Raw genomic sequence first — 55,637 nt, 5'->3', positions numbered from 1 at the left:
CGGTAGCCGACCGCGATCACGGCGAAGCCGCCGACCAACAGCACCAGGCCGAGCCCGATCAGGACGCCCTGGATCACGGCGGCCGCCCGGTGGCGCGGCCGGGTGGGCGTGACCGGCCGGTCGGCGGTCTGTTCCACGACACTGCTCATCGACACCGTCCAGCTCTGACCCGCCGGAGCACGCCCCGGGTGCGCCGGAGGCACAGGCGGAAAACCCGTCGGGCCGTGGCACGTCCGAGCAGATTACTCGTCGGTACCACGGCCCGCGCAAGAGCTGGGGAGGAGCTGCCGGAGCTCAGGAGTCCTTCCGGCGGTCCGACCTGTTCCGCACCCGGCGCACCAGTGGGAGCAGCGCCACAGCTCCCGCCGCGCCGGCCACCGGCGGCACCAGCGGCACGCCCGCCGCCAGGCCCTTCTGGTCGAAGGTGCTCGGCACCGGCAGCGTCGCCCAGCGGTCGATCGGCCAGGCCACCACGAAGGCGCGCCCGATCACGTCGTCCACCGGAACGGTCCCGCCGCCCGGCTGGTCCATGTGAAAGCGGGAGTCCAGCGAGTCGTCGCGGTGGTCGCCCATCACCCAGATCCGGCCCGACGGCACCTTCAGCGGCCCGAAGGTCCGGCTGCAGGGGTTGTTGCCCGGGAAGATGTACGGCTCGTTGAGCGCGACGCCGTTCACCTTGACCGGACCGCCGCTCTCGCACTCGACGGTGTCGCCGCCGACCGCGATGACCCGCTTGATCAGGTCCTTCTCGTTGGCCGAGGGCATCAGGCCGACGAAGCTGAGGACGTCCTGCACCCCCCGGAGGAAGGAGTTGCTGCTCTGCTGGACGGGCTCGTCGTTCAGCCAGCCGCCCGGGTCGTGGAACACCACGACCTCGCCGCGCTCGGGCTCGGCCCCGAACCAGGGGGTCAGCTTGTCCACGAGGACGCGGTCACCGACCTGCAGCGTGTTCTGCATCGACTCCGACGGGATGGAGAAGGCCTGGACGAAGAAGGTCTTGATCACCAGGGCCAGGACCAGCGCGATGCCGATCAGGATCGGCAGTTCCTTCCAGAACGATCGCGGCTTCTTGTCCTTGTCGGACGCCTTGCCCTCCGACTCGTCCGCCGGCCCGGCCCCGCTCCGAAGCTCGCCCGGGGTACCGCCCGTCCCGTCGCCCGGCTCGTCGGCGGACTGGGCCGCCGCGTCCTCGACCGAGGCCGACGGCGCTGCGGACTCGGCCGACCGGTCCGCCCGGCTGCCGGAGCCCTCGGGCTCTCCGGCGCCTGAGCGGGCGCCGATCACCAAATCCCCCACAACGTCTCCTCCCTGCTGTGCGGACGCCCGTGCGCCCGCGCTCGGAGTGCCGCACAGCGGGCACCACGCTCACTACGACCATGAACGCCTCAGGGCTGCCCACCACGGGCGCCCCTGACACCAGCACAGCCTCGACGCTCAGCCGGAAAGCCCGGCCGCGCCTGCACTTCTCTATCACTCCCAGGCATCCGGCTCGCGGTCCCACGCGCGCGACCCGGTGGGTCGGCGGCCGGCGTGGCCTACCGCGAAGGCCCGTCCGGCCTGCGAACGGCAAGCGGAAGGATGCCCAACACACCCATAACGAGCGGAGGTTCCATCGGAACCGGCCCAACGGGCACCGAATTCGGCGCAGTTCCGGCGGCCTGCGGAGCACGTGCCAGAGAGGAGAGTGAACTCGGCTCGTCAAGTTGATGGAAGCGGTCCAGCGGCCAGGCGATCACGAAGGCCCGGCCGACCACACCGCTCAGCGGGATCGTGCCCTGGCCGGGATTCCCCATGTGGAAACGGGAGTCGGCGGACACGTCCCGGTGGTCGCCCATGACCCAGAGCCGGCCCTGGGGCACCTTCACCTTGAAGGGCTGCCGGGACGGCGGGTTCCCGGGCGAGAGGTAGGGCTCCTCCACCGGCGTGCCGTTGACGCTCAACCGCCCCTGCGCGTCGCAGCACTCCACGGTGTCCCCGCCGACGCCGATGACCCGCTTGATCAGATCCTGCTCGCTGTCGGACGGCAGCAGCCCGACGAAAGTGAGGACCTGCTTGGCCCCGCCCAGGATCGGACCGTCGTCGGACGGCTTGTGATCGCTCTCCAGCCAGCCGCCGGGGTCCTTGAACACCACGACGTCTCCGCGCGACGGCTCGTTGCCGAACCAGGGGGTGAACTTGTCCACCAGTACCCGGTCGCCGACCTGGATGGTCTGCTCCATCGACCCCGAGGGGATCACGAAGACCTGGATCATGAAGGTCTTCATCACCAGCGCCACCAGCAGGGCCACCAGGACGATCAGCGGGAACTCGCGCAGCAGCGAGCGCTTGCGCCGCCGGGCCGCGCGCTGCGCGGTGCGGCGTCGATCGGCCCGGCCACGGGCCGGAACGACGCCGTCGCCACCCTCGGCGCCCTCCCCCGCCACCTCGGCGGGGTGGTCTGCCAGTCGGCCCCTACCTCTGGTCCCCATGACCACCCGTCCCCGCTGTCGCGGCGAAGGCCGCCGGCCGGTCCAGGCTGTTCCAGCGCGCGATCGGGAAGACCACCCAGTCCGCCCGGCCGATCACCCTGCCCTCCGGCACGAACCCGCCGCCGGGCTCGCCGAGGTGATCGCGGGAGTCTCGGGAGGCCCTGCGGTGGTCGCCCATCACCCACAACTTGCCGGCCGGCACCACCACGTCGAAGGCCACGCCGGACGGCTCGTCGCCCGGGGCGAGGTAGGAGGACTCGTCGATCGGCACACCGTTGACGGTGATCCGCCCGCCGGGCCCGGTGCTGGTCACGCGGTCGCCGCCGATACCGATCACCCGCTTGACGTACACCGTGTCGCCGGCCGGGGCCAGCCCGAGGTCCCGGCCGAGCGAGCGCAGCCCGTCCCAGAAGCCGGCCGGCCGGTCCGGCTCCGGAAGGAAGGAGCCCGTCCCGTCGAAGACCACGACGTCGCCCCGCCGGGGGTGGTCGCCGAAGGCGTAGGCGAGCTGGTTCGCGATCAGCCGGTCGCCGGGGCGGAGGGTGTCCTCCATCGACCCGGACGGCACCGTGAACGGCCGCGCGACGAAGGCGTTCACCAAGAGCAGCGCGGACAGGCAGATGCCCGCCAGGAGCAGGAGGTCCCGCGAGCGCGAGCGCCCTGGCTCCTCGTCGTCCGCAGCCTCACCATCGCCGGCCTCACCATCGCCGTCGGTCTTGCCATCGCCGTCGGCATCGGCAACGCCGTCGGCAGCGCCACCGTCATCGGCCGCGTCGCCCACCGCGTCCGCGGAAACCGCCCTGGGACCTGCCGCAGGAGCAACCGCAGGAGCAACCGCAGGAGCAACCGCAGGAGCAACCGCCGTGGCGGCGGCCGGAACAACCGCGGAAACGACCGCGGACCGCGGCGGCGAGTCCGCACCGGAGGGTGCGGGACTGCCGTCGCGGTCCGCGGGTGGTTCGTGCGTGCTCATCGGGGGCTGAGCTTACCGTGCGGCAGCCGCGCCCCCGGGAGCGCTCCGATCCCCCGGCGAGGCCGGGGGCCGGTGGATCAGCGGTCGCGCTTCTCCTTGATCTTCGCGGCCTTGCCGCGGAGGTCACGCAGGTAGTACAGCTTGGCGCGGCGAACCGCACCGCGGGTCACGACCTCGATCTTCTCGACGACCGGGGTGTGCACCGGGAAGGTGCGCTCCACGCCGACGTTGAAGCTGACCTTGCGGACGGTGAAGGTCTCACCGACGCCCGCACCGTGGCGGCGGATGACGACGCCCTGGAAGACCTGGACACGGGAGCGGTTGCCCTCGATGACCCGGACGTGGACCTTCAGGGTGTCACCGGCGCGGAAGGCCGGGATGTCGCTACGCAGCGAGGCCGCGTCGACAGCAGCGAGCTTGTTGCTCATGTTGCTCTCCATCGCAGGCGCCACGGGCCGCCCACGGAAGTTCGTCGCAATGGGGTCTGCTGCGGGCCGCATCGGCTGGCGGCGTTCCCCCCGTGGCGGGGGCGCCGGTCCACGTGACCCCTACGGGAGGGGCCCAGCGACAGACAGCAGCGGCCTATTCTTCCACACCCACGGCCGCGGACCGAAATCGGCCGAGCTCGTCGTCCCAGGCCAGGCCGAGGACGGAGAGCGCCGCCCGGTCCTTCTTGTCGAAGGCGCCGTACTGCCAGCGCTCCACCAGGTCGGGGCGGTTCGCCCGCGTACGGGCGAAGGCCTCGTCCCGGCGCCAGCGGGCGATGCGGCCGTGGTTGCCGCTGAGCAGCACGTCGGGCACGGCCCGGCCGCGCCACTCGGCGGGCTTGGTGTAGACCGGGCCCTCCAGGAGGTCGGCCATCGCGCCGGGGGCGAAGGAGTCGTCCCGGTGGGACTCGGCGTTGCCGAGCACCCCCGGCAGCAGCCGGGCGATCGCCTCGACCATCACCAGCACGGCGACCTCGCCGCCGGCCAGCACGTAGTCGCCGATCGAGGCCTCGACCACCGGCATCCGGGTGGCCGCCTCCTCGATCACCCGCCGGTCGATGCCCTCGTACCGGGCGGGCGCGAAGGCCAGCCAGGGGCGGCGGGCCAGTTCCTGGGCCAGCTCCTGGGTGAACGGGCGCCCGCTCGGGGTGGGCACCACCAGCGTCGGCACCTGCCCCTCGGGGCCGGCGGCGACCACCGCGTCCAGGGCCTCGCCCCACGGCTCGGGCTTCATCACCATGCCGGGGCCGCCGCCGTACGGGCTGTCGTCGACCGTCCGGTGGACGTCGTGCGTCCAGTCCCGCAGGTCGTGGACGTGCACGTCCAGCTGGCCGCGGGCGCGCGCCTTGCCGACGAGTGAGACGTTCAGGGGTTCCAGGTACTCCGGGAAGATCGAAACGACGTCGAGCCGCATCCCCGTCTGGACGCCCTCGGCCGCCGTCACTTCTCGCCTTCCTGCGAGTCGCCGTGGGCGCCCTCCGGGGAGTCCTCCTGGGCGCCCTCGGCGGAGTCCTCCGGGGCCGCGGCGGCAGCACTGCCCGCCACCTCGGCCCGCTCCGGGTCGATGAGCCCGGCCGGCGGGGTGATCACGGCGCGCTGGTTCTCCAGGTCGATGGTCGGCACGATCTGGCTGACGAAGGGCACCAGCACCTCCGTCCCGTCGGCCTTCCTCACCGTGAGCAGGTCCTGGTACGGCAGGTGGACGACCTCGGTGAGCTCGCCGACCGGGGTGCCGTCGGAGAGCACCACGTCCAGCCCGATCAGCTGGTGGTCGTAGTACTCCTCCGGGTCATCGGGGGTCTCGTCCGGGTCGACCTCGGAGATCAGCAGGGTGCCGCGGAGCGCCTCCGCCGCGTTGCGGTCCTTGACGCCGGCGAAGCGCAGCAGCAGCCGCCCGCTGTGCACCCGGCCGGACTCGACGGTCAGCGGCCCGACCGACGCGGGGTCGGTGAGGACGACGGCCCCCGGGCCGAGCCGGAGCTCCGGCTCGTCGGTGCGGACCTCGACGCTGACGTCCCCCCTGATGCCGTGGGCGCGGCCGATCTTGCCGACGACGAGCTGCACGGTGATCGTTCTCCTGGAGTTCCTGAGCTGGACGGGAAGCCGGCCACGTCCACGCCCTCGCGGGGCGGGAACACGGTGGCCGGATGCGAAAAGGGCCGACCGGGACGCCATGCGTCCCGGTCGGCCCCAAGCCCTGACGGCTGCACGGGCAGCTGCGTCAGCGGATGTTGTCCACGTCGACGAGGTCGACCCGGACGTTGCGACCGCCGAGGGCGCCGACCACGGTGCGCAGAGCGCGCGCCGTGCGGCCGCCCCGGCCGATCACCTTGCCGAGGTCATCGGGGTGCACACGCACCTCGATGGTGTTCCCCCGACGCAGGTTGCGCGAGCGCACCTGCACCTCGTCGGGGTGCTCGACGATGCCCTTCACCAGGTGGTCGAGGGCGTCCTCGATCACGATCAGGCCTCGGCGGCGGCGTCGGCCTCAGCCTCGGCCTTGTCCGACTTCTTGGCCTTCGGGGTGATGGCGACACCGGTGGTGGCGTCCTCGAAGCCGGCGACGGCCTTCGCGAACAGGTGCGAGAAGTCCTCGACCTTGGGCTCGGCGACCTTGAGCGGCGCCGGGGCCGGCAGGCCCTTGAACTTCTGCCAGTCGCCGGTCAGCTTGAGGATGGCGAGGACCGGCTCGGTCGGCTGGGCGCCGACGGACAGCCAGTACTGGGCGCGGTCGCTGTCGACCTCGATCTTCGAGGGGTTGTAGGTCGGCTGGTAGATGCCGATCTCCTCGATCGCGCGACCGTCACGCTTGGTGCGCGCGTCGGCGATGACGATGCGGTAGTGCGGGGAGCGAATCTTGCCGAGACGCTTGAGCTTGATCTTGACTGCCACGGGAGTGGATTCTCCTGGTGTTGACGTGGGTGAGCGGTCGCGTTCATCGCGTGGGGTTGCGGTGCGGACCGTTCAAGGGACACGCCAGCCGTAGGAGAGAGGGGTCCTGCTCGGCTGCCGAGTACTCAGCTGTCCATTCTGCCATACCGGCGCCAACCGCCTGGACCGGGCCTCCCGGGCACCGTCTGCGGACCGGACTTCCCGGGCCCCGTCCACCGAGCCGGACACGGAGCCGGAGCCGGAGCCGGACCGGCCGGCCCCCGGACCCACCTCGTGGGGCCGGACCGGACCGGGAGCCCCCGCTCCCGGTCGAGTCCACTGATTCCGTCCACGAGTCTTCCGATCGCACCCGCCGGTTCCGCTGCCCGCACAGCCGACCACCGGGTCCTGCCACCCGGTCACGCGACCCCGAACCGGTCACGTGAGCCCGATGGGCCCTGCCTTGCCGAACTTCTCGAACGCGCTTGTCGAACTCGTCGAACGTGCCGAACTCGTCGAACCCCGTCGAGATTGCTGAAATTGCTGAAATGGTTGGAACTACCAGAACCGCCGGAACTCCCGGAACCCCGGAACGAACCGCCGAACCCGACAGGATCAGGCGATCTTGAAGGGCTGCTGGCACGCGCCGCAGACGATGGACGCCTGCGCGAGCACCGACGGCACGACCCGGACGTTCCGCCCGCAGCCGCACACCGCCTTGACCCGCACGCCGCCCCCGGAGGAACCGTGCCGGGCGGCCGGCCCGCGGAAGGCGCGCGTCGCGCCTTCGCCGGCCACCGCCTCCTGGTGCGCACCCAGGGCGCGGTCCAGGCGTTCGATGGTCTCGGCGTACCGCTCCTGCGTCTCCTTGAGCATGGTCACCTGGGAAAACCCGCTGCTCGCGTGCGGTTCCACCGGGTGCGCCAGACCGAGCTCGGAGGCGAGCATCAGGAAGCGCCGGTTGTGGTAGCGGCCGGCCCGCGAGGTGTCCCGGATGTCCCGGGCCGCGGCCAGACCGTGGGCAGCCTCGTGGAGGAGCCGCTCGAAACCGAGCCGCGTGCCACAGGCCGAGGAGGACTCGCCGATCAGGGCCTCGGGCGAGGCCAGGTCCGGGAGGTCCTGGTGGTAGGCCTGGATGTCACTCCAGGCGGCGGCCAGTTCGGCCGCGAGGACGAGGGGCTGTGTCGTGCTCACGCTAGACCAACGATGGAGTGCGAGCCGATGTTCCGCCTGTTCCCGTTCTCCGGGAATTCCCAGGGAACTCCCAGGAATGCATGGTCGCGCGCGAATTGCGCGTTCCGGATCTGACGCAAGACCAACCCCCTGCCGGTTTCGGCCCGCGCAGCGCGGCGGGCCTGGTGAATTCCGTCCGGGGGGCGGGCTGTCGCACCCAGGACGTACGGCCCGTGGTCCTGTCGAAGTTGACAGGGCCACGGGCCGTACACCGTACCGCTATTCCGTTAATACCGGCAGTTGACCGGCCAGTAGGGATGTTGCGAGTCCGGAGCCCTCGACGAGAGTTACCGGATTCTTACCACCCGCATTCCGGGCAAATGTTGCCGGTAACGGTCATTACCCACCGCCGGTCGTACCGATGGTCGGGATCAGTACGCACGCGCGACGATCGCGATATTGCCTTCCTGGTCGTCCGTCTGCGGCACCGAACCGTCGGCGGCGACGATGCAGCGCACCGAGACGCCCTGCTCGGCCAGCTTGGCCTCGCCCTCCGGGCCGAGCTCGGCCCAGGAGATCCGGCCCCAGCCGGTGGCGGCGGCCTCGACGGCCTCGTCGAGGGTCTTGACGTCGACGGTGCGCGACTCGCGGCGCTCGCGGGACTGGCGCAGCAGGAGCGCCTGGTCGTCCTCCAGGACGCCCGGGAGCAGCTCGGCCAGGGCGTCGATCGAGACCGGCTCCTTGCCGCCCGCGATGCGGCGGACCAGCATCGCGGTGCCGTTCTCCAGGTCGCGCGGGCCGACCTCGATGCGGACCGGAACGCCCTTGAGCTCCCAGTCGACGGCGCGGCGGCCGAACGGGGTGTCGGTGCGGTCGTCGACGACCACGCGGACGCCGACGGCCTCCAGGCGGGCGCCGATCTCGCGGACCTTGGCGATGACCGCGTCGTCGCCCTTGATGGCGAGGACGACGGCCTGGACGGCGGCCAGGCGCGGCGGGACGCGCAGGCCGTTGTCGTCGCCGTGGGACATGATCAGGCCGCCGACCATGCGGGTCGAGACGCCCCAGGAGGTCTGCCAGACGTACTCGCGCTCGGCGCCCTGGAGCTGGTAGGTGGTGTTGAACGCCTTGGCGAAGTTCTGGCCCAGCTCGTGGCTGGTACCCATCTGCAGGGCCTTGCCGTCGCCCATCATGCCCTCGAGGGTGAGGGTGTTGATGGCGCCGGCGAAGCGCTCCTTGGCGGTCTTGCGGCCGAGCACGACGTCGATGCCGAGCACGTTGGTCATGAAGTCGCCGTAGACCTGCGTGTGGATCATCGACGCGTACGCGCGGGCGTCCTCGTAGGTGGCGTGGGCGGTGTGGCCCTCCTGCCAGAGGAACTCGGTGGTGCGCAGGAAGACGCGCGGGCGCAGCTCCCAACGGACCACGTTGGCCCACTGGTTGATCAGCAGGGGCAGGTCGCGGTGGCTCTGCACCCACTTGGAGAAGTACTCGTTGATGATCGTCTCGGAGGTCGGCCGGACGACGACCGGCTCCTCCAGCTGCTTGCCGCCGCCGTGGGTGACCACCGCGAGCTCGGGGGCGAAGCCCTCGACGTGCTCGGCCTCCTTGGTCAGGTACGACTGCGGGATGAACATCGGGAAGTAGGCGTTCTGCGCGCCGGCCTTCTTGATCCGCGCGTCCATCTCCTGCTGCATCCGCTCCCACAGGCCGTAGCCGTACGGTCGGATGACCATGGTGCCGCGCACCGGACCGTTGTCGGCCAGCTCGGCCTTGTTGATGAGGTCCTGGTACCAGCGCGGGAAGTCTTCCGCCTGAGGGGTGAGAACGGGTGCCTTAGCCATGGCCCGAATGGTACGGGGAGCGGCCCCCTGACTTCGAATCGGTATCACACCCGCGGCGGACGGCCACCCCGGCCACGGGACGCCACGGCTCGGCCACGGGACGACCACCGCGCGACCACGGGACGGACGGGGCACGACCACGGGACGGACGGGGGCGCGGACGCGGGACGACCCCCGCCGACAGCAGGGGGCGCACGACCGCGACACGCGCGCACCACCCTGCACCCCTCTGGACGCCGCGCCCGAGCCGCTGTTCGCTGGAGTGGGGCGGGACTTTGGGGGAGCCGTAGCAGCACACCGAAGGACCGGATGGGAGGCCGCGATGGCTTCAGCTCGGACGACCGGCACGACCGAACGACCAGCGGGCGCACGACCGCACCACCCCCACGCGGGGGGCGCGTGGCCCGCGCGGGCGCGCGACTGGGCCGAGATCCAGGAACGCATGCTGGTACCGCTGTACGAGGCGGTCTACGACCGGCTGGAGGTCGGCCCGGCGAGCAGCGTGCTGGGCCTGGGCTGCCGCTCCGGGCTGGCGCTCCTGCTGGCGGCCGGCCGGGGTGCCCAGGTCGCCGGCCAGGAACCCCGGGACGAACTGCGCGAGCTCGCGCGGGACCGCCGGCTGCGGGTGTGTGCGGGGGCCCGGCCGGCCACCGCGCTCCCCCGCTCGGCCCATTCGCTGGTGACGGTTTTCGAACAGCTCCCGGCGAGCGCCGAACCGCGCACGGTGGTCGCCGAGGCCGCCCGGCTGACGCTGCCCGGCGGGCACGTGGTGCTGGCCGCCTGGGGGCCGCAGGAGCGCTGCGAGAGCGCCGCGGTGCTGGACGTGGCCCGGCGGATGGCCGGCCGCACCACCGCGCGCGACCCGTTCGACCTGAGCGCGCCGGGCGCCCTGGAGGACCTGATCGCCGCCGCCGGCCTGCGTCCGGCCGGCAGCGGCCGGGTGAGCTGCCCGTTCGCCTATCCGGACCTGGACAGCGCGGTTCGCGGCCTGCTCTCCACCGGGCTGTTCGAGGCCGCCGAGGAGTTCTCCGGCGGCGCGCTGGTGGCCAAGGAGCTGGAGGAGGCGCTGCAGCCCTACCTGCGCGCCGACGGGTCGGTCCGGATGGAGAACGTGTTCCGCTACCTGATCGCGGAGCGTCGCCGCTGAACCGGGCACCGCGGCACACGCGGCGCGGCACGCACGGCCCGGCACACGCACGGCAGCACACGTGGCCCGGCACGAGCGGCCCGGCAGACACGGCACTCCGGAACACGGCGGACCGGGGGCACACCCCGAGACGGACGAAACCGGGGGCGCCCGCCACCATGGCGAGCGCCCCCGGCCTTCTGCCCGCGCTTCCCCGAACGGCCCTGCACGGCCCCGCCACGCACCACCGGGCCCCGCCGCGCACCGAACGGCCCCGCATGGCCCCACCGCGCCCCGCCGCCCTACGAAGCGTCCCCGTCCTCGGCCGCCTCCCGCGGCACCCCGGCGGCCCGGTAGGCCTGCGCCTCGTCCAGCGTCTCCGCCTCCAGCAGCGCCGCCGCCAGCGCGTCGAGCCGGGTCCGCTGCTCGGTCAGGATCCGCACCGCGTCCTCGTAGCACTCGGCGACGATCCGCCGGGCCTCCTCGTCCACCGCGTCGAGCGTGGTCGGGGCGGCGGAGAGCCCGTACGCCCCCTGCGGGTCGGCGGGCACGGCGGTGAGCCGCCCGACCCGCTCGCTCATGCCCCAGCGGCCGGCCATCCCCCGGGCGATGTTGGTGACCTGCTCCAGGTCGCTCTCCGCGCCCGTGGTGATGACCCCGTAGACGACCTGCTCGGCCGCCATCCCGCCGAGCGCGCCGATGATCCGGCCGCGCAGGTAGGGCTCGGTGTACGAGTAGCGGTCGTTCTCGGGCGTGGAGAGCGTGACGCCGAGCGCCCGGCCGCGCGGCACGATGGTGATCTTGCGGACCGGGTCGGCGCCGGGCTGGAGCATCCCCAGCAGCGCGTGCCCGCTCTCGTGGTACGCCGTGCGCTCGCGCTCCTCCTGCGGCATCACCAGCGGCCGGACGGCGCCGAGCTGGACCTTCTCCAGCGCGTCCGAGAGGTCCCGCTCGTTGACGGCGTCCTGCTTGCGCTTGACGGCCAGCAGGGCGGCCTCGTTGACGAGGTTGGCGAGCTCGGCGCCGGTCATCCCGGGGGTGACCTTGGCCAGCCGGGTGAGGTCGGCGTCGCCGGCCAGCGGGACGGTCCGGGAGTGGATGGCGAGGATCGCGGCGCGCCCCTCGCGGTCCGGCGGGCTGACGGTGATCCGCCGGTCGAAGCGGCCGGGGCGCAGCAGCGCGGGGTCGAGCACGTCGGCCCGGTTGGTCGCGGCGATCACGATGACGCCCTCGGAGCCGGTGAAGCCGTCCATCTCGGTGAGGATCTGGTTGAGCGTCTGCTCGCGCTCGTCGTGCCCGCCGAGGCCGCCGCCCCCGCCGCGCTGGCGGCCGATGGTGTCGATCTCGTCGATGAAGACGATCGCCGGCGCCACCTTGCGCGCCTCGGCGAAGAGTTCGCGGACGCGGCTGGCGCCGACGCCGACGATCATCTCGATGAACTCGGAGGCGGAGGCGGAGAAGAACGGCACGTTGGCCTCGCCGGCGACGGCCCGGGCGAGCAGCGTCTTGCCGGTGCCGGGCGGGCCGCTCAGCAGCACGCCGCGCGGCATCTTGGCGCCCATCATGCGGTACCGCTGCGGGTTCTTCAGGAAGTCGACGACCTCGGCGAGTTCGGCCTCGACCTCGTCGATGCCGGCCACGTCGGCGAAGGTGGTGCGCTTGCCCTCCTCCGCGACCACCGGCTTGGGCGGCGCCTTGCGGCCGAGCGGCCCGGCGCCGAGGCCGCCGGACATCCGGCGGGCGAGCAGCACCCAGATGAAGACCAGCAGCAGCATCGGGGCCAGCGAGAGCAGCAGGTTGGAGAGGAAGCTGCGCTGCTGGACGACCGGCGAGGTGGCGGTGACCTCGATGCCCTGCTGCTGGAGGGTGGCCCAGAGGTTGTCGTTGGCGAAGGAGGGCCGCTGGGTGGCGAAGTCGGTGTAGTCGCCCTTGGCGCCGTCCGGCCGGGGCTGGGCGGACTTGAGGGTGCCCTCGATGGCGTCGCCCTTGGAGTAGATCTTGGTGATGTTGCCCTTGTTCAGCTGGTTGTTGAACTCGGTGTAGGAGATCGTCGTGGCGCCCTCGTTGCCGAAGAAGGACAGCAGCACGTCGGAGATCAGGAACACCACGAGCGCGGTGAGGATGAGGCCCATCCAGCCGCCGGGCATCCGGCGGCGGGGTGGCGGCGGGGGCGGGGCGCCCTCCGACCGCCAGGGCTGGTCGGGGGTCTGGCGCGGCGGGACGGGTTCGGTCACCTCTCGGACGATACGGACGCACGCTCGGGCGGGCCAACCGCAACGCCGCGCCCCAGAGCGGCCGCGGGTCAGCCCCGCGCGGCCTCCCGACCCGCCCCAGAGCGGCCCCGGGACAGCCCCGCCCCGCCCTCGGGACAGCCCCGCCGCGCCCCCGAGCGGCCCCGACCGCGGCCGCCCCCACCCCGACCGCCGGATGCCCGCCGGACGCCCGCCGGGCACACCCGCTAGGCGCCCGAGCCCGGCCACTCCTCGACGGTCATCGCGAACCGCTCGTGGTCGCGCCAGGCGCCCTGCAGGAACAGCATCCGCGGCGTGTAGCCCTCGTGCCGGAAGCCCAGCCGCTTCGCCAGCGCGATCGACCGCTCGTTGTCCGGCTGCACGTTGATCTCCAGCCGGTGCAGCCCGAGCCCGCCCGCCGGCTGCGGGGCGAAGCAGCGGTCCACGACCAGCCGCATGCCCTCGGTCATCCGCCCGGTGCCGGCGAACGGCAGGTAGGAGTCGTAGCCGAGGGAGGCGTTGCAGAAGCGGCCCATCACGATGTTGGCCACGTTCACCTTGCCGACCAGCCCGCCGGTCTCGCGGTCGACGATCAGGAAGGTCCGCAGGCCGGCCCCCTGGCGCTCCAGCAGGTCGGGCAGCCCGTTCGGCTCGACCGGGTTCCACCGCCCGACGTGCTCGGCGGACCGTCGGACCGCCTCGGCGTACGCACCCTCGTCCTCGGCCCGCGGGGCCCTGATCGTCACTCGCACCCCACCATCATCGGACACGCGATCGGCCCGCCGCCCGGATAATCCGGACGACGGGCCGATCGGTGACGACGGCGGGGACGGTGGCGGGCCGACGGGCCCCGGCCGGGCCGACGGGCACCGGACCGCCCGGATGCCTACAGCAGGTCCTTGAACTCCTTGGGGAGCTCGAAGTCGGCCGGTCCCTTGCCCGCGCCGAGGCCGAACGCCCCGCCGTCGGCCGGGGCCTGGGCGCCGCCCGGGCCGAGTGCGCGCCGCTCGGCGGCGGCCGCCTCCTCCTGCGCGCGCTTCAGCGGGTTGCCGCTCTTGCGCTTGCCCTTGGCCTGCGGGGCCTTCTTCGCGGACTTCTTCGCGCCGCCGCCCATGCCCGGGATCCCCGGCATGCCGGGCATGCCCTTGCCGGAGGCCATCGCGGACATCATCTTGCGGGCGTCGAAGAACCGCTCGACCAGGTTCTTGACCTCGCCGACCTGGACGCCCGAACCCTTGGCGATGCGGGCCCGGCGGGAGCCGTTGATCAGCTCCGGCTCGGCACGCTCGGCCGGCGTCATCGACTTGATGATCGCGCCGACGCGGTTGACGTCCTTGTCGTCGATGTTGTTGATCTGCTCGCGGATCTGGCCCATGCCGGGCAGCATGCCGAGCAGCTTGGAGATCGAGCCCATCTTCTGGACCTGCTCCAGCTGGGACAGGAAGTCGTCCAGCGTGAAGGCCTTCGGGCCGCCGCGCAGCTTGGCGGCGATCTTCTCGGCCTCGGCCTGCGAGAAGGTCTGCTCGGCCTTCTCGATCAGCGAGAGGACGTCACCCATGCCGAGGATGCGCGAGGCCATCCGGTCCGGGTGGAAGGCGTCGAAGTCGTCGACCTTCTCGCCGTTCGAGGCGAACATGATCTGCCGGCCGGTGACGTGCGCGACCGACAGGGCGGCACCGCCGCGGGCGTCGCCGTCGAGCTTGGAGAGCACGACACCGGTGAAGTCGACGCCGTCGAGGAAGGCCTGCGCGGTGGTGACCGCGTCCTGGCCGATCATCGCGTCGACGACGAACAGGACCTCGTCCGGCTCGACCGCGGCGCGGATGTCCGCGGCCTGCTGCATCAGCTCGGCGTCGATGCCGAGGCGGCCGGCGGTGTCGACGACGACGACGTCGTACTGCTTCTGCTTGGCGTACTCGATCGAGTCCTTGGCCACCTGCACCGGGTCGCCGACGCCGTTGCCCGGCTGCGGGCCGTAGAAGGCCACGCCGGCGCGCTCGGCGACCACCTGGAGCTGGTTGACCGCGTTGGGGCGCTGGAGGTCGCAGGCGACCAGCAACGGGGTGTGCTTCTGCTTCTTCAGCCAGTGGCCGAGCTTGCCCGCGAGGGTGGTCTTACCGGCACCCTGCAGACCGGCGAGCATGATCACCGTGGGGCCGTTCTTCGCGAACCGCACCCGACGGGTCTCGCCGCCGAGGATCGCGATGAGCTCCTCGTTGACGATCTTGATGATCTGCTGCGCCGGGTTCAGCGCGCCCGAGACCTCGGCACCGAGCGCCCGGTCCTTGACCTGCTTGATGAAGGCCCGGACGACCGGCAGCGCGACGTCCGCCTCCAGCAGCGCGATGCGGATCTCGCGGGCGGTGGCGTCGATGTCCGCCTCGCTGAGGCGGCCCTTGCCACGGAGGTTCTTGAACGTCGCTGCGAGGCGATCGGAAAGGGTGTCGAACACGTCGTCGCGGGTCCTCTGCGGCATCGGTATCGGTACGGTCGTCGCCCCCAAGGGTATCCGGCCACCCCGGGTACGGTCTCCACCCCCGTACGGACCGGGTCCGCGGCCCCTTCCCGCCGGGCCCGCGACCCCGTTCAGCCCAGTGCCGCGCGGACCGCGGCCGCCACCTCCCCGGCCCGCTGGGCGGCCAGCGGGCGGCCCTCCCCGTCGGTCAGGTAGAAGGAGTCGACGGCGTCCGCGCCGAGCGTGGAGACGTGCGCGGTGCGCACCCGGACGCCGGCCTCGTCCAGCGCCCGGCCGATCCGGTGCAGCAGCCCGGGGGCGTCGTGCGCGCGGACCTCCAGGACGGTCGCCGTCGCCGAGGCCACCGCGGGCGCGACCGTGACCAGCGGCGGAGGGGTCGGGATGCCCCGGCGCCGCGGGGCCGCCGCGTCCCGCTCGGCGAGCCGACGGGCGACGTCCAGCGAGCCGTCCAGCGCCCGGCGCAGGTCCGCGCGCAGCCGGGCGGCCTCCGGCAGCTCGCCGTACTCGGCCGCCACCCGCCAGGAGAGCAGCAGGACCGGGCCCGCGCCGATCGGGTCCAGCTCGCGCAGGCCCGCCGAGCGGACGGTCAGCCGGTGCAGCGCGAGCACCCCGGCGACCGTGCCGAGCAGCCCGGGCCGGTCCGGGACGGCCAGCGTCAGCTCCACGCCCATCGGCTCCGGCGGGGTCGTGAGGGGCGGCTGCGCCGCAGGCGGGCCCGCCGTCTCCGCCTGGGCCTGGAGCGCCAGCGCCGGGGCGTCGGTGCGCGCGGCCTCGACGGCGAGCCGCTCCTGCTCGGCCGTCGGCGCCGCCTCGGCCGGCGCCGCCGGTCCCCCGGACAGCTGGGCGGCGGCCCGCGCCACCAGGCCGTCCACCAGCGAGGCGCGCCAGGTGCTCCACGCCGCCGGGCCGGTGGCCAGCGCGTCCGCCTCGGTGAGCGCGTGCAGCAGTTCCAGGCGCGGCAGGGTGGTGACCACCTTGGTGATCGCCTCGACGGTGGCCGGGTCGTCCGGGTCCCGCCGGGTGGCGGTGTCGACCAGGGTCAGGTGGTGGCGGACCAGCACCGCGAGGGTCTCGGTGTCCTCGGGGTCGAAGCCCATCCGGACGGCGACGTCGCGCACGATCACCTCGCCGGCCTCGCTGTGGTCACCGGGCCAGCCCTTGCCGATGTCGTGCAGCAGCGCGGCGACCAGCAGCAGGTCGGGCCGGGCCACCCGGCGGGTCATCGCGGCGGCCCGCACCGCCGTCTCGACGAGGTGGCGGTCCACCGTCCACCGGTGCACCGCGTTGCGCTGGGGGCGGCAGCGGACCCGCTCCCAGTCCGGCAGCAGCCGGGTGACCACGCCTTCGGCCTCCAGCGCCTCCCACACCGGCACGGCCGCCTCGCCGGCGCCGAGCAGCGTGACCAGCTGCTCGCGCGCCTCGTCGGGCCAGGGCACGGGCAGCGGGCGGCACTCGGCGGCGAGCCTGCGGACCGTCGCGTACGAGACGGTGAGCCCGTTCTGCGCGGCGGCGGCCGCGGCGCGCAGCGGCAGGACGGGGTCGGCGGCCGGCCGGGCGCCCTGCGCGAGCACCGCCTCGCCGTCCTGCTCGACGACGCCCTCGGCGAGCGGGCGGCGCTCGACCGCGCCGCGCGCCACCGCGCCCGAACCGCGCCCGGCGCCGCCGAACGGGAAGGCCAGCCGCCCCGGCCGTCGGCCCCGGCCGGACCGGGCGGCGAGCACCCGGTCCACCGCCCGCCAGGTGACGTCGCTCGCGTAGGCGATGGTCCGGGCGGCCTCGTAGACCTGGCGCAGCAGCGCGTCGGCGTCCAGCACGCCGAGCCGCTCGGCGACCTGGTCCTGGTCCTGGAGGCTGAGCCGCTCGGTGGCCCGGCCGGTGGCCAGGTGCAGCGCGTCGCGGACGTCGGCCAGCCGCAGCGCGGCGTCGTCGAGGCCGTCGCGCGGGGCGTCGGCGAGCCAGGTCGCGGCGACCGCGTTGAGCGCGACGACGTCGCGCAGGCCGCCCCGGGCCTCCTTGAGGTCGGGCTCCAGCAGGAACGACAGCTCGCCGTGCCGCTCGGCCCGCTCCCGGCCGAGCTCGCGCAGCTCGGGCAGCCGGGCCGGGGCGCCGGCCCGCCAGTCGCCGAGGACGGCGGAGCGCAGGGCCGCGGTCAGCGACTCGTCCCCGGCGACGTGGCGGGCGTCCAGCAGGCCGAGCTGCGCCTTGAGGTCGGCGGCGGCGACGGACCGCGCCTCGGCGACGGTGCGCACCGAGTGGTCGAGGGAGGCCCCCGCGTCCCACACGGGGTACCAGATCCGCTCGGGCAGCTCCCGGTCGATCCGGCCGGAGTGCAGCAGGAGGACGTCGAGGTCGCTGCGCGGGGAGAGTTCGCCGCGCCCGTAGCCGCCGACGGCGACCAGGGCGACGCCGGCGGGGGCACCGGCGGACGCGAGCAGGCCCGCCAGCCAGTCGTCGGTGAGCCGGGCGAGCGCGGCGCGGCGTTCGCGGCCGGCCGGGCCGGGGCCGGCGAGCAGCGCGGCTCTGGCCGCTCCGTAGCCGGCGGGACCGGAATCGGAAGGACTGGTCTCGGTGGTCATGCGGGGTCCCGTCCGTCGGGCGGTTGTGCGGGGTGGCGCCGGCGGGCGGGCCGGGTGCCGATGCGCCGCCGGGCGGGCCCGCGACCCCTGGGGGTCGCGGGCCCGCCCGCGGTGCGTCATGTCGTCAGAGCGCGTCCGGTCCGCGCTCGCCGGTGCGGACCCGGACGGCCGTGTCGACCGGGATGCTCCACACCTTGCCGTCGCCGATCTTGCCGGTCCTGGCCGCCTTCACCAGGACGTCGATCAGCTGGTCGGCGTCGTCGTCCTCGACCAGGACCTCGATCCGGATCTTGGGCACGAGGTCCACGGTGTACTCGGCGCCGCGGTAGACCTCGGTGTGGCCGCGCTGGCGGCCGTAGCCGCTGGCCTCGGTGACGGTCAGCCCGTGCACCCCGAAGGCCTGCAGGGCGGCCTTCACGTCGTCCAGGCGGTGCGGCTTGATCACGGCGGTGATGAGCTTCATCGGGCGTCGACCTCGGTCTTCTCGGCAGTCGGGGCGGCGGGCTTCTGAACGTCGGGCTTCTGGGCCGTGGTCGCCGCGGAGGCCGCGGCCGGGGCGAGGGCCCGGGCCAGACCGGCGCCCACCGCGCTGAAATCGTAGGCGGACTCGGCGTGTTCGGCCTGGTCGATGCCGGCCACCTCCACCTCCTCGCTGACCCGGAACCCGACCGTCTTGTCGATCGCCTTGGCCAGCAGCCAGGAGACGACGAAGGAGTACGCCGCGACCACGGACACGCCGAGCGCCTGCTTGCCGAGCTGGTCGAGACCGCCGCCGTAGAACAGGCCCTTGGCGGTCTGGCCGACCCCGCCGGTGGCGAACAGGCCGATCAGCAGCGAGCCGATCGCGCCGCCGACCGCGTGCACGCCCACCACGTCGAGCGAGTCGTCGAAGCCGAGGCGGTACTTGAGGGAGATGGCGGCGGCGCAGACGGCGCCCGCGACCAGGCCGATCGCCACCGCGCCGAGCGGGCTGACCGAGCCGCAGGCCGGGGTGATGGCGACCAGGCCGGCCACCGCGCCGGAGGCGGCGCCCAGGGTGGTGAACGCGCCGTGCTTGAGCTTCTCGAAGACCAGCCAGCCGACCAGCGCGGCGCCCGTCGCCACCTGGGTGTTGACGAAGGCCATCGCCGCGACGCCGTTGGCGGCCAGTGCCGAGCCCGCGTTGAAGCCGAACCAGCCGAACCACAGCAGGCCGGAACCGAGCATCACCAACGGCAGGCTGTGCGGGCGCATCGGGTCCTTCTTGAAGCCGATCCGCTTGCCGAGCACCAGGCAGAGCGCGAGTCCGGCCACGCCGGCGTTGATGTGCACGGCCGTGCCGCCGGCGAAGTCGATGACGCCGTTGCGGTCACCGAGCCAGCCGCCCTTGCCGCCGTCCACCATGAACACCCAGTGCGCGACGGGGAAGTAGACGACGGACACCCAGAGCGCGACGAACAGGCCCCAGGCGGCGAACTTGGCGCGGTCCGCGATGGCGCCGCTGATCAGCGCCGGGGTGATGATCGCGAACATCAGCTGGAACACGGAGAAGGCCGTGACCGGGATCGTGCCCGACAGCTCGTTCAGGCCGATCCCGCGCATCCCGAGGAAGTCGAGGTTGCCGATCAGGCCGAAGCCGGCGTCCGGCCCGAAGCTGAGCGAGTAACCGTAGAGGACCCAGAGCACCGTGACGATGCCGAGCGAGAGGAAGCTCATCGCCAGCATGTTGAGTGTGCTCTTGGCCCGGACCATGCCCCCGTAGAAGAAGGCCAGGCCCGGGGTCATCACCATGACCAGGGCCGCACTGATGAGCACGAAGGCGGTGTCGCCCGCGCTGAAGCCGTCCGGCATCGGCGTCTCCTCTGCGTGAAAGCCGATCCACCACCCGGGTACCTGTCCCGTGCCACCCGGGGTGTCGGCGATGAAGAGGAGAGTGCCGAAGGCGGGTTTCGGCCAGTGCGGCCGGTTGTTTCGCGGCCGTGACGCGTGCGACGCGCGGGTTACACCTGCGTGAACCGCAGCCCCGTCGGGGGTCCGGATGGGTTACCGTGCCGCCGCACGCCACGCCCGGTGCCGCAACCGCCACCGACCGTGGCGGCGGCGGCCGTCACGGTCGGTGGAGTCCGGCGGGGGCGTGACTCAGACCACCGAGACGTACTCGGGGATGTCCTGGACGACCCTTTCCTTCAGGCGGCTCACCGCGTCCACGCCCTTGAAGCGGACGGCCGCGGCCTCCGTCGTCTTGCGCACCCGCGAGTTCAGCCGCTCGGAGCGGACCTTCGTCGCGATGTCCACCGCCTGCTCGGCCATCAGCGCGGCCTGCTCGGCCTCCTTCTGCAGCAGGTGCACGCTGGCCATGCCGATCAGGTTGAAGGCGTACGAGCGCACGTGGTCGCCGTCCTGGCGGAACAGGTCCACCGCGCGCTCCATCACCGGCGCGGACATCGACGCGTACAGCTCGGAGTTGTCGGAGTGGTAGGCGAGGTCGCGGAAGGAGTGCGCGTTCTCGGCGTTCAGCTCGGCGGGCGAGAAGAACTTCAGCCAGTCCGGCTCCTCGTCCCCCTCGCGGATGTCGGTGAAGGTGTCCTCGGCCAGCCGCACCGCCCGGGCGCAGCGGTTCACCTCGCCGATGGTCGCGTAGGCGCGCGCCTCCATCGCGTACAGCAGGGCCTGCTGGCGCGGGGTGGCGGTGTCGCGGCTGCCGTACTGGGCGAGGTGGATCAGCTCCAGGGCGTCCTCGCCACGGTTGAGGTGGATCATCTGGCGGCTCATGTCGGTGAGGATCAGCGCGCCGAACGGGCGGTCGCCGGCCTCCTTGGCGGCGTGCAGCGCGAGCACGTAGTACTTCTGCGCGCTCGGGTGCATGCCGACGTCGTAGGACATCCACCCGGCCAGGTGGGCGAGTTCGGCGGTGAGCCGGAACAGCCGCCGGGTGGTCTGCTCGGGGTAGCTCTCCTGGAGCAGGTCGGTGACCTCGTGCAGCTGGCCGACGACGGCCTTGCGGCGCAGCCCGCCGCCGTTCTGCGCGTCCCACTGGCGGAACATGACCGTGGTCTGCTCCAGCAGTTCGAGCTCGGGCTCGGACAGCCGGCCGGTGAACGCCTCGCCGCCGTTGGCCGCGGTCAGGATCGGGGTGGGGGTGCCGTTCGGACCGGGGGCGAGCCAGCGCTGCATCGGCTCGATCAGGGCGGCGCCCGCGGTCAGCGCCAGCGAGGTGCCGAGGAAGCCCCGGCGGTTGAGCATCAGGTCGCTGCGGGAGTAGTCACTGATCAGCTGGACGGTCTGCGGGGCGCTCCACGGCAGGTCCACGCCGCCGCCGACGGTGGAGACCGGGATCGCGGCGCGCAGGCCGAGGTCCTCGATCGAGACGACCGAGCCGAAGCGCTCGGAGAAGAGCTCCGACATGATCTTGGGGATCGGCTCGCGCGGCTGCTCGCCGTCCAGCCAGCGCCGCACGCGGGAGGTGTCGGTGGAGACGTGGTGGGCGCCGATCTGCCGGGCCCGGCGGTTGACCTGGCGGGCCAACTCCCCCTTGGACCAGCCGCTGCGGGCGAACCACGTGGTCAGCTTCTCGTTGGGTTGCTTCTCTGCCATGGGGAACGTCCCATCCCGCCCGGCCCCGGAGGGCCCCCGATCGTCATCGCCCGACGGTTGCGGGCTGTTGCCAGACGTGCCGTGCCGCGGCGCCGCCGCACCCCTCTCTCGCACTGGTGTGCCACGACTCCGGACGGGGCGTCAGTTCGCCCAACTCCCGCGCCCCTGCGGCTCGGAGCTGACTCCCCGACGACGCCCGTGTGCTGAACGTAATGCCCCGCCGAGGGTCCGCGGGACGGCCCCTGGCGAAACGCCACCTTTCGCCACCCCCAGGAGTGAACCGAAGCAAGGGGGCACACGCTTCACTAGGTAGTCGCGGCGGTCGGCATATGCGGGCCGCCAAGTCCCCGAGCAATCCCGGCGGTCCCGACGGACCGCCACGGCCACCGGCGAGTTTGCCGTCCGCCCAGCTCGACGGCCGCCTCGCGCACACGACGATCCGGCATCGGCACAGCCGCCACAAGGCGGCGCCCGAGGCGCACCACCGCAAAAGGCGCACGCCACGCGCTGCGCGCCGCACCCGCACAACGCACCACGCAACGGACAATCAACGCAAAGTCACCATCCCGTAACCATCGGCAACGAGAACCTGTTGGGGGAGGCATGGACAACCTGTTCGGCGAACTTCGACTGGGGCACCTGCGGCTGGCTCCGCTGGGCGCGCGCCGCCGCACCAAGGTCACCGCGTCCCAGGCCGCCGCGGAGTACACCGGTCGCTGGGGCTGGGCGGTCGCCGTCACCGGCCGGGCCGCCGGCAACGCCCCGGCCGCCTGCCAGTGCGGCACCGCCCGCTGCGCCGCCCCGGGCCTGCACCCCGTGCCCGGCTGCGAGGCCGCCGTGCACACCGCCGACGCCGAGGGCTCCGTCCTGTTCCCCACCGGCCGGGCGTTCGACGTCCTGGACGTCCCCGAGCAGGCCGGCGTCCAGGCGCTCGTCCGGCTGGAGCGGATGGGCACCCAGGTCGGCCCGGTGCTGACCGCCCCCACCGGCCGGCTGCAGTTCCTGGTCGCCCCCGGCACCGCCCGCCGCCTGCCCGACCTCCTGTACCGGATGGGCTGGGACGACGCCGCGCTCGACCTGGCCTGCCACGGCGAGGGCAGCTACGTCGCCGCCCCGCCCACCGTCCTGCCCGGCCTCGGCCCGGTGCGCTGGCTGCGCCGCCCGACCCGGGACAACGCGGGCTGCCCGCCCGAGGCCCGGCTGCTGCTCGGCACCCTCGCCTACGCCTGCCACCGCGGCCGCGAGCGCACCGCGGAGCCGGCCTGGATGGCCTCCTGAGCCCAGCACGACCGAGCTCGGCGCGACCCCGGGCCCAGCATCACCCGAGCCCAGCACAAAGGGCCCGCCCCCAACGGGGAGCGGACCCTTCACCGTGTCCGGGGGGCTCAGTCCCCGATCAGCGCGTCCACGAACGCGCCCGGCTCGAACGGCGCCAGGTCGTCCGCGCCCTCGCCGAGGCCGATCAGCTTGACCGGCACCCCCAGCTCGCGCTGGACCGCGACGACGATGCCGCCCTTGGCGGTGCCGTCCAGCTTGGTCAGCACGATGCCGGTGATGTCGACCACCTCGGCGAACACCCGGGCCTGGATCAGGCCGTTCTGACCGGTGGTGGCGTCCAGCACCAGCAGGACCTCGTCCACCGGGCCGTGCTTCTCGACGACCCGCTTGACCTTGCCCAGCTCGTCCATCAGGCCGGTCTTGGTGTGCAGCCGGCCGGCGGTGTCCACCAGGACGGTGTCCACGCCCTCGGCGATGCCCTCCTTGACCGCGTCGAACGCGACCGAGGCCGGGTCGCCGCCCTCGGGACCGCGCACGGTCCGGGCGCCGACCCGCTCGCCCCAGGTCTGCAGCTGGTCGGCGGCGGCGGCGCGGAAGGTGTCGGCCGCGCCGAGCACGACCGTGCGGCCGTCGGCGACCAGGACGCGGGCCAGCTTGCCGGTGGTGGTGGTCTTGCCGACGCCGTTGACGCCGACGACCAGGACCACGGCCGGGCCCTCCTCGTGCTTGGTGGAGCGCACGGTGCGGTCGGCGTCCTTGCCGACCAGCTCGACCAGCTCCTCGCGCAGCAGCGCGCGCAGCTCGTCGGGGGTGCGGGTGCCGAGCACCTTCACCCGGGTGCGCAGCCGCTCGACCAGCTCCTGGGTGGGGGCCACGCCGACGTCGGCGGTCAGCAGGGTGTCCTCGATCTCCTCCCAGGTGTCCTCGTCGAGGTGCTCGCGGGAGAGCAGCGAGAGCAGGCCCTTGCCGAGCGAGTTCTGCGAACGGGAGAGCCGGGAGCGCAGCCGGACGAGCCGACCGGCGGTGGGCTCGGGGACCTCGACGGCGGGGGCCGCCTCGGCCTCGGCGACCTCGACGGCCTCCGGGGCCTCCGCGGTCTCGGGGAGCGGAACCTCCTCGACGGTGCGCCGCGGCTCCTCGGTGGGCGGCGCGGCCTCCTCACCGACCTGGGGCTCGCGCGGGGTGGTCGGCGGCGCCGTGATGACCGGCGCCTGCGACTTCGGCGGGAGTTGCTGGCGTCGTCTGCCGGAAACGACGAGGCCCGCGATCGCGCCGACGGCGACCACGGCGATGACTACGGCAAGGATCACGTATTCCATATCTCCCCCAGTATCCGTGACGAGGCCCGAGAAGCACCGCACCCGGGCTAGGCGGATGTGGCCCGCACCACGCCCCGGCGCCGTTCCCGGTCCTCTCCCCCGGCCTGGCTGCCGGGAGATTCCCCCACCCGCAGCCGCTGGCTGATCACCTGGGAGATCCCGTCGCCCTTCATCGTCACGCCGTAGAGCGCGTCCGCGGACTCCATCGTCAGCTTCTGGTGCGTGATCACGATCAGCTGGGAGCTCTCCCGCAGCTCCTCCATGATCCCGATCAGCCGGCGCAGGTTGGTCTCGTCCAGCGCCGCCTCCACCTCGTCCATGACGTAGAACGGGCTGGGCCTGGCTTTGAAGATGGCCACCAGCAGCGCGACGGCGGTCAGCGAGCGCTCGCCGCCGGAGAGCAGCGACAGCCGCTTGACCTTCTTGCCCGGCGGGCGGGCCTCCACCTCGACGCCGGTGGTCAGCATGTCGTCGGGGTCGGTCAGCACCAGCCGGCCCTCCCCGCCCGGGAACAGCCGGGCGAAGACGCCCTCGAACTGGGCCGCGGTGTCGTGGTAGGCGGAGGTGAACAGCTGCTCGACCCGCTCGTCGACGTCCCGGACGATGTCCATCAGGTCGCGCCGGCCCCGCTTGAGGTCGTCCAGCTGCTCGCCGAGGAACTGGTGGCGTTCCTCCAGCGCGGCGAACTCCTCCAGCGCGAGCGGGTTGACCTTGCCGAGCTGCTGGTAGGCCTTCTCGGCCGCCCGCAGCCGCTTCTCCTGCTCGGCCCGGACGTACGGGTACGGCTCGCCCGGCTCCTGCCCCTCCTCAGGCGTGGCCGGCGGGACGGGCTGGTCGGGCCCGTACGAGGCGAGCAGTTCGCCGCCGTCGATGCCGAACTCCTCCAGCGCCCTGGCCTCCAGCTGCTCGATCCGCAGCCGCTTCTCGGCCCGCAGGACCTCGTCCCGGTGGCCGGCGTCGACCAGCTTGTCCAGTTCCTCCTTGAGGCCGCGGCCCTGCTCGCGGTGCGCTCGGAGCTCCGCCTCGCGCTCCGCGCGCTCCCGTTCGACGGCCGCCCGCCCGGCGTCCGCACGCGCGAGCGACACCTCCAGGCAGGCGAGCAGCTGCCGGGCGCCCGCCGCGACGGCGTTCGCCACCCCGGCGTCGTGCTGCGCGCGCCGACGGCGCTCGGCGGCGCGGGCGCGCGCCTCGCGCTCGGTGCGGGCGGCGCGGTCCAGCTGGTCGGCCCGGCCGGCCAGCGCGCGGACCCGCTCCTCGTGGGTGCGCACGGCGAGGCGTGCCTCCAGCTCGGCCTGCCGGGCGGCCGAGGCGGCCCCGGCCAGCCGCTGCTGCTCGGCCGGGTCGGGCTCGTCCTCCCCCGCGTCGGCCGAGTCCTCGGCGGCGGCCAGGCGTTCGGCCAGTTCCCCGGCGGTGGCGAGCAGTTGGGCGAGGCCCTCCGCCGCCCGGGCGGCGGCGGCCGCCAGCCGTTCGGCCTCGCCGGCGGCGGCGCGGGCCTGCCCGCCGAGGCGGCCGAGCGCTCCGGCCACCTGGGCCCGTTCCTTCTCCGCGTGCCTCCGCTGGGCGGACAGCCGTTCCACCTCGGCCGCCGACCCGCTCCGCAGTTCGGTGAGTCCGGCCAGCCGTTCGGCCGCGTCGGCGCAGCGGAGGGCGAGTTCGTCGATCGCGCGGGCCGTCTCGTCCACGGCGGCCTGGGTCTCCAGCAGGCTCGGCGCGCCGCCGGAGCCGCCGTGGGCGAGGCCGGCGCCGAGCCGGTCGCCGTCGGCGGTGACGGCGCTCAGGGCGGGGTGCGCGGTGATCAGGGACAGGGCGTCGTCGAGGGTGCCGACGACGGCCGTCCCGGCCAGCAGCATGCGCACGGCGGCGGTCAACTCAGCCGGCCCGTCCACCAGTTCGGCCGCCCAGCGGGCACCGGCGGGCAACTCGGTCACGGCCCGGTCGGGTTCGGGCGCACCGGCGACGAGCAGCGCGGCCCGCCCGGCGTCGTCGGCGCGCAGCAGGCGCAGCGCGGCGACGGCGGCGTCCGGCGAGTCGACGGCCACCGCGTCGGCGGCTGCGCCGAGCGCGGCGGCGACGGCGACCTCGTGGCCGGGGGCGATCCGCAGCAGTGCGGCGGCCGGGCCGAGCAGTCCGGTCAGCCGGCCCCCCGCCGCGAGCAGCGCGCCCGTACCGTCCTTGCGGCGCAATCCGAGCGCCAGCGCGTCGTGGCGCGCGGTGAGCCCGGCGCGCTCGCGCTCGGCGGCGCCGGCGGCCTCCCGGGCGGCGGTGAGGTCGCGTTCGACGGCGGCGAGCCGTGCGCGGGCCTCGTCGTGGGCGGTGTCGGCGCGCTCGTCGTCCCCGGCGAGGCCGTCGACCTGTTCCTGCAGTTGCTCGAACTCGCGCTGCGCGGCTCCGGCGCGCAGCAGCGCCTCGTCCCTGGCCTCGGTGAGCCGGCCGATCTCGGCCTGGGCCGACGCGGCCTTGGAGCGCGCGCCCGCCGCCTGCCCCTGGAGCCGGGCGAGCCCCTCGCGGCGGTCGGCGATGGCGCGGGCGGCGTCCCGCAGCCGGCGCTCCTCGGCGGCCAGGTCGCGTTCCAGTTCGTTCTTGCGTTCGACGGCCTCGGCCAGCGCGTACCGGGCCTCCTCCAGCGCCTCGGCGAGGGCGGCCTCCTCCTCGCGGACGCGCTCGGCCTCCCGTTCGAGCTCTTCCGGGTCCCGCCCGCGCCGTTCCTCGCCCTGCCCCCCGGCGACGGCGTGCCGGGCCCTCGCCTCGGCCAGTCCGATCGTGCCGCGGGTGCGCTCGGCGAGCGCGGAGAGCCGGTACCAGGTCTGCCGGGCGGCCTCCAGGCTCGGGCCGAGCTGCTCGACCTGCGCCTCCAGGACGCGCTCGCGCTGGACGGCGCGCGCCAGTTCCTGCTCGACGGTGGTGCGGCGCAGGCGCAGCGCGAGTTCGTCGGCGATCTCGGCCTCGACGGCCTGGCGGAGGACGAGCAGGTCGTCGGCGAGCAGCCGCAGCCGGGCGTCGCGCAGGTCGGCCTGGATGCCGGCGGCGCGGCGGGCGATCCTGGCCTGCCGGCCGAGCGGGCCGAGCTGGCGGCGCAGTTCGGCCACCAGGTCCTGGACGCGGTTGAGGTTGGCCTGCATCGCGTCGAGCTTCCGCAGCGCCTTCTCCTTGCGCTTGCGGTGCTTGAGCACGCCGGCCGCCTCCTCGATGAACGCCCGGCGGCCCATCGGGTCGGCGTGCAGGACGGAGTCCAGCTGCCCCTGGCCGACGATGACGTGCATCTCGCGGCCGATGCCGGAGTCGGAGAGCAGTTCCTGGATGTCGAGCAGCCGGCAGGTCTGGCCGTTGAGCGCGTACTCGCTGCCGCCGTTGCGGAACATCGTCCGGGTGATGGTCACCTCGGCGTACTCGATGGGCAGCGCGCCGTCGGTGTTGTCGATGGTGAGGCTGACCTCGGCGCGGCCGAGCGGGGCGCGCCCGCTGGTCCCGGCGAAGATGACGTCCTCCATCTTGCCGCCGCGCAGCGACTTGGCGCCCTGCTCGCCCATGACCCAGGAGAGCGCGTCGACGACGTTGGACTTGCCCGAGCCGTTCGGGCCGACGACACACGTGATGCCGGGTTCGAAGCGCAGCGTGGTGCTGGAGGCGAAGGACTTGAACCCGCGCAGCGTCAGACTCTTCAGGTGCACGCGGCCGGTCTCCTCATCGCTCGCCGGGGTTCACGGGCCCCGACGGCGACTGTATCCGGCAGGCGGGCGGCCGAAGGCGCCCGGACACGACGAAGGGACGCCACAACCGGGCGTCCCTTGCATGCTGCGTCCCTTGCGGGGCGGCTCAGTGCACAGCGGCGTCGATCTGCGAGGACCGGGCGGGACTCAGGTGAGAGCCGGCTCCCGCTGATCCAGATCGATGCTGTTGAGCAGCGAGTGCTCGTCAGCGACAGCGGTGAGAGCGTCGTTCTCAGCCTGCATCCGAAGGAGCTCGGCTTCAAGGTCCTGGACGCGCTGCTGAAGCCGTCGCATCTCGGAGAGCATTCGCGGGTCGGGGCCGCCGACGTACCCGAGAAGCGCCTTTGCCATGATGAATGGTCCTCCACGCTGAGTGACCGAACCGGAACGGTACAGGTCTAGGGGGAAGGGGGACGCACGCGCGGCGCGCCACCGGAAGTGCCGGCTTGGCACTGCGGCGCAACCATCGTGAGCTGGGCTCACGAGGGCATGCGCCGACCGGGAAAACGCGGTCGTGTGCGCGGGCTTCCAGCGTCTCACCAAAGACGGAAAGGGTCAACACGATCACCGCACGCTACCGCGCCCCTGTCACCTGCCTGGCGGTGTCGTCACGCCGAGGGGGTCCGGGCCGGGTCCACCAGGTGCTCGTGGATCATCGTTCGATGCGGAGTCAACCACGAGTCTGCCCGGATGGCAACCGTATGACACCGCCGGTTGAGGATCTTTTCCCCGGGGGCCGTGCGGGGCCCGGCCCCGGCGGAATTCAGCGGATCTCGAAGCCCTCGTAGCCGACGCCGACGGCGGTCCAGATCTCGGTCACGCCGCTCACGCTGCCGGGTGTGTCGGGGCCGCGGAGCAGGGCGAGCAACTCCTCGCAGTCGGCGGCGAGGCCCTCGGCCACCACCTGGACCCGGCCGTCGCCGAGGTTGCTCGCGTAGCCGGTCAGGCCGACCTCCAGCGCCCGCGCCCTGGTCCACCAGCGGAAGCCGACCTGCTGGACCTTCCCCCGGACCCAGGCGGTGACCCGGACCGGTTCCTCACTGTGGGCGTCGCGACCGTGCATGCCCCGACCCTAACCGGCCGCGGGCCCGGTCACAGCTCCGCGGGCCCCTCGACGGTCCACCCCGGGCTGTGCACCCGCGCGTGCAGTTCGCCGCGCCGGGCCTCCCGGCCGCAGGTGCGGCAGACCCAGGCCGCGTCGAAGGCGTGCGGCTCGTGCCCCTCCGGCTCGTGGTCGAAGGTGACCGGCGACTCGGGCAGCAGCCAGCGGTCGCCCCACGTGCGCAAGGCGTGGGCGAGCGGGGCGAGGTCCCGGCCGGCCTCGGTGAGGTGGTACTCGTAGCGCGGCGGCCGCTCGCTGTAGGCGCGCCGCTCGACGATCCCCGCCTCCTCCAGTGCCCGCAGCCGGGCGGTGAGCCGGTCCCGGGGCGCGCCCGTGTTGCGGGCGATCCGGTCGAAGCGGTGGTTTCCGTAGAACAGCTCCCGGACCACCAGCAGGGCCCACTTCTCGCCGACGACGTGCAGCGCCGCCGCCATCGAGCACGGCCGGCCGGGCAGGGCGGCGGGGGGCGACGGGAGCGGGCCCGGGGTGTCAGGGGTCACGGCGCCAGCGTGCCACACAGGGTTGTGTTCTCAAACCCGGGCCGGACGGCGCTGCGGCCCCGCCGGAGGATCCGGCGGGGCCGCAGCGGGGTGCGCGTCGGGTCGGCGCGTCGGGTCAGCGGGTCACCAGTCGCCGCCGCCACCGCCGAAGTCGCCGCCACCGCTCCAGTCACTGCCGCTGAAGTCCCCGGCGTTGAAGTCCGCCCCGGTGAAGTCGCCGCCCTCGTACTGGTCCTGGTAGCCGTGGTGGCCGCCCTCCATCATCGGCGCCGCGGCGTAGGCCGGGCTGCTGATCATCGAGCCGAGCACGGTGCCGACCAGCAGACCGGGCAGCAGGCCGCCGCCGAAGCTGCTGTAGTAGCCACCCGCGTACGGGGCGTAGGCCGGGCCGGCGTTCCAGTACGGCTGCGGGCCGTACTCGGTGTCGACCGTGCGGACGGCCGGGTCGAGGCCGGCGGCGACGCGGTCCGCGTCCGCCTGGCAGACCGGGACGCTGCGGGCGGAGCCGCCGGCCGGGGCCCACTCGACGTCCTTGACGGACGGGCCGTGGCGCGGGTCCATGAAGCACGGGGGACGGCGCTCGGGCAGCGGGCGCTTGTCGCGCCGGGCGGCCAGGGTGGCCAGCGCGAACCGGCCGTCCTCGATCGTCTCGGTGACGACCTTGACGTCCTCGGGCTTCTTGGCCTCGTCCATCAGGCGCTTGGCCTTCTCGTACGACTCGAGCGCGTGGCTGTAGTCGGTGCGCTGGACGTCGTCCGCGTCGGCGGCGCGCGGGTTGAAGTCCAGGCGCTCCAGCTCGACGCCGTAGGCGGTGATGTCCTCGTCGACCACGCGGCGCAGCTGCTCCAGCTCGGCGCGGGCCTGCTCCTCCTTGCGCTTCTTGGCGCGGCGGAAGAGGAAGAAGACACCGGCACCGGCCAGCGCGAGCAGCACGACCGGGATGACCACCCAGGCGATCGAGGTGCTGTGGTTCACCCCGGTGCCCTTGGTCTGCGGGGCGGCCTGGTCGACGAAGTCGTTCAGGGTCGCGTTGATGTCGCCCTTGTCGGCGCGGGCGACGGCGCCTCCGATCCGGTCCGCGACGCCGACGCCCATGGCGCCGCGGTCGGAGCGGGCCATGAAGCCGCCGGTGCCCCGCCAGACGCCGTAGACGCCGTCGATGCCCACCAGGGTGCGCAGATCGGTGAGGATGGTGTCCTTGTTGGCGCTGTCGGGGACGACCGCGATGAAGATCGGCTTGTCGGCCTTCTCGATCTTCTTGGTCAGGGCGTCCGCCTGCGCCTGGCTGAAGCGGTCCAGCATCGTCGGGGCGACGTAGACCTGGCCCTTCTTCAGGGTGGCCGCGGCGTCGCTCAGGCCACCGGCCGCGGAGGCCGCCGGGGCGAGCAGAAGCAGAAGCCCGAGCAGCGTCGCCGCGACCACGGCGAGCGGCCCGGTGCCCCGGGAACGTCGAGCAAGGGTTCTCATAACACCCGACGCTACCGCGACCGGCGGCGAAGCACGCCATACCCTTCGCATACTGGTGATGAAGGGATTCCCCGCCGGACGCCGGGGCCGTCCCCTCCTCGGGGATGAGATTTCCCCCAAGTCACCCTGAAGCGGACTGCCGCCGGGAACCGCGGCAGGCGGCCGGACGTACGTCCCGGCAGGCCCGGAGCGGTCGGAGGGGGTGTCCTGACCGTATCGTGCGGACGGGCATAGTGGTCCCGGACCGCGGGTCCATTACCCGCTCTTGACCCACCGCCCCTCGTGGCCCCAACCCCTCTGATCGGAGCGCTCGGTGATCATCGGCCTCGTCACCGCCGTGGCGGCATCCGCCTGTTACGGCACCGGCTCGGTCCTGCAGGCCGTCGGTTCCCGGCGGTCCGCCCGCGAGGAGGCGGCCAAGGGCGCCTCCACCGCCACGACCGAGCACGGCGGGCCGAGCCTGTCCTCGACCGCGAAGGCCGCCGTCACCTGGGAGTTCATCCTCGGCACGGTGCTCGACCTGATCGGCTTCGGACTCGGCGCGCTGGCCGCCCGGCTGCTGCCGCTGTTCCTCTCCCAGACGATCATCAGCGCCAACCTGGTGATCACCGCGGTGCTGAGCATCAAGCTGCTCGGCATCCGGCTCAAGCAGCTGGAGTGGGCGTCGATCGGCGTGCTCTGCTCGGCGCTGGTGCTGCTGGCCGTCTCGGCCGGCCCCGAGGGCGGCCACCACGCGGAGATGTCCTTCCACTGGTGGCTGCTGATCATCACCACCGTCCTGCTGGTCGGCGGCGGCCTGCTGGTGCGGCGGATGGGCTCGAAGGGCGCGATCGTCGCAGGCCTGCTCTCCGGCCTCGGCTTCGGCGCCCTCGGCGTCGGCGTGCGCATCCTCAACGGCGTCGAGCCGTTCGAGCTCGGCGGCCTGCTCTCCGACCCGGCGCTGTACGCGATCCTCATCGGCGGCCTGGGCGGCATGTACGTGCACACGGTCGCGCTGCAGATCGGCTCGGTGAACGGCGCGACGGCCGCCCTGGTGGTCGGCGAGACGGTGCTGCCCGGCGCGGTCGGCGTGCTGTGGCTCGGCGACTCCTCCAAGTCCGGCCTCGGCTGGCTCGGCGTGGCCGGCTTCCTGCTCGCGGTGGTGTCCGCCGTCGGCGTCGCCTACTTCGGCCAGGGCGACCACGGAGCCCTCGGGGACGCGGCCGACCAGCAGCCCGAACTCGCGCACAAGTAGCGCCGCCCGTCAGCCCCCGCTGCGCCCCCGCGGCACCCGCTGGCAGCGGGGGCAGAAGTAGCTGGAGCGGTTCATCCACGCGGCCCGGCGGATCGCCGTACCGCAGCGGCGGCAGGGCTCGTGCTCGCGGCCGTACGCGTCGAGGTCCCGCGAGAAGTAGCCGCTCTCGCCGTTCACGTTGACGTACAGGCTGTCGAAGCTGGTGCCGCCGACGGCCAGCGCCGCGGTCATCACGTCCCGGGCACTGGCCAACAGCACGGCCGCCTGCGGGCGGGTGAGCGTCGCCGTCGGCCGGTCGTAGTGCAGCTTGGAGCGCCAGAGCGCCTCGTCGGCGTAGATGTTGCCGACACCGCTGATCAGCGTCTGGTCGAGCAGCGCGCGCTTGACGGTGGTGCGCTTGGCGCGCAGCGCGGCCGTGAAGGCGTCGTCGTCGAAGCGCGGGTCGAGCGGGTCGCGGGCGATGTGCGCGATGGAGACGGGTGTGCCCTCCGGGTCGCCCTCCTCGGCCTCCTCGACCGCGAGGCCGCCGAAGGTCCGCTGGTCGACGAAGCGCAGTTCGCGTCCGCCGTCGGAGAAGCGCAGCCGCACCCGCAGGTGCGTCTCGTCGGGCACCGACGGGTCCTGGACGAGGAGTTGGCCGCTCATCCCGAGGTGGCCGATCAGCGAGAAGCCCGAGCCGGTGCCGGCCAGCGGCAGCCACAGGTACTTGCCGCGGCGCTGCGCGGCGCCGAGAGTCGTCCCGGTGAGCCGGGCGGCGAAGTCGGCGGCACCGGCGGGCTGGCGGCGCACCGCGCGCGGGTGCAGGACCTGGACGTCGGAGACGGTCCGCCCGGCGACCCAGTTCGCCAGTCCGCGGCGGACCACCTCGACCTCGGGAAGTTCGGGCAAGGCAGCATTCCTCCTGCGGAAAGGGACCGGCAGGAGGAAGGCTACTGCCTCGTCACGCGCCGGCGGGCAGCCGGTCGGCGTACTTCTCCTTGATCGCGCGCCAGGCGCTCTCGGCGGCCTTCTGCTCGGCTTCCTTCTTCGAACGGCCGACGCCGCTGCCGAAGTCCTGGCCGGCCACGCGGGCCACCGCGGTGAAGGTCTTCTCGTGGTCCGGACCGGACTCCATGACCACGTACTCGGGCACGCCGATGCTCACCGAGGCGGTGAGCTCCTGCAGGCTGGTCTTCCAGTCCAGGCCCGCGCCCAGCTGAGAGGACTCCTCGATCAGCGGGTCGAACAGGCGGTGGACGAACTCGGTCGCCGCGTCCAGGCCCTGGTCCAGGTAGACGGCGCCGATCACGGCCTCGACGGTGTCGGCGAGGATCGACGACTTGTCGCGGCCGCCGGTGCCCTCCTCGCCCTTGCCGAGGCGGATGAAGACGCCCAGGTCGAGCCCGCGCCCGACGTCCGCGAGCGCGCGGGAGTTGACCACCGCGGCGCGCAGCTTGGCGAGGGTGCCCTCGGGGACGTCCGGGTGGACGCGGTAGAGGGTGTCCGTCACCACGAGGCCCAGCACCGAGTCGCCGAGGAACTCCAGGCGCTCGTTGGTGGGCAGCCCGCCGTTCTCGTACGCGTACGAGCGGTGGGTCAGGGCACGCACCAGAAGGGCGCGCTCGAGCGTGTACCCGAGGCGCCCTTCCAGGACGTCGTATTCGGTCGAAGCCGGCCCACCGGCCTTGCCACCGCCCGAAGGACCCTTCGGGGCGGAGGACGCCTTGCGGGTGGAGTTACCGTCCGACATCGATCCGTGCACCCCGCCGATCAGACCGAGAGGACCTGGCGGCGGTTGTACGTGCCGCAGCTGGGGCACGCGATGTGGCCGAGCTTCGGCTCGTGGCAGCTGTCGCACGCCACGAGGGCCGGAACGACGGCCTTCCAGTTGGAACGGCGGTGGCGCGTGTTGCTGCGCGACATCTTCCGCTTCGGAACAGCCACGGCTACTTCTCCTGGTTCTCGGCGGCACCCTCACGGGTGTCGCTGTTCTTGATCCCGTCACCCTCGTCGCCGGGGGCGGCGGAGAGTCCCTGCAGAGCCGCCCACCGGGGGTCGGCGGCGTCGTGGTGGTGCGCCGGGTCGTCGCTCAGGCGCGCTCCGCACTCGGAGCACAGGCCCAGGCAGTCGTCCTGGCACACCGGCTGCAGCGGCAGTGCGAGCACCACCGCGTCACGCAGCACCGGCTGGAGGTCGAAGAAATCGCCCTCCAGGCGGTAAGTCTCTTCTTCCGAGTCCTCGTCGAGGTCCTCGGTCCCGGTGGTCCGGGCGCGGTGACGCTCGTCGGACTCCGGGTAGTAGTACAGCTCCTGGAAGTCCACGTCGATGTCGAACTCGACGGGCTCCAGGCACCGGACGCACTCGCCCTCGACCACGGCCTCGGCGGTGCCGGTCACCAGCACGCCCTCGACCACGGACTCCAGGCGGAGCTCCAGCTGGACCTCGCTCTTCTCCGGGACGCCGATCACGTCGATGATGCCGAAGCCCTCGGGGGCCTCCAGGGTGCGGGACACCTTGCGCATCGACCCCGGACGGCGGCCGAGCTCGTGCGTGTCGAACACGAGGGGGTCGCGGTGGTCGAGGCGGTTCAAGGTGTCCTGACTTCCATGGAAGGTGATCGGTGGGGCCCCATGTGCGGCGGCGCCCCGAGGGCAAGCCGAGCGTCCGACATGGAGGGGCCGGAGTGGTCAGACTACCGGAGTCTCCCGCCAGGCCCAACTTCGGTCCCGGAGGAACGCCCCGGGGCCGGTGTTCAGCGCCCGCCGAGCTCCCGCAGCCTGGTCATGTCGATCATGCTGGTGTCGAAGAAGCTCGTCTCGTCCAGCCCGGGCTGCTGCTGGGGCACGACCGGCGGGGCGGCGGGCTGCTGCGGGTAGCCGTAGGCGTCGTACTGCTGCGCGCCGTAGCCCTGTTGCTGCTGCGGATAGCCGTAGTCGGCGTGCTGCTGGCCCGCGTAGTCCCCGTGCTGCTGCTGTTGCGGGTACCCGCCCGTGGCGTCCTGCTGCTGGGCCCACTGGGCCGCGTACGGGTCGCCCTGGGCGGCCGGGTCGAAGCCGCCGCCGTACACCTCGGCGTACTGCCCGCCCTGCTGCTGGGCCGCCGCCGCGTACTGGTCGGCGCCGGGGTTCTGCCAGCCGGCCGCGGCCGGGGTCTGCTCCGGCCAGCTCTGCTGCTGCGGCACGTCCTCGCGGTACCAGGCGAGCTCCTCGCCGTCGCCCTCGGCGGCGAAGCCCGCCGCGACCGCCTCGGCCCGCTCCTTGGCCTGCTGCGCCTCGTCGGCGGCGGCCAGGTAGGCGCCCAGCTCGTCGATCGGCCGCTTGCCGAGGAGCTTGTCGCGGCCCTTGCCGACGGCCTCCAGGGTCGCGCTGAGCACGTTCTCCAGGGTGGCGAGCTTCACATCGACGTACTCGTCGACCTCGGGGCTCGGGCTGACCCGCTGCGGCCGGAACTCCTCGCCGTCCGTCTCGCCGTCGTACTCGTTCTCGAAGACGCTGGAGTCGCCGCGCAGCTTGGTCCGGCCGCGGCCGACGGCGCCGAGCGTCTTGGTCAGCACGACCTCGAAGTTGGCGAGCTTGCTGTCCACGTAGTCGTCGGCCTCGGCCCGCTTGGTGTCCACGTCGGAGCGCGCCTCGGCGAGGATCCGGTCGGCCTCGGCCTGGGCCCGGCGGACCACCTCGGTGTCCGAGATCAGCGAGCCGCGCTCGGCGTGCGCGCCCTGGATGATCCGGTCGGCCTCGGCCTGGGCGCCGGCCACCACCTGCTCGTGGTCGGCCATCACCGACTGCGCCTGGGCCAGTTCGGCGGGCAGGACCGCCTTCAGGTCGTTGATCAGGCCGATCAGCTCGGCCCGGTTCACCACGCAGGAGGCCGACATCGGCATCGAGCGCGCGTTCTCGATCGCCGCCACGATCTCGTCGACCTTGTTCTGCACGTCCACGGGGCTTCGTCTTTCCGTGTGCCGCCGACGGTCCGGCGGAGGCAGGCCCGGCGCGGTGGACCTCACCGCAGGGCAGGAATACAGACTGTACGGCCACTGCGGGGCACGGTCACAACGCCCGAACCGGGCCGGGCCCCCGGGGGATCCCGGCGACACGGACAAACCATGACGAAGCGGTAGGAAGGGAACGGCCGGACTACTGCTCGGCCTTGCGCTCCGCGATCCGCTCGACCAGCCGGCGGTGCACCGTCTCCGGCAGCAGGTGCGAGACGTCGCCGCCGTACGAGGCCACCTCCTTGACCAGGGTCGAGGACAGGAAGCTGTACGTCGGCGAGGTCGGCACGAACAGCGTCTCGACGCCCGTCAGCCCGTGGTTCATCTGGGCCATCTGCAGCTCGTAGTCGAAGTCGCTGACGGCCCGCAGCCCCTTGATGATCGCGGGGATGCCGCGCTCGCGGCAGTAGTCCACCAGCAGGCCGTGGTGCGACTCGACCACCACGTTCCCGAACTCCGCGGTGACCTCCTCGATCAGGCCGATCCGCTCCTCGACGCTGAACATGCCGCGCTTGCTCCGGTTGATCAGCACCGCGACGTGCACCACGTCGTAGAGCTTCGAGGCCCGCCCGATGATGTCGAGGTGGCCGTTGGTGATCGGGTCGAACGAACCGGGGCAGACGGCTCGGCGCATGGCGTTTGTGCTCCCTCGTGGGGTGACGGCTGCTGCGGGCCTCGGCCCGCTACTCGTGCTGGCGGGCGGCGGCGCGACCGTACCAGAGCGTGCCCTCGCCGTAGCGGCGGGAGCGCAGCACCTCGAAGCCGTCGGGCCAGCCGAACTCTCCGCCGCGGGTGCTGCGCTCCACGGTGACGAGTGCGTCCTCCGCGAGCCAGCCCCCGGCCAGGAGTGTGATCAGCATCTCGCGCAGCTCGTCGTCCGTGACGGCGTACGGAGGATCGAGGAACACCAGGTCGTACGGGGCCTGCGGGGGCGGCCCGGCGATCACCTTCTCGGCCTTGGCGGCCTTGAGTTCCGCGCCCGGCAGGCCGATCGTGCGGACGTTCTCGCGGATCACCCGGGCCGCCTGGCCGTCGGCCTCGACCAGCAGGACGTGATCGGCCCCCCGGGACAGCGCCTCCAGGCCGACCGCGCCCGATCCGCCGAACAGGTCGAGCATCCGGCTCCCGTGCAGGGTGCCGCGCAGCGCCTCCAGGGTGGAGAACATCGCCTCACGGGCCTTGTCGGAGGTCGGTCGGGTGCCCCGGCCTGGCGGTACGGCCAGCCGGCGGCCGCCGGCCGCTCCGGCGATCACGCGGGTCATGGTGGTGGGAGGTCCTTTCGTCGCTGCCCGACCACGCTACCCGCCCCGAGCCGCAGGGGAGCGCCGACCGTCGGAGCCGGGCCCGAGCGGACCGGAGGCGACTCGGCGAATAGCAGCGCGGCCCCCGCCGGGCGTACCGGCGGGGACCGCAGGAGCACCGCCTAGCTCGCCTCGGAGCCCGTCGACTGCGCCGGGACCGCCGCGCCGAGCAGGGCCGGCGAGGCGTAGCGGGACCAGGACAGGCAGCCGTCGGGCGGGCAGAACTCGGGGCGGCGCGGGTCGTGCCCGAGCTCGCGCAGCTTGGTGCGGACGGAGTCGGGCGTGCGGCCGAAGCGGGCGGCGATCCGGGCGACGGTCTCGCCGTCGTGGAAGCGCCGGACCAGTTCCTCCTCGTGCTGCGGCACCCAGGGGGCGCCGTGGCCGGGGTACAGCTCGCGCAGCACGTCGCGGTCGGGGATGGGCTCGGAGACGTCGGCGACGATCGCCAGCGCCCGCAGCGCGCGGTTGAGCGCGATCCGCAGCGAGGCGACGTCCTCGACCGGCAGGCGGAGCTTGCCCGAGGCGAGCGGCGCGGCGGCCGCCCCCTCGCGCCAGCCGGTCAGGGTGAGGGTGACCTCGCGGTCGTCGTCGCTGGCGAGTTCGATCCGGAAGACCTTGTCGCCCAGCGGGAGCTCGTTGAGATGACGGAATGCCATGGCAGGACCCCCAAGTGTCGCGCCAGGTACGCACCTTGAGGTGCGCCCTGAACACCTTCATTCTCTCGCGGGGGTCTGACAATTCCCGGGCCGCGCGGGACCGCCCGACCGGCCGGGGCCGGCCCGCTCAGCCCTTCTCCATGTAGGCCGCGCGGTCCTCGTCGATGAGGCTCTCCAGCGCGGTGCGCAGCTCCGGGTGGGCGGCGAGCTCCGGGTCCTCGGCGACGAGCCGGGTGGCCTCCGTCCGGGCGGTGAGGATGACCTCCTCGTCCTCCAGTACCGAGAGCACCTTGAGCGAGGACTTCACACCGGACTGCGCCTGGCCCAGCACGTCGCCCTCGCGGCGCTGTTCGAGGTCGATCCGGGACAGCTCGAAGCCGTCCAGCGTGCCGGCCACGGCGTCCAGCCGGGCCCGGGCCGCGCTGCCCGCGGGCATGTCGCTGACCAGCAGGCACAGGCCCGCCGCGCTGCCGCGGCCGACCCGGCCGCGCAGCTGGTGCAGCTGGGAGACGCCGAAGCGGTCGGCGTCCATGATGACCATCGCGGTGGAGTTGGGGACGTTGACGCCGACCTCGATCACGGTGGTGGCGACCAGGACGTCCACCTCGCCCGCCGAGAACCGCCGCATGACGTCGTCCTTGGCCTCGGGCGCGAGCCGGCCGTGCAGGATCTCCACCCGGAGGCCGCTCAGCGGGCCCTTCACCAGCTTCTCGGCGGTCTCCACCACCGAGAGCGGGGGCCGCCGTTCGTCGCTCTGGGCGCCGGCGTCGGCGATGTCCTCGAAGTCCTCCTCGGCCGCCTTCCGCTTCTTCCTGGCCCCGCTGTTCGCTGCCGGGGCCACCGGCTCCTCGTCCCCGATGCGGGGGCAGACGACGTACGCCTGGTGGCCCTTGCCGACCTCCTCGCGGACCCGCTCCCAGGCGCGGGTGAGGAAGTTGGGCTTCTCGACCGCCGGGACGACGTGGGTGGAGATCGGGGAGCGGCCGGCCGGGAGCTGGTCCAGGACGGAGGTCTCCAGGTCCCCGAAGACCGTCATCGCGACCGTGCGCGGGATCGGGGTGGCGGTCATCACCAGCAGGTGCGGCGGCTGGTCGCCCTTGGCGCGCAGCGCGTCCCGCTGCTCGACGCCGAAGCGGTGCTGCTCGTCGACGACGACGAGGCCGAGGTCCTGGAACTGGACCTTGTCCTCGATCAGCGCGTGGGTGCCGATGGCGATCCCGGCGTCCCCGCAGGCCATGTCGAGCAGCGCCTGGCGGCGGGCCGGGACGCCCATCGAGCCGGTGAGCAGCACGACCCGGGTGCCGAGGTCGGAGCCGCCGATCATGCCGCCCTCGGCGAGGTCGCCCATCATCTCGACGATCGAACGGTGGTGCTGCTGGGCGAGCACCTCGGTGGGCGCGAGCAGGACGGCCTGGCCGCCGGCGTCCACCACGGCGAGCATCGCGCGCAGCGCGACCAGCGTCTTGCCGGAGCCCACCTCGCCCTGGAGCAGCCGGTGCATCGGGTGCTCGCTCGCGAGGTCGGCGGCGATCTCGGCGGACACCTTCCGCTGCCCCTCGGTGAGGGTGAACGGCAGCCGCTCGTCGAACGCGTCCAGCAGGCCGCCCTCGCGCGCCCGGCGCGGCTTGGCGGGCAGCGCGGACTCGGCGGCCCGGCGCTGGGCGAGGGCGACCTGGAGGACGAAGGCCTCGTCCCAGCGCAGCCGGCTCTGGGCGCGCTCGCGGTCGGCCTGGCCGCGCGGGCGGTGGATCAGCTCCAGGGCCTCGGGGAGCGGGATCAGGTCGTGCCGCTCGCGCAGTTCGGCGGGCAGCGGCTCGCCGACGTCGCCGAGGTGCTTGGTGAGCGCGGTGTCGATGCAGATCGACAGCTTCCAGCTGGGCATCTGGGCGCTCGCGCCGTACACCGGGATGAGGCGGCCGGCGAACTGCTGCGCGGCATCCGACCCGGCGTCCTCGTCGAGCAGCTGGTAGTCCGGCGAGACCAGCTGGCGGGTGCGGTTGAAGACGTTGACCTTGCCCGCGAACAGGCCCTGGGCGCCGGACCTGAGCTCCTTCTGCCGCCAGCCCTGGTTGAAGAACACCAGCGAGAGCCGGCTGCGGCCGTCGGTGACGACGACCTCCAGCCGGTCGCCCTTGCGGCCGCGGAACGGGATGAGGGTGACCTTCTCGATCCGGGCCAGCACGGTGACGTGCTCGTCGACCTCCAGCTCGTCCAGGCTGGTGAGCTGGCCGCGTTCGACGTAGCGGCGGGGGTAGTGGTGCAGGAGGTCCCCGACCGTGCGCAGCTTGAGGCTGTCGGCGAGCACCTTCGCGGTGCGGTCGCCGACGAGCTTGGTCAGTGGTTCATCGAGAGCGCCCATCAGGCCCTTGTTTACACCAAAGCGCCGACAGACCGGGCCGCTCCGCGGGCCCCGTCCGGCGCCTACTCGACCCCGATCAGCAGCGGGGCCGCCTCCCGGCCGCCGTGGAAGACCACCGTGTCCACCTCGGGCCGGCCCTGGCGCACGTGCGCGACGAGGTGTTCGGCGAGCGCGTCGTCCGCGCCCTCGCCGAGGATCAGGGTGACGAGTTCGCCGCCCGCGCCGAGCATCCGGTCCAGCACGCTGGCCCCGACCTCGGCCGGGCCGGCGCCGATCACCGCGACGTCCCCGTCGATCAGGCCGAGCACGTCGCCGGCCTGGCAGACCCCGGCCATCGTCCAGGACTCCCCCTCGGCGACGGCGAGTTCGGCGTAGCGGGTGGCCCCGGCGGCGGAGGTCATGGCGACCACGTCCTCGTCGAAGCGGCGCCCGGCCTCGTGCACCGCGAGCGCCGCGAGCCCCTGCACCGGCGAGCGGGTGGGCAGGACGGCGATCCGCACGCCCTCCTCGCGGAGCTGGTCGGCGGCGGCGCCGGCGGCGGCGCGCAGTTCGGGGTCGTTGAGCAGCAGGACGACCTCGCGCGCGCCCGACCTCCGGACGGCGGCGGCGAGTTCGGCGCTGGCGGTGGGGCGGTCCGGGTCGGCGCGGAGCACGACGGCGCCGGCCTGCTCGCAGAGTTCGGCGAGGCCCTCGCCGCACACCACGGAGAGCACCGCGCGGGCCGGTTCCTCGCGCTCGCCCGGCTCGGCGGCGGCGCCGGAGCGGGCGGCGGCCTCGGCGAAGTGGGTGATCCGGATCTGGTGCGGCCGGCCGGCCCCGATGCCGGCCTCGACGGCGGCGCCGGCGTCGTCCACGTGGACGTGCACGTTCCACAGGCCGTCGCCGCCGCCGATCACGAGCGAGTCGCCGAGCCCGCCGAGCCGCTCGCGCAGCGCGGGCAGGGCGTCGTCGGGGGCGTCCAGCAGGTAGATGACCTCGAAGGCGGGGTGGCCGGGGCCGGGCGGCCTCATGCGGGCCTCGCAGCTCTCCAGCGCCCGGACGTCCCCGCGCAGCGCGACCGGTCCCATCGGCTGGTGCCCGGCGACGGCGTCGGCGAGCGCGCCGAGGACGGCCACCAGGCCGCGCCCGCCGGCGTCGACGACCCCGTTCTCGGCGAGCACGGCGAGCTGCTCGGGGGTGTGCCGCAGCGCGTCCCTGGCGGCCCGGTACGCGGTGTCGGCGACCTGCGCGAGTCCGTCCCCGGCCCGGACGGCCTCCCGGGCGGCGACCCGGGCGACGGTCAGCAGCGTGCCCTCGACGGGCTCCGCGACGGCCTGGTAGGCGGAGTCGGCGGCCCGCTGGAGGGCGGCCCGCAGCTGGTCGGCGCCGCCGCCGTCGGCCAGCGTCTCGGCGGTGCCGCGCAGCCACTGGGCGAGGATCACGCCGGAGTTGCCGCGGGCGCCGACCAGCGCGCCGCGGGCCATCGCCCGGACGGTGTCGGCCAGGCCGGGGGCCGGCTCGGCGGCCGGGTCGGCGAAGCGGCTCTCCACCTCGGCGGCGGCGGACTCGACGGTCAGGTAGAGGTTGGTGCCGGTGTCGCCGTCCGGGACGGGATAGACGTTGAGCGCGTCGATCTCCTCGCGCGCCTGGCCGAGCGCGCGCAGGGCGAGCTGGCACCAGGTGCGCACGGCCGGGGCGTCGAGCGTGTGCAGCACCAGGTCTCCTCCGGATGGGACGCCGCGATGGCCTCGGGTCGAACGGCGAGGGGCGATACCGGCAGGTTATCGGGGGCCGGGAGGGGTCGCCCGGGCCGTCGGCCGGAGCGATCACCCGGGCGGTCATGGTAGTTTCGTTGAACGGGAGCAAGCGTTGTATGCTCTTCCGGTTGCCTGGAACAATCCGGGCGCACCCCCCAGGTCGGTCCGGTTCACGCGAGTGTTCCGGTGTTCTGGTGGGTTGTCGAACGTAACTGATCTGAAGTCTTGGAGTGACTCCTGTGGCTGCCAACTGCGACGTCTGCGGCAAGGGGCCGGGCTTCGGCAACAGCATCTCCCACTCGCACCGCCGTACCCCCCGTCGTTGGAACCCCAACATCCAGACGGTGCGCGCTGTGATTGGGCGGACGCCGAAGCGGCTCAACGTCTGCACCTCGTGCATCAAGGCCGGTAAGGTCTCGCGCTGACGCGCAGACCGGCATGCCGGTCCTCCAGTGGAGGCGGTCCATCCTCGGATGGACCGCCTCCACTGTTTTTTTCCGGGCGCACCGGGGCCTCCCGGAGGCGCCGCGGCGGTGGGCGGGTCCCGACGGGGCCCGCCCACCGGCGTTCGTCAGCGCCAGCGCCAGGCGTGGTCGACCGGGCCGATCCCGGCGCCGAGGGCGAAGCCGCCCGCGATCGCGCCGGTGATGTACTCCTTGGCCGAGCCGACGGCCTCCGGCAGCGGCTCGCCCTTGGCGAGTCCGGCGGCGATCGCGCTGGCCAGCGTGCAGCCGGTGCCGTGGGTGTGCCGGTTGTCGTAGCGCGGCGCCCGGTACCAGTGCTCCTCCCCCGGCCCGCCGTACAGCAGGTCGGCGGCCTCGCCCGCCAGGTGTCCGCCCTTGACCAGGACCCAGCGCGGCCCGAGGTCGAGCAGCGCCTTGGCGGCGTCCAGCATCTGCCCCTCGTCCTCGACGGTGCGGCCGGTGAGCTGCGTCACCTCGTGCAGGTTGGGCGTGGCCAGGGTGGCCACCGGCAGCAGCTTCTCGCGGACGGTCGCGACGGCCTCGGCGGCGAGCAGCGCGTCCCCGTGCTTGGAGACGCCGACCGGGTCGACGACCACCGGGGCGTCCACCCCGGCCAGCAGGTCCGAGACGGTCTCGACGAGCTCGATCGACGCGAGCATCCCGGTCTTCACGGCCTGCACGCCGATGTCGTCCACCACGCTGCGGAACTGGGCCCGGACGGCCTCGGCGGGCAGTTCCCAGTAGCCCTGGACGCCGAGCGAGTTCTGCGCGGTGACGGCGGTGATCACGCTCATGCCGTGGACGCCGAGGGCGAGCATGGCCTTGAGGTCGGCCTGGATGCCGGCGCCGCCGCCGGAGTCGGAGCCGGCGACGGTGAGCACGCGGGGAGGAGCCGCGTGGGAAGGAGCCACGCGGGGAGGTGCAGTCGAAACCATGCCCCCAACCTACCCGCGACCGCTCAGAGCACGGCTTCCGATTCCGCCCAGCGGTCCTCCGGCACCGTCTTCAGCCTGGTCACCGCGTCCGCGACCGGCCGCAGCTCGATGGCGTTCCCGCGCAGCGCCGTGAAGTGGCCGAACGCGCCCGCGTGCACCGCCTCCACCGCGTGCCATCCGAACCTGGTCGCGAGCACCCGGTCCCGCGCGGTCGGGGTGCCGCCGCGCTGGGTGTGGCCGAGGATGACCGGGCGGGCCTCCTTGCCGAGCAGGTTCTCCAGCTCGTTGGCGAGCCGGTTGCCGATCCCGCCGAACGTCCGGTGCCCGAACTGGTCGACCTCGCCGTGGTCGAAGCGCATCGTGCCGGGCATCGGGGCGGCGCCCTCGGCGACGGCGATGATGGCGAACTTCTTGCCGCGCGCGAAGCGGTCCTCGACCATCCGGGCCACCGCCTCGATGTCGAACGGCTTCTCCGGGATCAGGATGCCGTGGGCGCCGCCGGCCATGCCCGCGGTGAGCGTGATCCAGCCGGTGTGCCGGCCCATCAACTCGACCACCATGACGCGCTGGTGGGACTCGGCGGTGGTCTTCAGCCGGTCGATCGCCTCGGTCGCGACGTGCACCGCGGTGTCGAAGCCGAAGGTGACGTCGGTGGCGTCGATGTCGTTGTCGATGGTCTTCGGCACCCCGACCACCGGCAGTCCGGCCTCGCTGAACAGCTTGGCGGCGGTCAGCGTGCCCTCGCCGCCGATCGCGATCAGCGCGTCGATGCCGATGTCCCGGGCCAGCGTCTTGGCGTTCTCCACCGCCCAGGCGATCCGCTCGCGCCGGACCCGGGCCGAACCGAGGATGGTGCCGCCGAGGGTGAGCAGTCCGGTGACGTCGTCGTGCGAGACCGGACGGGTGCGCCCCTCGATCAGACCGAGGAAGCCGTCCAGGATCCCGACGATCTCGTCACCGTGCACATCCGTGCCCCGGTGCACCACGGAGCGGATCACCGCGTTGAGGCCGGGGCAGTCGCCGCCGCTGGTCAGAACACCGATGCGCATGGTTGGTGCGTTCTCCGCTCGCAGTGGTTCGGACCACCCGCGCCCGGAGGGCGGGCGGGCTCGATCCCTCGCAAGCCTACGCAGAACCGGCGCGCGAATCCCGTCCGCGGCACCCGGGAGCGTGACGTTCCGTACGCGTGTCCGAGCGCCATCAGCCGTACCGCGTACGTCACTCGGCGAAGTGGTCCCAGCCGCCGACCCGGTCCCAGGGCGCGCCGTCGACCGTCACCCGGCCGCCGCGGGTGCCCCGGGGCCGGCCGGTCACCTCGCCCACCACCCGCCAGCGGGCCGGGAGTTGGATCCCGCGCGGGAAGGTCGCCACGATCGCGTGGTCCTCGCCGCCGGACAGCACCCAGACCAGCGGGTCCACCCCGACGGCCTGGCCGATGTCGGCCATCTGCGCCGGGACGTCGAAGTCGGCGGCCAACAGGTCGATGTCCACGTCGCTGGCGCGGGCCACGTGCCCGAGGTCGGCGACCAGCCCGTCGCTCACGTCGATCATCGAGGTCGCGCCCAACTCGGCCGCGGCCGGGCCGGCGTGGTACGGCGGCTCGGGGCGGCGGTGCGCCTCGACGAAGGCGCGCGGGGAACGGAAGCCGCGCTGGAGCACCGTCAGGCCGGCGGCGGACCAGCCCAGCCAGCCGGTCACCGCGACCACGTCGCCCACCTGCGCGCCGGAGCGCAGCACGGCCGCGCGCCCCTGGAGGTCCCCGAGCGCCGTGATGGCGAGCATGACGGTGTCGCCGCGCACCACGTCGCCGCCGACCACGGTCGCGCCGGCCACCTGGCACTCGTCGCGCAGCCCGTCCATCAGCTCGGTGGCCCACGTGGTGGGCAGGTCGGCGGGGGCGACCAGGCCCAGCAGTATCGCGGTCGGCACCGCGCCCATCGCGGCCACGTCGGCGAGGTTCTGGGCGGCGGCCTTGCGGCCGACGTCGTAGGCGGTGGACCAGTCCCGGCGGAAGTGCCGGTTCTCGATCAGGACGTCCGTGGTGGCCACCACCCGGCCGTCCGGGGCCTTCACCACCGCCGCGTCGTCGCCCGGGCCGAGGTCGACCGCGTCGGTGAGCGGTACCCGGGCGGTCAGCTCCCTGATGAGGCCGAACTCGCCGAGCTCGCCCACGGTCCCCTGCATCTGCCGTCCTCTCGCACTCAATCCGAATCGTGCTGCCGTCCGGATCGCGCTGCCATCCGGATCCGGTCCCCCGTCGCTCCCCCCGCGCGCAGCGTACGCCCTCCCGGGGTGCAGAGGTCTCCCCTCCCCGGCCCGCAGCGCGGTAGCGTGGTGATCAGACTGCCGGTGAGCCCGTTTCCCACCCGACGTCCCTCCGGGCGAGCACGGCGGCGATCCCCCCAACCGGCCGCCGGGAGGCCCCCGTGGTACAGGCGTACATCCTGATCCAGACCGAGGTCGGCAAGGCCACCGCCGTGGCCGAGTCGATCTCCAAGATCCCCGGCGTGCTCACCGCCGAGGACGTCACCGGCCCCTACGACGTCATCGTCCGGGCCGAGGCCGACACCGTGGACGACCTCGGCCGTCTGGTCGTGGCCAAGGTCCAGCAGGTGGAGGGCATCACCCGCACCCTGACCTGTCCGGTGGTCCACCTGTAAGGCGCGGCTACGATCGGCTGGTGCCCAGAGAACTCCGCGTCCCCCGCGTCCTCGCGGCCCTGCCCGCGCCGGTCCGCTGGCTCGCCGTGCCCGTCGCGCTGACCTGCACCGTCGTGGTGCTGCTCGGCAGTTGGAGCGGGCCGGCGGACATCGAGGTGCCGACGCCGACCGGCAAGGCGGCCGGCTACTGCCGGAACCTGGCCGCCGCGCTGCCGCAGGAGCTGCTCGGGCACGCCCGCAAGGACCCGTCGCCGTCCTCGCCGTACGTCGCGGTCTGGGACACCTCGCCCCGGACGGTGCTGCGGTGCGGCATCGACCGGCCCGAGGAGCTCGACGGCCCGCACGCCATGGACATGTCGCCGACGCTCGACGACGTCACGTGGTGGTCGCAGAAGCTGGACGACGGGAGCTACCGCTTCGTCACGACGATGCGCGCCGCGTACGTCGAGGTGATCTCCCCCGCCCACGTCTACGACAGCCCGCTGGACCCCGCCTCGGCGGTCACCGCGGCCGTCAAGGCGAACGTCCCCGGCTGACCGGAACGGACGAACGACCGACGGAGGGCGGGCCGGGAGCTTCCCGGCCCGCCCTCCGTTCCCGCGCGGGCGACTAGCGCAGCCCGGTCGAGCGCCGCAGCGCCGCCTGGAGCAGCCGGTCGATGAGCTCCGGGTACGCGACCCCGGTGGCCTCCCACATCTTCGGGTAGGCCGAGATCGGGGTGAAGCCGGGCATCGTGTTGATCTCGTTGATCATCCAGGTGCCGTCCTCCAGCAGGAAGAAGTCCACCCGGGCGAGGCCCTCGCAGCCGAAGGCCTCGAACGCGGCCACCGCCTGGCGACGGATCTCGGCGGTCTCGTCCGCCGACAGCTCCGCCGGGATCCGGACGTCCGAGGAGTCGATGTACTTGGCCTCGAAGTCGTAGAACTCGTAGTCGCCGCCGACCATGATCTCGCCGGGCACGCTGGCCCGCGGGCCGTCCTCGAACTCCAGCACGCCGCACTCGATCTCGCGGCCGGTCACCCCGGCCTCGATGATCAGCTTGGGGTCGTGCCGGCGGGCCTCCTCGATCGCGGCGTCCAGCTCGGCCAGGTCCTTGACCTTGGTGATGCCGATGCTGGAGCCGGCCCGGCAGGGCTTGACGAAGAGCGGCAGGCCGAGCTCGGCCACCCGCTCGCGCACGGCCGCGCGGCCCTCCTCGGTCTCCCAGTCGCGCCGGTTCACGATGGTGTAGCGGCCGACGTTCAGGCCGTGCGAGGCGAGGATCCGCTTGGCGAACTCCTTGTCCATGCCGGCCGCGCTGGCGAACACGCCGTTGCCCACGTACGGGACCCCGGAGAGCTCCAGCAGGCCCTGCAGGGTGCCGTCCTCGCCCCAGGGGCCGTGCAGCAGCGGGAACACCACGTCGACCTCGCCGAGCGCCTTGGGGGCGCCTCCGGGCTCGCTGAGGAGGACCTCGCGGCTGCCCGGCGAGACCGGCAGCGCGACCTGCCCGTCCACGGACTCGGCGACGTGCGCCACGTCCGGCAGCCTGCCGTCGGTGATGGCCATCCGGGCCGGCTCGTCGCTGGTCAGCGCCCAGCGGCCCTCGTGCGTGATGCCGATCGGCAGCACGTCGTACTTGTCGCGGTCGATCGCCCTGAGCACGCTGCCCGCGGTGGAGACCGAGATGGCGTGCTCGGAGCTGCGCCCGCCGAACACCAGCGCGACGCGGGGCTTCGGGGCGGACGGGTTCGGGGAGGACTGTTCGATGCTCATATCGCGTTTGAGACTACCGTGCGACGTGTTTCCGGAAAGTTAGCCGCCCCGCCACGCCGCCGCCCGGCCGTCAGCGCCGTTCCGCCTTCGCGGAGCGGGACATGAGCGTCTGCAGCGCCTCCTGGGTGGGCCTGCCGTTGTGCACGACGTCCACGACGGCCTCGACGATCGGCATGTCGACGCCGCTGCGCCGCGCGAGGTCGAGCACCGACTCGCAGGACTTGACGCCCTCGGCGGTCTGCTTGGTCGCCGCGATCGTCTCGGCGAGGGACATGCCCCGGCCCAGGTTCATGCCGAAGGTGTTGTTGCGCGACAGAGGCGAGGAGCAGGTGGCGACCAGGTCGCCCATCCCGGCGAGGCCCGCGAACGTGTGCGGGTCGGCGCCGAGCGCCTCGCCGAGCCGGGTGGTCTCGGCCAGCCCGCGGGTGATCAGCGTCGCCTTGGTGTTGTCGCCGAGCCCCATGCCCGCGGCCATGCCGACCGCGAGGCCGATCACGTTCTTGACCGCGCCGCCGAGTTCGCAGCCCACCACGTCGGTGTTGGTGTACGGGCGGAAGTACGGCGTGTGGCAGGCCGCCTGGAGCCGCTTGGCGACCGCCTCGTCGCTGCAGGCGACGACGCTGGCGGCGGGCTGGCGGTTGGCGATCTCCTTGGCCAGGTTGGGCCCGCTGACCACCGCGACCCGCTCCCGGCCGACCTTGGCGACCTCGTCGATGACCTCGCTCATCCGCTTCGCGGTGCCGAGTTCGATGCCCTTCATGAGGCTGACCAGGACGGTCTGCGGCTCGATCAGCGGCGCCCAGGCGGCCAGGTTGTCGCGCAGCGTCTGCGAGGGCACCACGAGGACGGCGAAGTCGGCGCCGGCCAGCGCCTCGGCGGGGTCGGTGGTGGCGCGGACGGAGTCGGGCAGGCGCACGCCCGGGAGGTAGTCCGGGTTCTCGTGCGTGCTGTTGACCGCGTCCGCCAGCTCCTGGCGGCGGGCCCAGAGCACGACCTCGCTGCCGGCGTCGGCCAGCACCATCGCGAACGCGGTGCCCCAGGAGCCGGTCCCCATCACGGCGCAGCGGGTCACTGACCGGCCTCCTCGGTGTTCGTGCCGCCCTTGGCGCGGCGGCGTTCGGCGAGCGCGGCGGCGGCCCGCTCGCGGGCGGCCCTGCGCATGTCGTAGCGCTCGGCGGGCGGCTCCTCGCCGCGCACGCCGGCCAGCACGGCGGTGATCGCCGTCATGATGTCCTCGGTGGCGTCGCCCAGCACCTGGGCGGTGAGCTCCATGCCCCGGTACTTGCTCAGATCCACCGGCGGACCGGCCGCGACGACCACCCGGTGGCGCGGGAAGAGGTTGAACCTGCCCTTCCCGTAACCGGGCCGGCCGTACGGCGGGATGATCTCGTGGGCGCCCCAGTGCGCGACCGGGATGACCGGCGCACCGGTCATCAGCGCGACCCGGGCGACGCCGCTCTTGCCGGTCATCGGCCACAGGTCCGGGTCCCGGGTGAGGGTGCCCTCGGGGTAGAACTGCACGCACTGGCCGTTGTTGACGGCGTCGATCGCGGCCCGGAACGCCTGTGCGGCGTCCGTCGACTCGCGGAACACCGGAATCTGGCCGGTCTTGCGCAGCATGAATCCGATGAAGGGAATCGAGAACAGCGAGGACTTGCCGAGAATCCGCGGCGGGCGGCCGCTGTTGTACTGCCAGTGCGCGTAGACCAACGGGTCGATGATCGAATTGTGGTTCACCGCGGCGATGAATCCACCTTCCTCGGGAAGGTGCTCCCAGCCCCGCCAGTCGGGCTTCACCAGCGCGGTCGTCACCGGCTTGACCAGCACGGCCGCAAAGCGGTACCAGATGCCGTAGTCGGCGTTGCCGAACTTGGCGTGCGAGCGGCGGGCCACCCCAGGTCCTCCTCATCCGTGCGGCACACGGGGTGCCGCGGTCCTTGCCTCCCGGCGCCGGTGCACCGGCCGCCCGGTGCCCGGATCGCGGGCGCGGAACAGTGTCGCCCGCCCGCTCACCGACTGTCGAGCGACCGCGCCAGCGCACCGGGCGGTCGTGATCAAACGCACGTCCGCACAGCTGGGACGGCCTGGCGGGGGCTCCGGGGCCGGCGTCACAATGACGCCGATGACCCAGGACACCGTACGCCCCAGCGGGCCCGTCGCGCCCGCCGCACCCACCGCCGGCTGGTCGCTGGTGCTGCCGCTCAAGCCGCTCGCCCTCGCCAAGTCCCGGCTGGCCCCGTACGCCGGGGCGCACCGGGCCGGCCTGGCGCTCTCGTTCGCGCTCGACACCGTCACCGCCGCGCTCGCGACCCCGGGCGTCGCCCGCGTCCTGGTGGTCACGCGGGACCCCGCGGCCGGCCCGCGGCTGGCCGCGCTCGGCGCCGTGGTGGTGGCCGACGAACCCGGCGGCGGCCTCAACCGGGCGCTGGCGCACGGGGCGGCGGCCGCGCTGGCGCTCGCCCCGGACGCGCCGCTGGCCGCCCTCTCGGCGGACCTGCCGGCGCTGCGGCCGGCCGAACTGGCCCGGGTGCTGGGCGCGGTGCCGTCCCGGGGCCGGGCCTTCCTGCCGGACTCCCCCGGCCTCGGCACGACGCTGCTCGCCTGTGCCCCCGGCAGCCCGCTCGCCCCCGCGTTCGGGGACGGCTCACGGGCCCGGCACGCGGCCGGCGGGGCGCTCGAACTGGGCCTGGCTGACGTGGAGTCGGTGCGCCGCGACGTCGACACCGGCGCGGACCTCGGCGAGGCCCTGGGCCTCGGCGTCGGCCCCCACACGAGCGCCTCGTTCGCCCTCATCGGCCGTTCCTGACGCACGCCCCGCGAGACGCCGCCCGGGACTGTCGGACCCGCTCGCTATGCTGCTGGCATGCAGGCCACCGCGTTCACCTTCGACCCCGCCACCCGGGCCGGCTCCGTGCTGCTCGACGACGGGACCCCGGTGCCGTTCGACGCGGCCGCCTTCGACGCCGGCGGCCTGCGGCTGCTGCGGCCCGGCCAGCGGGTGCGCATCCGCACCGAGGGCAGCGGCGGGGCGCGCCGCGTGGTCTTCCTGACGCTCCAGACCTTCCCGGACCCGGCCGACGGCTGAACCGCCACCCGCCGGCGGTGCCGGCCGGACGCCCGGCGGGAAGAGGACCGCAACGCGAAAGAGCCGTGGCGGCCCGGCCTCCGCGTCATGCGGAAACGGGTGCGCCACGGCTTCTCTCGAAGGCCGTCCGAGGACGCCGCGCGGGACTACTTGGCGGTGGTCTTGCGCGCGGTGGTCTTGCGGGTGGCGGTCTTCTTCGCCGGAGCCGTCTTCTTGGCCGTGGCGGTCGCCTTCTTGGCGGTCGCGGTGGTCTTCTTGGCGGCGGCGGTGGTGACCGTCTTCTTGGCGGCGGCCGTCTTCTTCGTGGCGGTCGCCGTGGTCTTCTTGGCGGCGGCCGTGGTGGCCGTCTTCTTGGCAGCGGCGGCCGTCTTCTTCGTGGCGGTCGCCGTGGTCTTCTTGGCGGCGGCCGTGGTGGCCGTCTTCTTGGCGGCGGCCTTCTTGGCGGCCGGCGCGGCGGCAGCGGCGGCGGCGCGCTTGGTGGCGGCGCGCTTGGCGGCCGGGGTGGCGGCGACGCCGCTCTTGCCCGGGGTGAGGGAGCCCTTGGGGGCCTTCTTCACCGAGGGGCCTTCCTTCGGCAGCTTCTTGCTGCCGCTGACCAGGTCCTTGAAGCCCTGGCCCGGACGGAAGCGGGGCACCGAGGTCTTCTTGACCTTGACCTTCTCGCCGGTCTGCGGGTTGCGGGCGAAGCGCGCGGAGCGCTCCACCTTCTCGAAGGTGCCGAAACCGGTGACCGAAACCCGGTCACCGGCCACAACGGCACGGACCATGGTGTCGAGCACTGCGTCGACGGCCTCTGCGGCAGCCTTGCGACCGCCCAGCTGCTCGGCCACCGCTTCGACAAGCTGAGCCTTGTTCACGTCTTCCCCTTCGGAAACGGGCGCCGGATGATTCCATCCGTTCTTTTCGCACGTTAGGTATGTATCTGCGGACTTTCAATTACCAAACGCGCGAATCACCCTAGTGTCGCAATGGATTTGCGCGTCGGCGACCTCAGCCGAGCGGCGGGCGCCCCTCGTCGAGGTCATGCACAAACCGACTCAACCGCCTTGCCGCCTCCGGAAGATCGCGCTTGGCGGCCTCGGTGACGATGAGGAGTTGACGGGTGAGAGCGGTCTTTGCATCCGTAGACACGTTCAGCGCATGCACACGGTCGTGAGCTTGCTTCAACCGCTCGGCCACAAGCGCGTAGAGCGCTGCGACTTCCGGGTCGTCCGGCCCCTCAGCAGGTGCGGAGGCGACGTCCGGCCGCTCGTCAATTCGGCGTTCGGATCCCCGGCCCGTGGACTCCGAAGGCGCGGGTTCGCCGCCCGCGTACGGAGGTTCATGGTGCCGGTGCATGCACTGATTGTGCCATCTACCCGCAGTTGTGCATGCGCGGGGCCCTCTCGGGCAAAGCCAAATGGGCAATCGGGGGCGGCCCGGCGGCCCTAACTCGTGCTCCGGAACGCCGGATGGCCCGCCCCCCCGAGGAGGGGGCGGGCCATCCGGCGGATCGTCAGAATGCTTGTTCTGAAGGGATCTCAGGCAGCGGGCTGGGTACGGGGCTTGAAGGCCGGGCGGGTCGCCTCGAACGCGGCGATGTCGGGCTCGTTCTGCAGCGTGATGCTGATGTCGTCCAGCCCGTTGAGCAGCCGCCAGCGGACGTTGTCGTCCAGTTCGAACGGCGCGGTGACGCCCTCGGCCCGGACCTCGCGGGCCTCCAGGTCGACCGTGATCTCGGCACCGGCGTCACTCTCGGTGAGCACCCAGAGGCGCTCCACGGTCTCCTGCGGCAGGACGACCGTCAGCAGGCCGTTTTTAAGGGAATTCCCACGGAAGATGTCGGCGAAGCGCGACGAGATGACGGCGTGGAAGCCGTAGTTCTGCAGCGCCCAGACGGCGTGCTCGCGCGAGGATCCGGTGCCGAACTCGGGGCCGGCCACCAGGACGGTGGCGCCCCGGCGCTCCGGCTGGTTGAGGATGAACGACTCGTCCTTGCGCCAGGCCTCGAACAGCCCGCCCTCGAAGCCGGAGCGGGTCACCTTCTTCAGCCAGTGGGCGGGGATGATCTGGTCGGTGTCGACGTTGCTGCGGCGCAGCGGGACGGCCCGGCCGGTGTGGGTGGTGAACTTCTCCATGGCTCAGGCCTCCACGGCGATGTCGGCGGTCAGGTCGGACGGGGCCGCCAGCCGGCCCAGGACGGCGGTCGCGGCGGCGACCTGCGGGGAGACCAGGTGGGTGCGGCCGCCCTTGCCCTGCCGGCCCTCGAAGTTGCGGTTCGAGGTGGAGGCGCAGCGCTCGCCGGGGGCGAGCTGGTCGGGGTTCATGCCCAGGCACATCGAGCAGCCCGCGTGCCGCCACTCGGCGCCGGCCGCGGTGAACACCTTGTCCAGGCCCTCCTCGACGGCCTGCAGCGCGACGCGCACCGAGCCCGGCACGACCAGCATCCGTACGCCGTCGGCGATCCGGCGGCCGTCCAGGACGGCGGCGGCGGCGCGCAGGTCCTCGATGCGGCCGTTGGTGCAGGAGCCGACGAAGACCGCGTCGACCTTGACCTCGCGCAGCGGGGTGCCGGCCTCCAGGCCCATGTACTTCAGGGCGTTCTCGGCGGCGGTGCGCTCCTGCGGGTCGGCGAAGTCCTCGGGGTACGGGACGGCGGAGCCCAGCGGAGCGCCCTGGCCGGGGTTGGTGCCCCAGGTGACGAACGGGGTCAGCTCGCTCGCGTCGATGAAGATCTCGTGGTCGAAGACCGCGTCCTCGTCGGTGCCCAGGGTGTTCCAGTACGCGACGGCGGCGTCCCAGTCCTCGCCCCGGGGGGCGTGCGGGCGGCCCTTGAGGTACTCGAACGTGGTCTCGTCCGGGGCGATCATGCCGGCCCGGGCGCCCGCCTCGATCGACATGTTGCAGATGGTCATCCGGGCCTCCATGGACAGGCTCCGGATCGCCGAACCGCGGTACTCCAGGACGTAGCCCTGGCCGCCGCCGGTGCCGATCTTCGCGATGACGGCGAGGATCAGGTCCTTGGCGGTGACGCCCTCGGGCAGCTCGCCCTCGACGGTGATCGCCATGGTGCGGAACGGCGCGAGCGGCAGCGTCTGGGTGGCCAGCACGTGTTCGACCTGGCTGGTGCCGATGCCGAACGCCAGTGCGCCGAAGGCGCCGTGGGTGGAGGTGTGGGAGTCGCCGCAGACCACGGTCATGCCGGGCTGGGTCAGGCCGAGCTGCGGGCCGACGACGTGGACGACGCCCTGCTCGACGTCGCCCAGCGAGTGGATCCGGACGCCGAACTCGGCGGCGTTGCGGCGCAGCGTCTCCAGCTGGACCTTGGAGACCGGGTCGGCGATCGGCTTGTCGATGTCCAGGGTCGGGGTGTTGTGGTCCTCGGTGGCGATCGTCAGATCGGTGCGGCGGACCGGGCGGCCGGCCAGCCGCAGGCCGTCGAAGGCCTGCGGGCTGGTGACCTCGTGGAGCAGGTGCAGGTCGATGAAGAGCAGGTCGGGCTCACCCTCCGCGCGCCGCACGACGTGGTCGTCCCAGACCTTCTCTGCGAGTGTCCGTCCCATCGGGTTCCCTCCAGCCGGCCGCGTTGCCGGCCTTCTCGGTGTCGTCGAGGTCAAAGCTGTCGCCGCCCATGGTGCGGAGCGCTTCGCGCGACCTGCACGCCGGATCGGTGTCCACGATGCGGACACTCTGTCGAGGCCCCATCCTGGGTGTCTCCCGGGCTGCTGCATCCAGAGTGGCGCTTTTCCGGCGAGATTGAACTTGCGTCTCGCGGAATGAGACTGCAGTCTTAGGGCATGGACAACACTAGCGGCGTCGGCGTTCTCGACAAGGCCGCTCTGGTGCTCAGCGCACTGGAGTCGGGCCCCGCCACGTTGGCGGGGCTGGTCGCCGCCACCGGTCTGGCGCGCCCCACGGCCCACCGACTCGCCGTCGCACTCGAACACCACCGTCTGGTCACCAGGGACATGCAGGGGCGTTTCATCCTCGGCCCCCGTCTCTCCGAACTCTCCGCCGCGGCGGGCGAGGACCGGCTGCTCGCCACCGCGGGCCCGGTCCTGACCCACCTGCGCGACGTCACCGGCGAGAGCGCACAGCTCTACCGCCGGCAGGGCGAGATGCGGATCTGCGTAGCCGCCGCCGAGCGGCTCTCCGGTCTGCGGGACACCGTCCCGGTCGGCAGCACCCTGCCGATGAAGGCCGGCTCGGCCGCCCAGGTCCTGCTGGCCTGGGAGGAGCCCGAGCGGCTGCACCGCGGCCTCCAGGGCGCCCGCTTCACCGCGACCGCGCTGAGCGGCGTCCGGCGCCGCGGCTGGGCCCAGTCGATCGGCGAGCGGGAGCCGGGCGTCGCGTCCGTCTCCGCGCCCGTCCGCGGCCCCTCCAACCGCGTCGTGGCCGCCGTCTCCGTCTCCGGCCCGATCGAGCGCCTGACCCGTCACCCGGGCCGGCTGCACGCCCAGGCCATCATCGAAGCCGCGAACCGGCTCACCGAGGCCCTGCGGCGCAGCTGACACACCACGCGGAAAAGCCCGGCGGGCCCCGATCGAAAGTGATCGGGGCCCGCCGGGCTTTTCCATGCGGTACTGCGGGGACAAAACGAAAAAGACCCCGGGAAACCGGGGCCTTCCTTTTCTGGCTGGGGTACCAGGACTCGAACCTAGACTAAATGAACCAGAATCACTCGTGCTGCCAATTACACCATACCCCAACACAAAGCAAGCGCCGGTGGGCGAGCCCACCGGCTTCCTGCTCTGGTACCCCCGACCGGATTCGAACCGGCGCTACTGCCGTGAGAGGGCAGCGTGCTAGGCCGCTACACAACGGGGGCTTCC

Annotated in this window: 53 protein-coding genes and 2 tRNA genes (1 of these 55 cut by a window edge); 9 read left to right on the top strand and 46 right to left on the bottom strand. The window is 73.2% G+C overall.

Annotated elements, in window-relative coordinates:
* From lepB (ACFVSN_RS38195) to proS, 11 genes are all read right to left on the bottom strand, one after another.
* Window positions 1-149, bottom strand: the beginning of a protein-coding gene (gene lepB, locus ACFVSN_RS38195; protein WP_380443869.1) for a signal peptidase I. It extends 607 nt beyond the left edge of the window; 149 of the gene's 756 nt are visible here — the first part of the coding sequence; it begins with the start codon at window positions 147-149; the stop codon falls past the left edge of the window.
* 145 nt (window positions 150-294) lie between these two features.
* On the bottom strand, window positions 295-1,296 hold the full coding sequence (lepB, locus tag ACFVSN_RS38190) for a signal peptidase I (RefSeq protein ID WP_380443867.1): 1,002 nt from the start codon (window positions 1,294-1,296) through the stop codon (window positions 295-297).
* 239 nt (window positions 1,297-1,535) lie between these two features.
* A complete protein-coding gene (lepB, locus tag ACFVSN_RS38185; RefSeq protein WP_380443865.1) occupies window positions 1,536-2,423 on the bottom strand; it encodes a signal peptidase I in 888 nt (295 codons plus the stop codon).
* A gap of 28 nt (window positions 2,424-2,451) precedes the next feature.
* Complete coding sequence (gene lepB, locus ACFVSN_RS38180; protein ID WP_387957969.1) at window positions 2,452-3,249, bottom strand: signal peptidase I; 798 nt, start codon at window positions 3,247-3,249, stop codon at window positions 2,452-2,454.
* A 269-nt stretch (window positions 3,250-3,518) separates the two neighbouring features.
* The gene (gene rplS / locus ACFVSN_RS38175) at window positions 3,519-3,869 is read right to left on the bottom strand and encodes a 50S ribosomal protein L19 (RefSeq protein WP_063347674.1); all 351 of its coding nucleotides are present in this window, start codon (window positions 3,867-3,869) and stop codon (window positions 3,519-3,521) included.
* Window positions 3,870-4,023: 154 nt separating this feature from the next.
* Window positions 4,024-4,842: a tRNA (guanosine(37)-N1)-methyltransferase TrmD gene (trmD, locus tag ACFVSN_RS38170; RefSeq protein ID WP_387957981.1), complete on the bottom strand. Its 819-nt coding sequence runs from the start codon at window positions 4,840-4,842 to the stop codon at window positions 4,024-4,026.
* 26 nt (window positions 4,843-4,868) lie between these two features.
* Window positions 4,869-5,492, bottom strand: a complete 624-nt coding sequence (gene rimM, locus ACFVSN_RS38165) for a ribosome maturation factor RimM (protein WP_380504537.1) — start codon at window positions 5,490-5,492, stop codon at window positions 4,869-4,871.
* Window positions 5,493-5,649: 157 nt separating this feature from the next.
* Window positions 5,650-5,889, bottom strand: a complete 240-nt coding sequence (locus ACFVSN_RS38160) for an RNA-binding protein (RefSeq protein WP_030056773.1) — start codon at window positions 5,887-5,889, stop codon at window positions 5,650-5,652.
* Window positions 5,890-5,891: 2 nt separating this feature from the next.
* Window positions 5,892-6,320, bottom strand: coding sequence for a 30S ribosomal protein S16 (gene rpsP, locus ACFVSN_RS38155; protein WP_148642771.1), 429 nt, complete (start codon window positions 6,318-6,320; stop codon window positions 5,892-5,894).
* 594 nt (window positions 6,321-6,914) lie between these two features.
* On the bottom strand, window positions 6,915-7,493 hold the full coding sequence (locus ACFVSN_RS38150; protein ID WP_380443859.1) for a hypothetical protein: 579 nt from the start codon (window positions 7,491-7,493) through the stop codon (window positions 6,915-6,917).
* Window positions 7,494-7,903: 410 nt separating this feature from the next.
* Window positions 7,904-9,316, bottom strand: a complete 1,413-nt coding sequence (gene proS / locus ACFVSN_RS38145; RefSeq protein ID WP_380443857.1) for a proline--tRNA ligase — start codon at window positions 9,314-9,316, stop codon at window positions 7,904-7,906.
* Window positions 9,317-9,638: 322 nt separating this feature from the next.
* Here proS and ACFVSN_RS38140 point away from each other — a divergent pair, with 322 nt between their 5' ends.
* Window positions 9,639-10,463 (top strand): class I SAM-dependent methyltransferase, encoded by an 825-nt coding sequence (locus ACFVSN_RS38140; RefSeq protein ID WP_380443855.1) that lies wholly within the window; start codon window positions 9,639-9,641, stop codon window positions 10,461-10,463.
* Window positions 10,464-10,744: 281 nt separating this feature from the next.
* On the opposite strand, the gene ftsH is transcribed toward ACFVSN_RS38140, so the two are convergent.
* From ftsH to ACFVSN_RS38105, 7 genes are all read right to left on the bottom strand, one after another.
* A complete protein-coding gene (gene ftsH / locus ACFVSN_RS38135; protein ID WP_380443853.1) occupies window positions 10,745-12,676 on the bottom strand; it encodes an ATP-dependent zinc metalloprotease FtsH in 1,932 nt (643 codons plus the stop codon).
* A gap of 224 nt (window positions 12,677-12,900) precedes the next feature.
* The gene (locus ACFVSN_RS38130; protein WP_380443851.1) at window positions 12,901-13,425 is read right to left on the bottom strand and encodes a GNAT family N-acetyltransferase; all 525 of its coding nucleotides are present in this window, start codon (window positions 13,423-13,425) and stop codon (window positions 12,901-12,903) included.
* Between the two features lie 134 nt (window positions 13,426-13,559).
* Complete coding sequence (gene ffh, locus ACFVSN_RS38125) at window positions 13,560-15,125, bottom strand: signal recognition particle protein (RefSeq protein WP_380443916.1); 1,566 nt, start codon at window positions 15,123-15,125, stop codon at window positions 13,560-13,562.
* Between the two features lie 134 nt (window positions 15,126-15,259).
* The gene (locus tag ACFVSN_RS38120; protein ID WP_380443849.1) at window positions 15,260-17,725 is read right to left on the bottom strand and encodes a [protein-PII] uridylyltransferase; all 2,466 of its coding nucleotides are present in this window, start codon (window positions 17,723-17,725) and stop codon (window positions 15,260-15,262) included.
* A gap of 124 nt (window positions 17,726-17,849) precedes the next feature.
* Window positions 17,850-18,188, bottom strand: coding sequence for a P-II family nitrogen regulator (locus ACFVSN_RS38115; RefSeq protein ID WP_218207157.1), 339 nt, complete (start codon window positions 18,186-18,188; stop codon window positions 17,850-17,852).
* Window positions 18,185-19,555 (bottom strand): ammonium transporter, encoded by a 1,371-nt coding sequence (locus ACFVSN_RS38110; protein WP_387957966.1) that lies wholly within the window; start codon window positions 19,553-19,555, stop codon window positions 18,185-18,187. Before ACFVSN_RS38110 ends, ACFVSN_RS38115 begins: the two co-directional genes overlap by 4 nt.
* Window positions 19,556-19,843: 288 nt before the next feature.
* A complete protein-coding gene (locus tag ACFVSN_RS38105) occupies window positions 19,844-21,298 on the bottom strand; it encodes a hypothetical protein (protein WP_380445652.1) in 1,455 nt (484 codons plus the stop codon).
* Between the two features lie 603 nt (window positions 21,299-21,901).
* Here ACFVSN_RS38105 and ACFVSN_RS38100 point away from each other — a divergent pair.
* Complete coding sequence (locus tag ACFVSN_RS38100) at window positions 21,902-22,576, top strand: bifunctional DNA primase/polymerase (RefSeq protein WP_380499194.1); 675 nt, start codon at window positions 21,902-21,904, stop codon at window positions 22,574-22,576.
* Between the two features lie 107 nt (window positions 22,577-22,683).
* Here the strand turns inward: ACFVSN_RS38100 and ftsY are convergent, their stop codons facing one another.
* The 6 genes from ftsY to ACFVSN_RS38070 form a co-directional block, all read right to left on the bottom strand.
* Entirely contained in the window at window positions 22,684-23,895 is a 1,212-nt protein-coding gene (gene ftsY, locus ACFVSN_RS38095) for a signal recognition particle-docking protein FtsY (protein WP_380445654.1), read from the bottom strand.
* Window positions 23,896-23,942: 47 nt separating this feature from the next.
* Window positions 23,943-27,563, bottom strand: coding sequence for a chromosome segregation protein SMC (gene smc, locus ACFVSN_RS38090; RefSeq protein WP_387957964.1), 3,621 nt, complete (start codon window positions 27,561-27,563; stop codon window positions 23,943-23,945).
* A gap of 186 nt (window positions 27,564-27,749) precedes the next feature.
* Window positions 27,750-27,953 (bottom strand): hypothetical protein, encoded by a 204-nt coding sequence (locus ACFVSN_RS38085; RefSeq protein WP_045702518.1) that lies wholly within the window; start codon window positions 27,951-27,953, stop codon window positions 27,750-27,752.
* A gap of 412 nt (window positions 27,954-28,365) precedes the next feature.
* The gene (locus ACFVSN_RS38080) at window positions 28,366-28,665 is read right to left on the bottom strand and encodes an acylphosphatase (RefSeq protein WP_380445656.1); all 300 of its coding nucleotides are present in this window, start codon (window positions 28,663-28,665) and stop codon (window positions 28,366-28,368) included.
* A gap of 29 nt (window positions 28,666-28,694) precedes the next feature.
* Window positions 28,695-29,204 (bottom strand): winged helix-turn-helix transcriptional regulator, encoded by a 510-nt coding sequence (locus tag ACFVSN_RS38075; protein ID WP_387957962.1) that lies wholly within the window; start codon window positions 29,202-29,204, stop codon window positions 28,695-28,697.
* Window positions 29,205-29,327: 123 nt separating this feature from the next.
* Complete coding sequence (locus ACFVSN_RS38070) at window positions 29,328-30,671, bottom strand: hypothetical protein (RefSeq protein ID WP_380499190.1); 1,344 nt, start codon at window positions 30,669-30,671, stop codon at window positions 29,328-29,330.
* Window positions 30,672-30,984: 313 nt separating this feature from the next.
* Between ACFVSN_RS38070 and ACFVSN_RS38065 the strand changes: the two genes are divergently transcribed.
* On the top strand, window positions 30,985-31,905 hold the full coding sequence (locus tag ACFVSN_RS38065) for a hypothetical protein (RefSeq protein ID WP_380445659.1): 921 nt from the start codon (window positions 30,985-30,987) through the stop codon (window positions 31,903-31,905).
* 9 nt (window positions 31,906-31,914) lie between these two features.
* Here ACFVSN_RS38065 and mutM read toward each other — a convergent pair whose 3' ends face one another.
* The 10 genes from mutM to ACFVSN_RS38015 all read right to left on the bottom strand — a co-directional run bounded on the left by mutM (window position 31,915) and on the right by ACFVSN_RS38015 (window position 41,885).
* The gene (gene mutM / locus ACFVSN_RS38060) at window positions 31,915-32,793 is read right to left on the bottom strand and encodes a bifunctional DNA-formamidopyrimidine glycosylase/DNA-(apurinic or apyrimidinic site) lyase (protein WP_387957960.1); all 879 of its coding nucleotides are present in this window, start codon (window positions 32,791-32,793) and stop codon (window positions 31,915-31,917) included.
* Between the two features lie 52 nt (window positions 32,794-32,845).
* Window positions 32,846-33,634, bottom strand: a complete 789-nt coding sequence (gene rnc, locus ACFVSN_RS38055; RefSeq protein ID WP_380445662.1) for a ribonuclease III — start codon at window positions 33,632-33,634, stop codon at window positions 32,846-32,848.
* Between the two features lie 20 nt (window positions 33,635-33,654).
* A complete protein-coding gene (gene rpmF / locus ACFVSN_RS38050) occupies window positions 33,655-33,828 on the bottom strand; it encodes a 50S ribosomal protein L32 (RefSeq protein ID WP_188303282.1) in 174 nt (57 codons plus the stop codon).
* 2 nt (window positions 33,829-33,830) lie between these two features.
* Window positions 33,831-34,475 carry a YceD family protein gene (locus ACFVSN_RS38045; RefSeq protein WP_380445663.1) on the bottom strand — a complete coding sequence of 215 codons (645 nt, stop codon included), beginning with the start codon at window positions 34,473-34,475 and terminating at the stop codon, window positions 33,831-33,833.
* Window positions 34,476-34,636: 161 nt separating this feature from the next.
* Window positions 34,637-35,821: an ATP synthase F0 subunit B gene (locus ACFVSN_RS38040; RefSeq protein WP_380445664.1), complete on the bottom strand. Its 1,185-nt coding sequence runs from the start codon at window positions 35,819-35,821 to the stop codon at window positions 34,637-34,639.
* Window positions 35,822-36,017: 196 nt separating this feature from the next.
* Window positions 36,018-36,509: a pantetheine-phosphate adenylyltransferase gene (gene coaD / locus ACFVSN_RS38035; RefSeq protein WP_380499185.1), complete on the bottom strand. Its 492-nt coding sequence runs from the start codon at window positions 36,507-36,509 to the stop codon at window positions 36,018-36,020.
* 49 nt (window positions 36,510-36,558) lie between these two features.
* Entirely contained in the window at window positions 36,559-37,137 is a 579-nt protein-coding gene (gene rsmD / locus ACFVSN_RS38030; protein WP_387957958.1) for a 16S rRNA (guanine(966)-N(2))-methyltransferase RsmD, read from the bottom strand.
* Between the two features lie 161 nt (window positions 37,138-37,298).
* Entirely contained in the window at window positions 37,299-37,832 is a 534-nt protein-coding gene (locus ACFVSN_RS38025; RefSeq protein ID WP_329929722.1) for a hypothetical protein, read from the bottom strand.
* A 127-nt stretch (window positions 37,833-37,959) separates the two neighbouring features.
* Window positions 37,960-40,191, bottom strand: coding sequence for an ATP-dependent DNA helicase RecG (gene recG, locus ACFVSN_RS38020; protein WP_380445668.1), 2,232 nt, complete (start codon window positions 40,189-40,191; stop codon window positions 37,960-37,962).
* 62 nt (window positions 40,192-40,253) lie between these two features.
* Window positions 40,254-41,885 carry a DAK2 domain-containing protein gene (locus tag ACFVSN_RS38015; RefSeq protein ID WP_380445669.1) on the bottom strand — a complete coding sequence of 544 codons (1,632 nt, stop codon included), beginning with the start codon at window positions 41,883-41,885 and terminating at the stop codon, window positions 40,254-40,256.
* Window positions 41,886-42,166: 281 nt separating this feature from the next.
* Here ACFVSN_RS38015 and rpmB point away from each other — a divergent pair, with 281 nt between their 5' ends.
* Window positions 42,167-42,352: a 50S ribosomal protein L28 gene (gene rpmB / locus ACFVSN_RS38010; protein ID WP_014138233.1), complete on the top strand. Its 186-nt coding sequence runs from the start codon at window positions 42,167-42,169 to the stop codon at window positions 42,350-42,352.
* 146 nt (window positions 42,353-42,498) lie between these two features.
* Here the strand turns inward: rpmB and thiD are convergent, their stop codons facing one another.
* From thiD to ACFVSN_RS37995, 3 genes are all read right to left on the bottom strand, one after another.
* Window positions 42,499-43,326 (bottom strand): bifunctional hydroxymethylpyrimidine kinase/phosphomethylpyrimidine kinase, encoded by an 828-nt coding sequence (gene thiD, locus ACFVSN_RS38005; RefSeq protein WP_380445670.1) that lies wholly within the window; start codon window positions 43,324-43,326, stop codon window positions 42,499-42,501.
* A gap of 23 nt (window positions 43,327-43,349) precedes the next feature.
* Entirely contained in the window at window positions 43,350-44,375 is a 1,026-nt protein-coding gene (locus ACFVSN_RS38000; RefSeq protein WP_380445671.1) for an ATP-dependent 6-phosphofructokinase, read from the bottom strand.
* Window positions 44,376-44,544: 169 nt separating this feature from the next.
* Entirely contained in the window at window positions 44,545-45,510 is a 966-nt protein-coding gene (locus tag ACFVSN_RS37995) for a thiamine-phosphate kinase (RefSeq protein ID WP_380445672.1), read from the bottom strand.
* Between the two features lie 242 nt (window positions 45,511-45,752).
* On the opposite strand from ACFVSN_RS37995, the gene ACFVSN_RS37990 reads away from it, so the two are divergent.
* Window positions 45,753-45,986 (top strand): Lrp/AsnC family transcriptional regulator, encoded by a 234-nt coding sequence (locus ACFVSN_RS37990; RefSeq protein WP_218205768.1) that lies wholly within the window; start codon window positions 45,753-45,755, stop codon window positions 45,984-45,986.
* Between the two features lie 20 nt (window positions 45,987-46,006).
* A complete protein-coding gene (locus tag ACFVSN_RS37985) occupies window positions 46,007-46,522 on the top strand; it encodes a DUF3515 family protein (RefSeq protein ID WP_387957956.1) in 516 nt (171 codons plus the stop codon).
* A gap of 73 nt (window positions 46,523-46,595) precedes the next feature.
* Here ACFVSN_RS37985 and ACFVSN_RS37980 read toward each other — a convergent pair whose 3' ends face one another.
* The 3 genes from ACFVSN_RS37980 to ACFVSN_RS37970 form a co-directional block, all read right to left on the bottom strand.
* Window positions 46,596-47,741, bottom strand: coding sequence for a D-alanine--D-alanine ligase family protein (locus tag ACFVSN_RS37980; RefSeq protein WP_380445674.1), 1,146 nt, complete (start codon window positions 47,739-47,741; stop codon window positions 46,596-46,598).
* Between the two features lie 70 nt (window positions 47,742-47,811).
* Window positions 47,812-48,813 (bottom strand): NAD(P)H-dependent glycerol-3-phosphate dehydrogenase, encoded by a 1,002-nt coding sequence (locus ACFVSN_RS37975; protein ID WP_380445675.1) that lies wholly within the window; start codon window positions 48,811-48,813, stop codon window positions 47,812-47,814.
* Window positions 48,810-49,634, bottom strand: coding sequence for a lysophospholipid acyltransferase family protein (locus tag ACFVSN_RS37970; RefSeq protein WP_380499572.1), 825 nt, complete (start codon window positions 49,632-49,634; stop codon window positions 48,810-48,812). Before ACFVSN_RS37970 ends, ACFVSN_RS37975 begins: the two co-directional genes overlap by 4 nt.
* Before the next feature lie 229 nt (window positions 49,635-49,863).
* Between ACFVSN_RS37970 and cofC the strand changes: the two genes are divergently transcribed.
* Window positions 49,864-50,547, top strand: coding sequence for a 2-phospho-L-lactate guanylyltransferase (gene cofC, locus ACFVSN_RS37965; protein WP_387957953.1), 684 nt, complete (start codon window positions 49,864-49,866; stop codon window positions 50,545-50,547).
* A gap of 57 nt (window positions 50,548-50,604) precedes the next feature.
* A complete protein-coding gene (locus ACFVSN_RS37960; protein WP_380499568.1) occupies window positions 50,605-50,826 on the top strand; it encodes a hypothetical protein in 222 nt (73 codons plus the stop codon).
* Between the two features lie 146 nt (window positions 50,827-50,972).
* On the opposite strand, the gene ACFVSN_RS37955 is transcribed toward ACFVSN_RS37960, so the two are convergent.
* The 4 genes from ACFVSN_RS37955 to leuC all read right to left on the bottom strand — a co-directional run bounded on the left by ACFVSN_RS37955 (window position 50,973) and on the right by leuC (window position 54,368).
* Complete coding sequence (locus ACFVSN_RS37955) at window positions 50,973-51,683, bottom strand: HU family DNA-binding protein (protein WP_380445680.1); 711 nt, start codon at window positions 51,681-51,683, stop codon at window positions 50,973-50,975.
* A 133-nt stretch (window positions 51,684-51,816) separates the two neighbouring features.
* Entirely contained in the window at window positions 51,817-52,164 is a 348-nt protein-coding gene (locus ACFVSN_RS37950; RefSeq protein WP_380445681.1) for a hypothetical protein, read from the bottom strand.
* 182 nt (window positions 52,165-52,346) lie between these two features.
* On the bottom strand, window positions 52,347-52,943 hold the full coding sequence (gene leuD, locus ACFVSN_RS37945) for a 3-isopropylmalate dehydratase small subunit (protein ID WP_380445682.1): 597 nt from the start codon (window positions 52,941-52,943) through the stop codon (window positions 52,347-52,349).
* A 3-nt stretch (window positions 52,944-52,946) separates the two neighbouring features.
* Window positions 52,947-54,368, bottom strand: a complete 1,422-nt coding sequence (leuC, locus tag ACFVSN_RS37940) for a 3-isopropylmalate dehydratase large subunit (protein WP_380504505.1) — start codon at window positions 54,366-54,368, stop codon at window positions 52,947-52,949.
* Window positions 54,369-54,602: 234 nt separating this feature from the next.
* Here leuC and ACFVSN_RS37935 point away from each other — a divergent pair, with 234 nt between their 5' ends.
* Entirely contained in the window at window positions 54,603-55,316 is a 714-nt protein-coding gene (locus tag ACFVSN_RS37935) for an IclR family transcriptional regulator (RefSeq protein WP_030246527.1), read from the top strand.
* Between the two features lie 122 nt (window positions 55,317-55,438).
* Here the strand turns inward: ACFVSN_RS37935 and ACFVSN_RS37930 are convergent.
* Window positions 55,439-55,513: transfer RNA gene (locus ACFVSN_RS37930), tRNA-Gln, on the bottom strand.
* A gap of 44 nt (window positions 55,514-55,557) precedes the next feature.
* Window positions 55,558-55,633 (bottom strand) — tRNA-Glu (locus ACFVSN_RS37925).
* Between the last annotated feature and the right edge of the window lie 4 nt (window positions 55,634-55,637).

Origin of the sequence: Kitasatospora sp. NPDC057904, from assembly GCF_042887925.1 — a bacterium.
Lineage (GTDB): Bacteria > Actinomycetota > Actinomycetes > Streptomycetales > Streptomycetaceae > Kitasatospora.
This window is presented reverse-complemented; position numbering and strand designations above follow the sequence as displayed.

What these genes read in the sequence shown, in the direction of transcription:
- ACFVSN_RS38025 (WP_329929722.1), bottom strand. Translation starts at nt 37,832, where the DNA reads ATGGCATTCCGTCATCTCAACGAGCTCCCGCTGGGCGACAAGGTCTTC.
- recG (WP_380445668.1), bottom strand. Translation starts at nt 40,191, where the DNA reads ATGGGCGCTCTCGATGAACCACTGACCAAGCTCGTCGGCGACCGCACC.
- ACFVSN_RS37980 (WP_380445674.1), bottom strand. Translation starts at nt 47,741, where the DNA reads ATGAGCATCGAACAGTCCTCCCCGAACCCGTCCGCCCCGAAGCCCCGC.
- ftsY (WP_380445654.1), bottom strand. Translation starts at nt 23,895, where the DNA reads ATGGAATACGTGATCCTTGCCGTAGTCATCGCCGTGGTCGCCGTCGGC.
- ACFVSN_RS37935 (WP_030246527.1), top strand. Translation starts at nt 54,603, where the DNA reads ATGGACAACACTAGCGGCGTCGGCGTTCTCGACAAGGCCGCTCTGGTG.
- ACFVSN_RS38080 (WP_380445656.1), bottom strand. Translation starts at nt 28,665, where the DNA reads ATGCACGGTCGCGACGCCCACAGTGAGGAACCGGTCCGGGTCACCGCC.
- leuC (WP_380504505.1), bottom strand. Translation starts at nt 54,368, where the DNA reads ATGGGACGGACACTCGCAGAGAAGGTCTGGGACGACCACGTCGTGCGG.
- rplS (WP_063347674.1), bottom strand. Translation starts at nt 3,869, where the DNA reads ATGAGCAACAAGCTCGCTGCTGTCGACGCGGCCTCGCTGCGTAGCGAC.
- ACFVSN_RS37950 (WP_380445681.1), bottom strand. Translation starts at nt 52,164, where the DNA reads ATGCACCGGCACCATGAACCTCCGTACGCGGGCGGCGAACCCGCGCCT.
- ACFVSN_RS38140 (WP_380443855.1), top strand. Translation starts at nt 9,639, where the DNA reads ATGGCTTCAGCTCGGACGACCGGCACGACCGAACGACCAGCGGGCGCA.
- ACFVSN_RS37995 (WP_380445672.1), bottom strand. Translation starts at nt 45,510, where the DNA reads ATGCAGGGGACCGTGGGCGAGCTCGGCGAGTTCGGCCTCATCAGGGAG.
- trmD (WP_387957981.1), bottom strand. Translation starts at nt 4,842, where the DNA reads ATGCGGCTCGACGTCGTTTCGATCTTCCCGGAGTACCTGGAACCCCTG.
- leuD (WP_380445682.1), bottom strand. Translation starts at nt 52,943, where the DNA reads ATGGAGAAGTTCACCACCCACACCGGCCGGGCCGTCCCGCTGCGCCGC.
- thiD (WP_380445670.1), bottom strand. Translation starts at nt 43,326, where the DNA reads ATGGTTTCGACTGCACCTCCCCGCGTGGCTCCTTCCCACGCGGCTCCT.
- ACFVSN_RS38070 (WP_380499190.1), bottom strand. Translation starts at nt 30,671, where the DNA reads ATGAGAACCCTTGCTCGACGTTCCCGGGGCACCGGGCCGCTCGCCGTG.
- rsmD (WP_387957958.1), bottom strand. Translation starts at nt 37,137, where the DNA reads ATGACCCGCGTGATCGCCGGAGCGGCCGGCGGCCGCCGGCTGGCCGTA.
- ACFVSN_RS38115 (WP_218207157.1), bottom strand. Translation starts at nt 18,188, where the DNA reads ATGAAGCTCATCACCGCCGTGATCAAGCCGCACCGCCTGGACGACGTG.
- ACFVSN_RS38000 (WP_380445671.1), bottom strand. Translation starts at nt 44,375, where the DNA reads ATGCGCATCGGTGTTCTGACCAGCGGCGGCGACTGCCCCGGCCTCAAC.
- cofC (WP_387957953.1), top strand. Translation starts at nt 49,864, where the DNA reads ATGACCCAGGACACCGTACGCCCCAGCGGGCCCGTCGCGCCCGCCGCA.
- ACFVSN_RS38085 (WP_045702518.1), bottom strand. Translation starts at nt 27,953, where the DNA reads ATGGCAAAGGCGCTTCTCGGGTACGTCGGCGGCCCCGACCCGCGAATG.
- ACFVSN_RS38100 (WP_380499194.1), top strand. Translation starts at nt 21,902, where the DNA reads ATGGACAACCTGTTCGGCGAACTTCGACTGGGGCACCTGCGGCTGGCT.
- ACFVSN_RS38110 (WP_387957966.1), bottom strand. Translation starts at nt 19,555, where the DNA reads ATGCCGGACGGCTTCAGCGCGGGCGACACCGCCTTCGTGCTCATCAGT.
- proS (WP_380443857.1), bottom strand. Translation starts at nt 9,316, where the DNA reads ATGGCTAAGGCACCCGTTCTCACCCCTCAGGCGGAAGACTTCCCGCGC.
- rnc (WP_380445662.1), bottom strand. Translation starts at nt 33,634, where the DNA reads ATGTCGGACGGTAACTCCACCCGCAAGGCGTCCTCCGCCCCGAAGGGT.
- coaD (WP_380499185.1), bottom strand. Translation starts at nt 36,509, where the DNA reads ATGCGCCGAGCCGTCTGCCCCGGTTCGTTCGACCCGATCACCAACGGC.
- ACFVSN_RS38120 (WP_380443849.1), bottom strand. Translation starts at nt 17,725, where the DNA reads ATGACCACCGAGACCAGTCCTTCCGATTCCGGTCCCGCCGGCTACGGA.
- ACFVSN_RS38105 (WP_380445652.1), bottom strand. Translation starts at nt 21,298, where the DNA reads ATGGCAGAGAAGCAACCCAACGAGAAGCTGACCACGTGGTTCGCCCGC.
- ACFVSN_RS37960 (WP_380499568.1), top strand. Translation starts at nt 50,605, where the DNA reads ATGCAGGCCACCGCGTTCACCTTCGACCCCGCCACCCGGGCCGGCTCC.